Here is a 54,145-nt window from a genome sequence, read left to right as displayed (position 1 = left end):
GCGGCGTTGTCAGTGGAGGCCCTTAGTCTTCCTGACGAGATCTGCCGGGCTCTCGACGACGTGTCGGCGCCCGTGCACCGCTATCCCGATCACGACTGGAGCACGCTGTGAGCACGGAGCCGCCCGAGACCGCGGAGGACGCCGAGGAGCCGGGGACGTCTACCGAGGGCGCGCAGGTGTCCGAGGCCGAGGCCGAGCTGACCGCGCAGCGCGTGGAGCGGGAGCGGATCGAGCGGCGGAAGGCGGAGCGGCAGGGGCCGATCGAGGCAGGGGGCAAGCTGAGCGGCACGGCCGCGGATCTGCTGGCCGCCGTGCGGGCCGTGGAGAGCGGGGAGAAGCCGGCCGCCACCGTGTTCGCGGAGGCCGGGCCCGCGCCGCGGCGGCCCGCTCCCGAGCCCGTGCGCCGGGTTCCGGAGGTGACTCCGGGCCCGGTGGTTCCCGCCGCCGGTGCCGTCGAGGACGTGCGGGCGGTGCTGGTCCAGGGAGGTGCGCCGGAGGGGATCGCCGTACAGGCCGCCGGCGTGTTCGGGGGCAGGGGCGGCGACGTGCTGCGCGCCGATCCCTGGCAGTTGCTGCGGGTCCCCGGGGTGCGGCCCGAGCAGGCGGACGGGTTCGCCCGGGCGCTGCTCGGCGCCGAGGCCGGGCCGGACGACGAGCGGCGGGGGCGGGCGGTCACCGTGTGGCTGCTGGAGCAGGCCGCGCTGGCCGGACACACCGCACTGGAGATGTCGGCGCTGGTCGCCGCGCTGGGGCGGCAGGGGGTGCCGGAGCCCGAGGAGACCGTGCAGAACGCCGTCTCGGAGGGGGACGTGCTCGTTTTCCAGGACGCCGTCGGCGAAGCCGGTGACGCCGAGGAGGACGAGGCGCGGCCGGTTCGGGTGCTGGTGGGGCTGGAGCGGTGTGCGCTGGCCGAGGAGAGTCTGGCCGACGGGCTGGCCCGGCTGGTCAACTCCGTGACCGGGCAGGACGGTGCGGGTGGGGAGTGGGAGCGTGCGGCCGCCTCGGCGGGGGGTTCCGCGGGTGAGCTGATCCGGGCGGTCGCCGGGCACGGGCTGGTGCTGCACACCGGTGGGGAGGCCTCGCTGGCCGAACCGGCGGCGCTGGTGAGCGCCGCGCGGGGGCTGGGGTTGCGGGTCTGGGCCGCCGCCCACGGTCCGGTGGGGCGTGCCCGGTTCGCGGGCCTGGTCGGGGGAACCGGGGTCGCCACCGTCGCCGGACTGCTGTCCGGTGCCGAGGGGCCCGGGCGGGACGCCGACGGGGCGCTGGACGTGGATCTGCTGGTGGTGCTCGACGCTCCGCAGCTGGATGTCGAGACCGCCGCGCTGGTGACGGAGTCGCTGCCGGACGGGGCGCGGCTGGTGCTGGCCGGTGATCCGGGTGTGCTGTGGTCGGTGGGGCCGGGGCGGGTGTTCGCGGATCTGCTGGCGGCGCGGGTCTGCCCGCAGGTCGCCTCGCGGCGGCCGGACCCCGGCCCGCTGGGTGAGCTGGTCTCGGGCATCGGCGTCGGCGAGCTGAACCAGGTGGCGGCGCCCGGCAAGGAGGTCGTGATCGTGCCGGTGCGGGACGCTGGGGAGGCCGTGCACCGGACCGTGCAGCTGGTGGCGGACTCGGTGCCGCGAGCGATCGGCGTGCCGGTCGAGGAGACCCAGGTGATCACTCCTGGGCACGGGGGTGCGGTGGGTACGCGCGCGTTGAACGCGGCGCTCAAGGAGCGGCTGAATCCGGGGCCGGGACGCTTCGGCGGTTTCGACCCGGGTGACCGGGTCGCCTACTCCCCCGCCCCGGGCCGTGCGCTGCCGGGCCGCGTGGTGAGGGCCGACGGCGAGGGGCTGCACCTGGAGTGCGGGGGCGAGGAGGTCGTCGTGCCGAGGGAGCGGGTGGAGTCGTCCGTGCGGCACGGGTGGGCGCTGACCGCGCACCAGGCGGTGGGCTGCCGGTGGCCCGCGGTGGTCGTGGTGCTGCCCGGTGACGCCGCACAGGCGCTGAGCCGGCCCTGGGTGTACACGGCGTTCAGCAGGGCCGACCGGCATCTGTCCGTGGTGCACGGTGCGGAGCAGGCGCTGCCGCGTGCCGTGGCCGAGGTGGCGGCGAAGCCGCGGACCACCCGGTTGCCGGTGCTGCTGGCCCCGCAGGTTCCGGTGACGGAGGGCTGAGCGGGACCCCCGCGCGGGCGGCGGCACCGGAGGGCCGCCGCCCGCGTGGGGCGGATGTGGTCAGCGGTCCGCGTCGAGGGGTTCCAGGTCCTCGTCCTCGTCCAGGCTCGGGTCCAGCTCGTCCTCCAGGTCGTCCCCGTCCTCGAGGTCCTCCTCGTCGTCGAAGACCGCGCTGACGTCGAAGCGGCACACCACCCGCTGCGGGTCCACCTGCTCGAACGGCGCCTCCAGCCACTCGCCGGGTTCCGCGGGGTCGTCCGATGCCGTCACCCAGAGCGTGGAGTCGCCTTCCTCCAGTCCGAACTCCTTGTGCCGGGAGGCGATCTCGTCCGGCTCGAACTCGCCGAACAGCAGGCCGAGCGCGCCGTGGACGGTGCCCGACGCCTCCGAGGTCTCCTCGTCCGCCGCCTCGATCCGCTGGGCGTGCGCGCGCAGCCGCTGGGGTTCCACGACGGCGTAGTCACGGCGGATCAGCACGCTGAGCGCGGCCGGTTCCTCGGGGCCGGTGTACGGCGGCGCGTCCTCCGCGCCGGGGATCTCGAAGGGGGTGACCTCGTCGTAGCGGTCGTAGAGCAGTTCGTCGTACGCCTCCGCGGCCGCGGCCAGCTGGTTGAACGCCTCGTAGACGGCCGGGTCGTCCTCCCCCGACCGGAGTTCGACCGCGGCCAGGTGGCGGTCGAGCGCGGTCTTCACCGCCTCGGCGGCGGCGCGTACCTCGGCAGCGGTGGGCTGCGCAGCATCAGACATAGTGCAGACGCTATCCGTACCGGGGCCCGGCCCGCACAATAGATGCGATGCCGGAATACGAATTTGTCGACGTGCACGTACCGCGCGGGGTCTCCCGCAAGGAGACGGCACGTCTGCTGACGGACCATGCAGAGTACGGTCACTGGGAGTTGTACCGCCTGACGCTGATGCGTGACGGCAGTCGCAGGGTGCGGCTGCGGAGGCGGATCATCCGCCAGGTGCGCGCCACCTGGTGATCTTCGACACCCGACCGGAATCACACGACGGAGCGGACCCCGCGGTCGCGGGGTCCGCTCCGTGTGTCCGGTGTCACGCGGCGGTCCGTGCCTTGCGGTAGAGGACCGCGCCGGCGAGCAGCGCGCCCGCGCCGACGGGCAGGACGAGCCCCATCGGCAGCTCGCTGCCGGTCTGCGCGAGCTGCGCGTCGTGCCGGGGCTGGGTGAGGGAGTGGACGCCCTGCTGGTCGCCGGCCGACGGGCGGTCCGGGGTGCCCGGCTCGTCGCCGGGGTGCTCGGGGCTGCCGGGGTGCTCGGGGTTGCCGGGGTCGCCCGGGTCGCCGGGCTGCCCCGGGGTGTCGTGGTCGGAGCCGCCGTTCGCGCAGCCGTTGCCCTCGGTGGCGTTGCCGGCGCCGAGGATGTCGACGCTGTTGCCGCAGACGTTCACCGGGATGTGGATCGGTGCCTGGATGTGGTTGCCCGAGCCCACGCCGGGCGAGCCGGCGGCGTGGCCGTCGGCGTGCGAGCCGCCGTGACCGCCGGAGTCGCCGTACCCGCCCGAGGAAGAGCCACCCTGGTTGGCACAGGAGTTCCCCACCGACGGATTGAGGACGCCGACGACGTCGACCGTGTTCCCACAGACGTTCACCGGCACGTGCACCGGCGCCTGCACCGTGTTCCCGGAGCCCACGCCGGGCGAGCCGGCGGCGTGGCCGTCGGCGTGCGAGCCGCCGTGACCGCCGGAGTCGCCGTACCCGCCCGAGGAAGAGCCACCCTGGTTGGCACAGGAGTTCCCCACCGACGGATTGAGGACGCCGACCACGTTGACCGTGTTCCCACAGACGTTCACCGGCACGTGCACCGGCGCCTGCACCGTGTTCCCGGAGCCCACGCCGGGCGAGCCGGCGGCGTGGCCCGTCGCGCCGGAGTCGGCGTGGGCGGTCCCGCCCGCGGCGGCGAGTACGCCCGTGGCCGCCGCCATCGTCATCAGGCCCTTGCGGGTGACCTGTCGCATTGCTGAAATCCCTGCTTTCGACCTGGTGCCGGGAATCGGCGTTCCGCAGGATTCCCGGTGTTCCGACGTTCGATGAGAGCGGTCGGCCCCGGAGCGCATGGCGCACGCTCCGGGGCCGACGGGCTCAAGCCCTCAGCGGGCGTGCCCTAGAGGGCGAGGCACAACGTCACTTGTTGATGCAGACGTTGCCGAAGGCGGGGTTCAGCAGCCCGATCACGGAGATCGTGTTGCCGCAGACGTTCACGGGGACGTGGATCGGGGCCTGCACGACGTTGCCGGAAAGGACACCCGGGGAGTGCGCGGCGACACCCTGGGCACCGGAGTCGGCGGCGGCCATGCCCGCGCCCGCGAGAACCAGACCACCGGTGGCAGCCGCGACGGCGACGACCTTCTTCAGCATTATTCCTCCTAGTTGGCAAAGCGATCCAAAGTCGCGGATCACATCACGGCTAACGAGGACGGAGTAATGAGGCTACGAGCTTATCGTCGCATTCACTCTTCCCGGTCAACTCTGTACGCCTGCACGATTATTGAGTTCATCGGGTAACCGTCTCAGGAGGCGTCGAGGAAGCGGTCGAGCACCCGCACGCCGAACTTCAGGCCGTCCACCGGCACCCGCTCGTCGACCCCGTGGAACATGCCGGCGAAGTCCAGCTCCGGGGGCAGCTTGAGGGGCGCGAAGCCGAAGCCCCGGATGCCGAGGTCGTCGAAGGACTTGGCGTCCGTCCCGCCGGAGAGCATGTACGGGACGGCCTTCGCGGCCGGGTCCTCGGCCACCAGCGCGGACTGCATCGCGTCCACGAGGGCTCCGTCGAACGTGGTCTCGACGGCCTTGTCGGAGTGGACGTCCTCGCGCCGCACCTTCGGACCGAGGATCCGGTCGAGGTCGGCGAGGAACTCCTCCTCGTGTCCGGGCAGGAACCGGCCGTCCACGTGCGCGGTCGCCTCGCCCGGGATGACGTTGACCTTGTAGCCCGCGCCCAGCTGGGTGGGATTGGCGGTATTGCTCAGGGTCGCGCCGATGAGCTTGGCGATGCCGCCGAGCCTGGCGAGGGTCCCCTCCATGTTCTCCGGGTCGAGCTCGGTCCCGAGGGCGTCGCCCAGTTCGTCGAGGAAGGCCCGGGTCGTCTTCGTGACGCGGACGGGGAACTTGTGCCGGCCGAGACGCGCGACGGCCTCCGACAGCTCGGTGATGGCGTTGTCGCGGTGGATCATCGACCCGTGCCCGGCGGTGCCGGCCACGGTCAGCTTCATCCAGTGCATGCCCTTCTCGGCGGTCTGGATCAGATACAGGCGGCGCTGCTCGCTGACGGTGAACGAGAAGCCGCCCACCTCGCTGATCGCCTCGGTGACGCCCTCGAAGAGGTGCGGGTGCTTGTCGACCAGGTGGCGGGCGCCGTACGTCCCGCCGGCCTCCTCGTCGGCGAGGAACGCCAGCACGATGTCCCGGGGCGGCTTGCGGCCGCTGCGCAGCCGGTCGCGGACGACCGCGAGGGTCATCGCGTCCATGTCCTTCATGTCGACGGCCCCGCGCCCCCACACGCATCCGTCGGCGATCTCGCCGGAGAAGGGGTGGTGGGTCCAGTCGGCGGCGTTGGCCGGTACGACGTCGGTGTGGCCGTGGATGAGCAGCGCGGGCCGGGACGGGTCCTCGCCCTCGATCCGGGCCACCGTGGAGGCGCGTCCGGGGTGCGACTCGAAGATCTGCGGCTCGAGTCCCACCTCGGCGAGCTTCTCGGCGACGTACTCGGCCGCCTTGCGCTCGCCGGGGCCCGAGTGGTCGCCGTAGTTGCTGGTGTCGATCCGGATCAGCTCGCGGCAGAGGTCCACGACCTCGTCCTCACCGGTGACGCTCCTGGCCGTGTCCGTCTCGCTCACGTGCTTCCTCCCGCTGCTGGTGTTCCCGCTGGTGGGTCGTCCCCTCATCCTCTCTCCCCCGCGGTCGCGCCCCAAGACCCGGCCCGGCCCGTCACACGCCGTTCACGCGACGGCGCGGCCGGGCGGGGGTGATCGGCCACCCCGGAACACCTGGTAATGTTTACGTCGTCGCCAAGGGGGAAACCCCACGCGACAGACAACTTGTCCGGGTGGCGGAATGGCAGACGCGCTAGCTTGAGGTGCTAGTGCCCTTTATCGGGCGTGGGGGTTCAAGTCCCCCCTCGGACACATGAAGCGCGAGGGCCGCGACCACCAGGTCGCGGCCCTCGGGCGTTGGCGCGGAGGCCGACCATGACCACACGTTCCTGCCCCTGCGGGCTGCCCGAGGCGTACGAGGCCTGCTGCGGCCGGTTCCACAGCGGGGCCGCCGCCGCGCCCACCGCCGAGCGGCTGATGCGGTCGCGGTACTGCGCGTTCGTGCGGCGGGACGGGGCGTATCTGCTGCGGACCTGGCATCCGAGGACGCGGCCGGAGCGGGTCGACTTCGATCCCGGGATGCGGTGGACCGGGCTGGAGATCCTGGACACGGCCGACGGGTCCGCCTTCCACTCCACCGGGACGGTGACCTTCCGGGCCTCCTACCGGGGCGGCTCGCTGCACGAGCGCAGCCGGTTCGAACGGGTCGGCGGGGCGTGGGTGTACGTCGACGGGGAGTTCCTGGAGTAGTCCGGTGCGGATGTGAGGTTCACCCCGGTCCTTCGAAGAACCCCATGACCGTCACCTCGTCGAGACGCCGTTCCGCCGCGTTCTGCCGGGTGATCGTCCAGTAGACGTCACCGGCGATGTGCGCGCCTCCGTACCACTGGGCGAGGAGGGCCCAGGCCTCGGGGCGGGGAGGCTTCCCCGTCCTGTCGGCTTCCCTCCACGCGGCGTAGGCGACGAGGTCGGTCTCGCCGTAGGGGTCGGTGGAGTAGCCGTCGAGCTGGAGGCGCGAGGCGCCGAGGAGGGGCCGGTCCTCGTGCCGCACGTCGTTCCAGGCGCCGCGCAGGGCCGGGGCGCGGGGGTGCTCGGCGGGGTCGAAGAGGGATTCGTTGTCGGGCAGGGAGACGTCGTACCGCAGCCGTAGTTCCCCCGCCGCGCGCAGGCCCGAGTCCAGGTCCTCCCACGCGTCGCCCGGCGCGTGGCCGGAATCCAGCGGGCGTTCCTCGACGGGCGTCCCGGCCGGGACGTGCACCGCCTCGCCGCCCGCGTCCAGGCCGTCGTCGTGGGAACGGGCGAAGAGCAGGAGCGCGCCGTCGCGCGGCAGGGGCAGCGTCGTCGCGTCCGCGGGCAGCGCCGCGAGGTCCAGGGAGGCGATCAGGCAGGTGCGCTTCGGCAGGTCGGGGAAGCCGGCCGGGAGCAGTGCCGGTCCGCCGAAGCGGCCCACGACCGGTCCGTCCCCGTGCGGGGCGAGGGTCGCGCACGGGCGGGCGGCGTCCAGCCACCGCTCCACCTCGCCGGACGGTACGCCACGCGCGAGCGCCTTCTCACGGACGCGGTCCAGCTTCCGGCGTCTCTCGGGGTTCATGCGAGGAACCCAGCGCCGGGGTCCGACACCGTACGGCCGTCAGGGCGCCAGGATGTCCAGTTCCTGGAGGGCGCCCTCGGTGATCTCGCGGGTCAGCTTCTCCGCGCGGGCGGCGTCGCGTTCGCGGACCGCCTCCGCGAGCTGGACGTGCAGGGTGACGGCGGCCGGGTCGGGGTCCTCGAACATCACGTCGTGGTGGGTGCGGCCGGACAGCACCTCGGCGACGACGTCGCCGAGGCGGGCGAACATCTCGTTGCCGGAGGCGGTCAGGATCACGCGGTGGAACGCCACGTCGTGGAGGAGGTACCCCTCCAGCCGGTGACCGCTGGAGTTGGCGACCATGCCGAGCGCGCACTCGGTCAGTTCGGCGCACTGCTCGGGAGTGGCGTTGCGGGCGGCCAGGCCCGCGGCGACCGGCTCGATCGCCGAGCGCAGCACCGTGAGGGAGCGCAGCTGGCGGGGGCGGTCCGCGCCGGCCAGGCGCCAGCGGATGACCTGGGGGTCGTACACGTTCCACTCGTGGGCCGGCAGGACCGTCACGCCCACGCGGCGCCGGGACTCGACCAGGTGCATGGACTCCAGGACGCGGACGACCTCGCGCATCACGGAACGCGACACGTCGAAACGCTGAGCGAGTTCGTCGGTGCGCAGGACGCTGCCGGGCGGGTACTCGCCCGCGGTGATCTCGGGGCCGAGGGTGTCCAGTACGCGGCCGTGCAGCCCCCGGCCCGTGGTGCTCATGCACTCAGAGTACGGGGCGGGTCACGGGAACAAAAAGTCAGACTTATATGTCACAGGCTCTTGAATTCGTCGTACCTAATGGGCTTCAGTTGCGTCGACATCACGTGTCGACGAAGACATCAGACAGTGAGGCAGCGATGAACACCCCCCATGTCGTCGTGGTCATGGGCGTCGCGGGCACCGGCAAGACCACCATCGGTCCCCTGCTCGCGGCCCGGTTCGGCGTCCCGTACGCCGAGGGCGACGACTTCCACCCGCAGGCCAACATCGCCAAGATGACGGCCGGTACCCCGCTCACCGACGACGACCGGTGGCCGTGGCTGGACGCCATCGGCGGCTGGGCCCACCGCCGGGCCGGCCTCGGTGGGGTGGTCAGCTGCTCCGCGCTGAAGCGGTCGTACCGCGACCGGCTGCGGGCCGCCGCGCCCGGCGTCGTCTTCGTGCACCTCACCGGTGACCGCGCGCTCATCGAGGACCGGATGTCGCACCGGAAGGGCCACTTCATGCCCACGGCGCTGCTCGACTCCCAGTTCGCCACGCTCCAGCCGCTGGAGCCGGACGAGGCCGGAGTCGCCGTGGACGTGGCGGGCAGCCCCGAGGAGATCACCGCACGGGCGGCCACCGCCCTGGACGCCCTCTCCGAGCCGACCCCGTAGGTCCCTGACCGGACCCCCAGTTCCCGGGGCGCCCCCACCTCCCCGGTTCCTCTCCACCCCCGTACACACAAGGAACCACCGTGACCAGACTCAGCGTTGAGATGCTGGCAGCGGACGCACCCGAGCCGATCACCTCGGCCGGCCACGCCCAGCTGGGCATCGCCGTGCTCCTGGGCATCGCCGTCATCGTCCTGCTCATCACCAAGTTCAAGCTGCACGCCTTCCTGTCCCTGACCATCGGGACACTGGCGCTCGGCGCCTTCGCCGGCGCGCCGCTCGACAAGGTCATCACCAGCTTCAGTGCCGGACTCGGCTCCACCGTCGCCGGCGTGGGCGTGCTGATCGCCCTCGGCGCGATCCTCGGCAAGATGCTCGCCGACTCCGGCGGCGCCGACCAGATCGTCGACACCATCCTCGCGAAGGCGAGCGGCCGTTCCATGCCGTGGGCGATGGTGCTGATCGCCTCGGTGATCGGTCTGCCGCTGTTCTTCGAGGTCGGCGTGGTGCTGCTGATCCCGGTGGTGCTGATGGTCGCCAAGCGCGGCAACTACTCCCTGATGCGCATCGGCATCCCGGCGCTCGCCGGTCTGTCCGTGATGCACGGTCTGGTGCCGCCGCACCCCGGCCCGCTGGTCGCGATCGACGCCGTCGGCGCCAACCTCGGTGTGACGCTGGCGCTGGGTGTGCTCGTCGCCATACCGACGGTCGTCATCGCCGGTCCGCTGTTCTCGAAGTACGCCGCCCGCTGGGTGGACGTCCCGGCCCCGGAGCGGATGATCCCGCAGCGGCCCTCCGAGGACCTGGAGAAGCGGCCGAGCTTCGGCGCGACGCTGGCCACGATCCTGCTGCCGGTCGTGCTGATGCTGGCCAAGGCACTGGTCGACATCGTCGTCGACGACCCCGAGAACAGCGTGCAGCGCGTGTTCGACGTGATCGGCTCCCCGCTGATCGCGCTGCTCGCGGCCGTGCTGGTCGGCATCTTCACCCTCGGCATGCCCGCCGGGTTCAGCAAGGAGCGGATGCAGCAGCTGGTCGAGAAGAGTCTCGCGCCGATCGCGGGCATCCTGCTGATCGTCGGCGCGGGCGGCGGTTTCAAGCAGACGCTGATCGACACCGGCGTGGGCCAGATGATCCTGGAGATCTCCGAGGACTGGTCGATCCCGGCGCTGCTGCTGGCCTGGCTGATCGCGGTGGCGATCCGGCTGGCGACCGGTTCGGCGACCGTGGCGACCGTCTCGGCGGCCGGTCTGGTGGCGCCGCTGGCGGCCGACATGTCGACCACGCACGCCGCCCTGCTGGTGCTGGCGATCGGTGCGGGTTCGCTGTTCTTCAGCCATGTCAACGACGCCGGGTTCTGGCTGGTGAAGGAGTACTTCGGGCTGAACGTCGGCCAGACGATCAAGACCTGGTCGATCATGGAGACGATCATCTCGGTGGTCGCCGGTGCTCTGGTGCTGCTGCTGTCGCTGATCATTTAGCCGCAGATCAGGCGATTCGACCGGACACCAGGCGATTCGGCCGGAGATCAGGCGCGTACGGCCCACCCGCTCCCCCTCGGGGCGCGGGTGGGCCCGTGTCGTTTCAGGGGCGCCACAGCGGGTGTTCGCGCTCCGCCCAGTCGCGGCCGACGGAGCCGGTGCGCAGGCCGCGGCGGGCCTCGGGGTCCGCCAGGGCCATGCCGATGTGCCCGGCGAGGACGATGCCGATGGTCAGCGCCAGCCAGTCGTGGACGAAGGTCGCGCTGGTGCGCCACACCAGCGGGGTGAGGTGGGTGAACCACATCAGCAGTCCGGTGCCGAGCATCACCAGTGTGGCGCCCGCGATCCAGGCCGCGTAGACCTTCTGGCCGGCGTTGAACTTGCCGGCCGGGCGGGACGAGGGGCGTCTGTCGCGGCGCAGGGCGGCCCGCAGCCAGACGCGGTCGTGCGGGCCGAAGCGGTTGAGGCGCCCGAGGTCGGCACGGAAGGCGCGGGAGGCGAGAGCGGCGAGGACGGGGACGGGCAGGGCGAGCCCGGACCACTGGTGGAGGGTGACGACGAGGGCGCGGCGGCCCACCAGCTGGGCGAGCTGGGGGACGTAGAGGCAGGCGGCCGTGGCCACGCAGACGCCCATCAGCGCGGCCGTGGCGCGGTGCGCCCATCGCTGGGCACGCCCGAAGCGCCGTACGGCGGTGGCGGCGGGCGGGGCGTCAGCTCGTGGGCTCATCGTCGCGTCCGTTCGAGCGGCCGACCCAGGCGTCGACGTCGTAGCCGCGCTCCTCCCAGTAGCCGGGTTCGACGTCCTCGGTGACGGTGATGCCGGAGAGCCACTTGGCGGACTTGTAGAAGTACATCGGGGCCACGTAGAGGCGGACCGGGCCGCCGTGGGCGTGGCCGAGGTCCTCGTCGCGCATGCGCAGGGCGACCAGGACGTCCGCGCGGCGGGCCTGGTCGAGGGTGAGGCTCTCGGAGTACGCGCCGTCGAAGCAGGTGAAGCGCACCGCGCCGGCCGAGGGGCGTACTCCCGCGGCGTCCAGGAGCCGGGACAGGCGCACCCCCTCGAACGGCGTCCGCGGCACCCGCCAGCCGGTGACGCACTGGACGTCCCGGACCGTGCGGGTCTGCGGCAGGGCCTTCAGCTCGGCCAGGGTGTAGGTGGTGGGGCGGTCGACGAGGCCGTCGACCGTGAGGCGGTAGGTGCCGGCGTTCTTCCGCGGGACGGACGAGGTGACCGAGTAGTAGCGGAAGCCGCCGCCGTTGGGGAGGAGTCCGGTCAGGCCGGTGGGGTCCTTGTCGGAGGCTCCGGCGAGGAAGGATTCGAGGCCGCGTTGCAGGGTGGGCGCGGTGGCCACGCCGAGGGCGCCAAGGCCGAGGGTGCCGAGGAGGACCCGGCGGCCGATGGGTTCGCCCCGCGCGTCCCCCTCGTCCGGGGCCGGCGGCGGCTGTTCGGAGTTCACCTCTCCATTCGAGCACCCGCGTCCCCGCCGGACCAGGGAGCGCGGGTGTCCGTCAGACTTCCGTCATCAGCTCTCCCACGAGGTGCGCTCGGCCTCCTTCTCCAGTTGGAACGCCTCGTTGCCGAGCCCGATGCGGGCGTGCTTCTCGGGGGCGCGGGCGCGCAGGACGGCGCCCTGGACGAGGCCGGCGACCAGGGCGAGCCCGATGATGCCGGGGAGGATCCAGCTCAGCGAGGAGTCGGGTCCCGCGCCGACCAGGACGTCGAAGTCCCTGACCGTGTAGCCCGCGATGACGGCCAGGGCGATGCCCGCCAGCGCGGAGGTGACCAGCCGCCAGCTCTGCGCGCCCGCGGCGCCGCGCCGGACGAAGAAGACGACGACGGACAGGGAGGCGATGGCCATCAGCACGATCACGCCGAGCGCGCCGACGTTGCCGCCCCAGGTGAACAGGTGCAGGACCGGCGCGGTCGGGTCGCCGGCCGGCTTGTCGTCGGTGAGCGCGAAGGCGAGGACGAGCACGGCGGCGACGACGGTCTGGAGCAGGGAGCCGGTGCCGGGGGCGCCGCTGGTGCCGGTGGTGCGGCCGAAGGCGGCGGGCAGCAGGCCCTCGCGGCCCATGGCGAAGGCGTACCGGGCGACGACGTTGTGGAAGCTGAGCATGGCCGCGAACATGCCGGTCACGAAGAGGACGTGCAGGACGTCGGTGAAGGTGCCGCCCAGGCGGTCCTCGGTGAGGAAGAACAGCAGTCCCGCGCTCTGCTCCCGGGAGGCGCCGACGATCCCGGCCGGTCCGGTGGCGACGGTGAGCGCCCAGCTGCTGAGGGCGAAGAAGACGGCGACGCCGGTGACCGCGAGGAACATCACGCGCGGCACGATCTCGTGCGGCTTGCTGGTCTCCTCGGCGTAGACGGGGGCCTGTTCGAAGCCGAGGAAGGCGGCGATGCAGAAGCACAGGGCGGTGCCGACGCCGGCGCCGGTGAGCGTGTCCGGGTTGAAGGCGTGCAGCGACAGGCCCTCCTTGCCGGGGTCGGCGACGGCGGCGACGTCGAAGACGACGACCAGCAGCACCTCGATGACCAGCAGCACGCCGAGCACGCGCGCGTTGACGTCGATCTTCAGCCAGCCCAGCGCGCCGACGGCGAGCACGGCCACCAGCGCCGGTATCCACCAGGCGACCTCGAGGTCGGCGTAGGTGGCGAAGAGGCCGGAGACCTCGAAGCCGAAGATGCCGTAGATGCCGACCTGGAGGGAGTTGTAGGCGACGAGCGCGACGAGCGCGGCGCCCGCTCCGGCGGTGCCGCCGAGTCCGCGGGAGATGTAGGCGTAGAAGGCGCCGGCGTTGTGGACGTGCCGGCTCATCTCGGCGTAGCCGAGGCTGAAGAGGACCAGTACGACGCCGAGGGCCACGAAGAGCAGCGGCTGGCCGACGATGCCCATCACCGCGAATGTGGTGGGCATGACACCTGCGACCACCATGAGGGGGGCGGTCGCGGCGAGGACGGAGAGCAGCAGGCCCCCCGTGCCGAGGCGGTCGGCGCGCAGGGCGCGCTCCCGCCCCTTGAAGGTGCTGATGCCGTCGGTGGTCGCTCTGCTCGTGCGGGAACTGTCCGTCGTCATCGAAGGGCCGTCCTTGGTCGGTTGTGGTGGTGACGGGCGGGTGCGGGAGGTGGGGGTGGGGGCGTGGGGTCAGATCGTGCCCAGGGCTGCGGCGCGGGCGGTGCGGAAGGCGGTCAGGGCGTCACGGTCGGGGTACGACCAGGGGGCGGGTGTGGCGTGGTCGCCGATGCGGTGGAAGAGGGCGGCGGCCTCGGCGCCCCGGCCCTCGCAGACCTTGGCGTGGGCGAGGAAGTTGAGGTCGACCAGGCGGCGCGGGTGGCCTTCGTGCTCCCACTCCAGCCACCAGTCGAAGGCGGCCTTCATCACCTGCCGGGCGCGGCGGCCGACCCAGTGGCCGGAGGCGACCGGGTCGGCGGGTTCGTGTCCGGCGGCGGCCAGGGCGCGGTAGCGCTCGGCGTGCGCGATGACCGGCAGGACCGCCAGCGGCGAGTCGGCGGGTGCCTGCTCGGCGGCCCAGTTGGCGAAGTCGTACACCTCGTGCAACGGGTCCGGGCCCGCCTCCACCCGGCGTTCGGCGAGCCAGGCGACCACCAGGTGGTGGGCGTGGTGGTGGTCCGCGTACCGGGTGCGGATCTGCTCGAAGATCCGGACCACGTCCCCCTCGGCCCCCCGGTCGCACTCCAGCAGGAGCAGTCCGAGCCAGGGGGTGGGGTCGGCGGGCACGAGCTCCGCCGCCCGGCGGCAGACCTCGCGGGCACGGGCCGGTTTCTCCTTGCCGCGCAGCGCGCGCCGCACCTGGGCCAGGGCGAACAGCACGGACGCGTCACCGGAGTCGGGTTCGGCGAGCAGCCACTCGCGGGTCCAGGCGGCGCAGTACGACTCCCCGGCGAGCACCGTGATCCGGTGGTCCCGGCGGTCCCAGTCCTCCCCCGTGCGGACCAGCAGCGAGCGGGTGCTCTGCCACCGGCCCTGCGCCAGCGCGGTCCGCGCGGCGGCGAGTTCGGCGTCGTCGAGGGCCTCGTCGAAGGCCTGTGCCGCACGTCTGCGGGCACGGCCGAGGGGAGGCGGGGGTGGGGGCACCGCGGGACTTCCTCACGCGCTCTTCTTGTGGTCGCCGGCTCACGGCGGGCGGTCGGTAGGGCAGTGGTCGGCTGCCGAACGCCATGGGCTGATCACTCACAGCAAACCGTCAGCCGACGGATCACGTCAAGGGCGCCCCCTGCGTTACTCGCGTCAACTGCGTTCACGAACCGGCTACTTGTGATCTCCGGGGCAGGGGATCCGCCCGGGTGGGGTGAGCGGTCGGGCAGGGGCCGGCCGCTGCTTGGATGGCCGTATGAGTGCTGAGGAGATCATCGACATCGTCGACGAGAACGACCGGGTGGTCGGGCGGTCCCCGCGCGGGGAGGCCTACGCGCGGGGGCTGCGCCACCGCTGCGCCTTCATCCTGGTCCGGGACGCCGGGGGGCGGATCTTCGTGCACCGCCGCACCCCGGCCAAGCAGGTCTTCCCCTCCCTGTACGACATGTTCGTCGGCGGGGTCGTCGGCGCGGGCGAGGGCTACGACGAGGCGGCGCTGCGGGAGGCCGAGGAGGAACTGGGCGTGAGCGGGCTGCCGCGCCCCGAGTACGTCTTCACGTTCCTGTACGACGACGGGGCGGGCCGCAGCTGGTGGTCGGCGGTGTACGAGGTGCGCTGCGACCGGCCCGTACGGCCGCAGGCGGAGGAGGTGGCCTGGTGGGACTTCCTGTCGGAGGCGGAACTGGAGCGGCGGCTCGGTGAGTGGGAGTGGACTCCGGACGGACTGGCGGCGTACGAGCGGCTCAGGGCGTACCGGTCGGAGCCGTCGGGGCGGGCGGAGGGCTGAGCGGTCCCCCGCCAACGGTCGTCGGCCCGGCCCGGAGGCGGCCCCGGTAGGGTCGCGGCGTGATCGACTTCGTGCGGAACATCCGGTTGTGGTTCGCGCCCGGCGAGGTGCGGCGGGAGGGCGACACGCCCGACTACCGGTTCTCGCTGGCGAACGAGCGGACGTTTCTCGCCTGGTTGCGCACCGCGCTCGCGTTGATCGGCGGCGGGTTCGCCGTGGACCAGTTCCTGCCGGACCTGCGCTGGGGGTGGCGGGTCGGGCTGGCGCTGGCGCTGCTGGCCGCGGGGGCGCTGTGCGCGTTGCGGGCGGTCAACCACTGGGTGCGGTGCGAGCGGGCGATGCGGCGGGGGGAGGATCTGCCGGTGTCGCGGTTTCCGGCGCTGCTGAGTCTCGTGGTGGCGGTGGTGGCCGTGGTGATGGTCGCCGTGGTGCTGTTCGGGTGGGACGGGTGAGCGGGGCCGCGGAGCGGGACCCGGGGCTGCAGCCCGAGCGGACCCGGCTCGCGTGGCGGCGTACGACGCTGTCGGCCGCGGTCGCGGCGGTGCTGGCCGTGAAGACGGCGTTGGCGGGTGGGGTGTCGGCGGCCGGGGTGGTCGCGTGCGCGCTGTGCTGTGCCTGCTGGGTGGGGTTCCTGTGGGTCGCCCATCGGCGGATCCGGGGGCTGGCGGCGGTGAGTGAACCGGGGGCGCTCGTTCCGTCGTATGCGGCGGTGGCGGTGGTCTGCACGGTGGCCATGGCCGGGTGCGGGGCGGTGCTCGTCGGTTCGGGGTGAGGTGGGGGTGCTCGGTGGGTTTTTCGCCCCCGCCGCCCCTTCCCTCCCCCGCTCTCGGCTTCGCTCGAGCGGGAGGTACCCCCATCGTCCCCGGGGCTGCGCCCCAGACCCCCATCGGCCCTGGACGGGCCTCGTCCTCGAACGCCGGACGGGCTGAGTGCGCCGGACTGGCTGGATTCAGCCGACCGTCACCACGATCTTGCCCCGGGTCCGGCCCTCCTGGCTCAGGCGGTGGGCGTCCGCCGCCCGTTCCAGGGGGAAGGTCTCCGAGACGTGGACGGTGACCGTGCCCTGGTCCGCCAGGTCGGAGAGGTGCCGGAGGTCTTGGGGGTCGGGGCGGACGAACCAGTAGCGCCCGCCGTAGCTCACCACCTCGGGGTCGGTGATCGAGGCCAGGCGGCCCTCGGGCGCCAGGAGGTTCGCGGAGGCCTTGAGGGCGTCGCCGCCCACCGAGTCGAACACCGCGTCCACGCCTTCGGGCGCCAGCCCCCGTACCCGTTCGGTCAGGCCCTCGCCGTGGCTCACCGGTTCCCCGCCCAGTCCCCGTACGAAGTCGTGGTTGCGCTCGCTCGCCGTACCGATGACCCGGGCGCCGAGGTGGGCGGCGAGCTGGACGGCGACGGATCCGACGCCGCCGGCCGCGGCGTGCACCAGGAGGGTCTCGCCCCGCTTGACCTCGAGGACGCGGTGCAGCACCTGGTACGCGGTGAGCCCCACGAGCGGGAGGCCGGCCGCCTCCTCGAAGGACAGGGAGCGCGGCTTGCGCGCGAGGGCGCGCACCGGGGCGGCCACGTACTCGGCGAAGGTGCCGCGGGAGAGGACGTCCTCGCGCACGTAGCCGATGACCTCGTCGCCGACGGCGAACTCCGGTACGGCGGGACCGGGCTGGACGACCACGCCCGAGACGTCCCAGCCGGGGATCACCGGGAACACCGGCTGGAGGATCGCGTCGAGATGGCCCTCGCGGCACTTCCAGTCGACCGGGTTGACGGCCGCCGCCCGCACCTTCACCAGCACCGAGTCGGGGCCGACCCTGGGGTCGTCGACCTCCCCGAGTTCCAGCACTTCGGGGCCGCCGTACCGGGAGTAGCTGATCGCCTTCATGGGTTCGACCCTCCGGGCTCCGCGCGCACGGTGCAAGCCGAATGAACCGATATGCGCCGTTCGCGTGGCGGCCGGACGGGGCGCGGGCGCCGCGAGCGCCTATCGTGGCCCCGATCACGTTCGGCCGCCGCTCTGGACGACATACCGACCGGTCGGCATCATAAGGCGGGTACTGTTTCCTGCCCGTAGGAGCGACGATGAGCCCCGACCACCCGCCCGGACTCGATCTCGACCGGCTGCGCGGCCTGCTCGAACGGGAGCGGCCCGGCCTGGTGAACGGCCCGCTCACCGGCCGGCTGATCGAGGGCGGCAGGTCGAACCTCACGTACGCGGTCTCCGACGGCGGCTCGAAGTGGGTCGTACGGCGTCCCCCGCTCGGCCATGTGCTGGCCACCGCGCACGACATGAAGCGCGAGCACCGGGTGATCAGCGCGCTGCACCCGACCGCCGTGCCGGTGCCGCGCACCGTGCTGCTGTGCGAGGACGAGGAGGTGCTCGGGGCGCCGTTCTACGTCATGGACTTCGTCGAGGGCACTCCGTACCGGACCGCCGGCCAGCTCGCCCCGCTCGGCGCCGAACGCACCCGGGACGCGGTACTGAACCTGGTGGACACGCTGGTCGAGCTGCACGCGGTGGAGCCCGGCGAGGTGGGGCTCGCGGACTTCGGCCGCCCCGAGGGCTTCCTGGACCGGCAGCTGCGGCGCTGGGGCAAGCAGCTGGACGCCTCCCGCAACCGGGAGCTGGCCGGGATCGACGAGCTGCACGCGGCGCTCGGGCGCGAGCTGCCCGTCTCCCCCGCGCCCGCCGTGGTGCACGGCGACTACCGCCTCGACAACGCGCTGATCGGGGAGGACGACCGGATCAGGGCCGTCCTCGACTGGGAGATGTCCACACTCGGTGATCCGCTGACGGACCTGGGGCTGCTGGTGATGTACAGCATGCCGCTGGGCATGCCGGACTCCCCCGTCTCCACGACCGCCGAGGCGCCCGGGCACCCCACGCCCGCCGAGCTGGTCGAGCGGTACGCCGCGCGGTCGGGGCGCGACGTCTCCGCGGTGTCCTGGTACACGGCGTTCGCCTGGTTCAAGCTCGCCGTGATCCTGGAGGGCATCCACTACCGCTACACCCTGGGCCGGACGGTCGGGCGCGGCTTCGACCGCATCGGCGATCTGGTGCCGGTCTTCATCCGGCACGGTCTGACCACTCTTCAGGAAGGCTGACGGACCATGGACTTCGCGTTCGACGCGCGCACCGAGGAGCTGCGCGCCAGACTGCTCGCCTTCATGGACGAGTACGTGTACCCGGCCGAGGCGGTCGCCCACGAGCAGCGTGCCGGGCTGGACTCGCCGTGGGAGAACGTCCCCGTGGTGGAGGAGCTGAAGGCCGAGGCCCGCCGGCAGGGGCTGTGGAACCTGTTCCTGCCCGACTCCGAGTACGGTGCCGGGCTGACGAACCTGCAGTACGCGCCGCTCGCCGAGATCATGGGCCGGTCCCCGCAGATCGCCCCCACCGTCACCAACTGCGCCGCGCCCGACACCGGGAACATGGAGGTGCTGGCGCAGTTCGGCGACGAGGCGCAGAAGAAGCAGTGGCTCCAGCCGCTGCTGGCCGGTGAGATCCGCTCGGCGTTCGCCATGACCGAGCCGGACGTCGCCTCCTCCGACGCCACCAACATCACCACGCACATCGAGCGGGACGGCGACGAGTACGTCGTCACGGGCCGCAAGTGGTACATCTCCGGGGCGATGCACCCGGACTGCAGGATCTTCATCGTGATGGGCAAGACCGACCCGGACGGGGCGGACATCCGCCGTCAGCAGTCCATGGTCCTCGTCCCGCGCGACACGCCGGGCGTCACCGTCAAGCGCGCCATGCGGGTGTTCGGTTACGAGGACCACTACCACGGCGGGCACGCCGAGGTGGTCTTCGACCACGCGCGCGTGCCGGTGTCGAACCTGATCGGCGAGGAGGGCGGCGGCTTCGCCATCGCGCAGGCCCGGCTCGGTCCCGGCCGGATCCACCACTGCATGCGGCTGATCGGCATGGCCGAGCGGGCCGTCGAGCTGATGTGCCGCCGCGCGGTGTCCCGGGACGCGTTCGGCAAGGCGCTGGCGCAGCAGGGCGTGGTGCAGAACTGGATCGCCGACGCGCGCGTGGCCGTCGAGCAGCTGCGGCTGCTGGTGCTGAAGACGGCCTGGATGATGGACACCGTCGGCAACCGGGGCGCCCACACGGAGATCCAGGCCATCAAGATCGCCACCCCGCGCACCGTCGTCGGCATCCTCGACCGCGCGATCCAGCTGTACGGCGCGGGCGGGGTCAGCCAGGACTTCCCGCTGGCCGAGCTGTACGCCGGGGCCCGCACGCTGATGATCGCGGACGGCCCGGACGAGGTGCACCAGCGGTCGCTGGCCCGTCGGGAGCTGAAGAAGTACCTGTAGGGGGCGCCCCCGCTAGTAGCCGCCGGACGGAGTGTGGTCCGTCAGCGCCAGCGCGCGCAGGAAGTCACGCACGCGCAGGAGCCGACGGGCCAGGAGGCGGCGCGCGGTGGGGGCGTGCGGGGAGTGGGCGGTGGGCCACGGGGCCGGTACGAGATCCATGCCGCCAGCATCGGGTCCCGTCCTGTCAGCGGTCCAACAGATGGTTTCGCTCGGACCGATCTCTAGAATCGATGCATGGAGATCCGGCAGCTCCGCCACTTCATGGCGGTCGTCACCGAGGGCAGCTTCACCGCCGCGGCCCGTGCCGAGCTGATCGTGCAGTCGGCGCTCAGCACCTCGATCCGCAATCTGGAACGGGAACTGGGCGCCGACCTGTTCGACCGCACCGGCCGGCGGGTCGTGCTCACGGAGGCGGGACGCGCGCTGCTGCCGCAGGCGCGGGCGCTGCTGGCCGGGGCCCGGTCGGCGCGGGAGGCGGTGGCGGCGGTGGCCGGGTTGGACACCGGCCGGGTGGCCATCGGCACCATCCAGACGCTGACCTGTGTCGACCTGCCCGGTGAACTGGCCGCCTTCCACCAGGAGTTCCCCGGCGTCCAGGTCTCCGTCCGGGACGCCACGGTGGACGAGCTGACCGAGGCACTGCGGGCGGGCGAGCTGGACCTGGCGTACCTCGCGCCGGACGCGCGGGAGCTCCCGGAAGGGCTGACGGTGCACGCGACCTGGCAGGAGGAGCTGGTGCTGATCACCGCGCCGGGGCATCCGCTCGCCGGGGCCGGCCGGACGCTGATCCGGGATCTCGCCGAGGAACCGTTCGTGGACTTCCGCGCGGGGACCGGTCTGGAGACGGCCGTACGGCGGCTGGCCGCCCACTGCGGGCTGCGTCGCCGCATCACCTGCGACGTCACCCAGGCCGGGCTGCTGGTGGATCTGGTGCGGGCCGGGATCGGAGTGGCGTTCGTGCCCCGGCCGATCGGCGAGCGGGCGGGGCTGCCGTGCGTCACGGTCCGGCAGCCGGACCCGGGGCGCACGGTGGTCCTGGCCGGGCGCGGGTCACGGCCGCGCAACCCGGCCGCCGCGGCCCTGCTCGATCACCTCATGGGCCGCCGGGAGCGGCTCAGGGGCGCAGGGCCCGCAGCAGCAGGTCCGCCAGGTGGTCGGCGACCTCCTGCGGGCTGAGCGGGCCGTCGGGGCGGTACCAGGTCGACAGGTGGTGCACGGAGCCGAAGTGGTAGTCGACCACCAGGTCGGCCGGGGTCGCCGTGGAGAAGACGCCCGCGCGCTGGCCCTCCTCGATCAGTGCGCGGAAGCGTTCGTGGTAGCGGCGGCGCTCGGCGCGCACCTGCTTGTTCTTCTCCGGGCCGAGGTGGTGCATGGAGCGGAAGAAGATCGACGCGTCGTCGAGGTTCTCGATCGTGGTGACGACGACGTCGGCCGCCGCGCCACGCAGCCGCTTCTCGATCGGCTCGTCGGCGTCCGCGAAGTGGTCCAGGCGTTCCTGCTGGAGGCGCAGCACGCGCGCGTACACCTCGTGCAGCAGGTCGTCCTTGGAGCCGAAGTAGTGGTAGAGCGCCCCCTTGGTGACGCCGGCCGCCTCGACGATCTCCTGCACCGAGGTGCGGTCGTAGCCCTGCTCGGCGAAGAGCCGGGTGGCGGCGGCCAGGAGCCGCTGCGGCACAGGAGTCCCGTCACCGTCCGTCGTCCTGGGCACTGCCGCCACCCGCCTTTCCGTGTCGCTGCTGGTCGTCGTCGCTGCTAGTCGTCGTGGGTCGGGGAACGCAGTTCCCTCCGGAGGATCTTCCCACTGGCCGTCTTCGGCAGCTCCGGCAGGATCTCCACCTGGCGCGGGTACTTGTAGGCGGCCAGTCTCTCCCTGCAGTACGCGGCGAGCGCGTCCGGGTCCGTGCCGGCGCCGGGGCGCAGGCTGATGAAGGCCTTGACGGTCTCCCCGCGGTACCCGTCGGGCACCCCGACGACGGCCGCCTCGCGCACCGCCGGATGCGTGTAGAGGACGTCCTCGACCTCGCGCGGCCACACCTTGAAGCCGGACGCGTTGATCATGTCCTTCTTGCGGTCGACGACGTACAGCCAGCCCTCGGGGTCCATGAAGCCGATGTCGCCGGTGCGCAGCTCGCCGTCGGGGAAGGTCTCGGCGGTGGCGTCGGGCCGCTGCCAGTAGCCGGGCACGACCTGCGGGCCGCGCACGACGATCTCGCCCTGCTCGCCGAACGGCACCTCCTCGCCCCGGTCGTCGACGATCCGTACGACGGTGTCGGGGCCCGGCACACCGACGGCGAGCGTGCCGGAGGCCTCGTCGACGGGGGCCTCCAGGTGCGGCGGGACGGAGGCGCAGGGGGCGGTGCACTCGGTCAGCCCGTAGCCGTTGCGGAGGTACGGCCCGAAGCCGGCCCGGAACTTCTCCACCAGGGCGGGCGGCAGCGGGGCGCCGCCGGAGGAGATCACCCGGAAGGAGGAGAAGTGGTCGCGGCTCACGCCGGGGTGGGCGGCCAGCGCCATGAAGGCGGTGGACGGGCCGACGGTGTAGTGCGGCCGGTGTTCGGCGAAGGCGTCCAGGACCGTGCCCGGCTCGAAGCGGTACGCCAGGACGAGGGTGCCCGCGCTGTTGAGGCAGGCGCCGAGCTGGCAGACCATCCCGGTGATGTGGAACAGGGGCGCGAGGGCGAAGTAGACGGGCGCCTCGGGCAGGCCGAGCCCCGTGCGCTGCCGTTCGGCGTTGTACATGATGTTGCGGTGCGTGTTGGTGGCGCCCTTGGGGGTGCCGCTGGTGCCCGAGGTGTAGCTGATCAGCGCGGTGTCGCCGGGGGCCGGGTCACGGTGCTCGGGGGCCGGGTGGCCCTGGCGGGCGGCCGTGGTGAGGTCGTCGGCGTCCGGGGCCTGCGGGAGCCGCTCGAAGGTCAGCACGCGCGTGTCGCCGCGGGTCTGGAAGTCCAGCTCGCAGCCGGTGAGCACGATCCGCACGGGCGAGCCGGCGGCCGTCTCGCGCAGGTACGCCTCCCAGGCCCGGTCGGAGCAGATTAGCGCGGCCACGTCGGCGTCCCGCAGGACGTGCGTCACCTCGCCCGACTTGTACATCGGGTTGACGGGCACGACGACCGCGCCCGCCTTCCAGGCGCCGAGCAGGGCGAGGACGAAGAGCGGGGAGTTCTGCAGCAGGACCGCCACCCGCTCGCCGCGCTCCAGGCCGCGCGCGGCGAGGTGGCCGGCGAGGGAGTCGCTGAGCTCGTCGGCCTCGCGGTAGGTGAGGCGGCCGTCGAAGTAGGCGAGGAAGGTGCGGTCGGGGGTCTCGGACACCGCGCGGCGCAGGGCGTGCACCAGGGAGTCGGCGGGCTCCAGGGGGGCGCGCTGGGCGTCGGTGAGGAGGGCCAGCCAGGGCTTGCCGGCGTAGCGGGAGGCGGTCACCGGGTCGCCTCCCACTGCTGCTGGAGGCGGTTCATGCCGGCCAGCCAGCGGTCCGGCTCGGCGGCGCGGGCCCGGTAGTACTCGGCGACCTCGGGGTGGGGCAGGATCAGGAAGCGGTCCTCGTCCATGCCGCGGAAGAGGGCGTCGGCCACGTCCTCCGGCTCGATCGCGGTCGGCTTGAGGACCAGGTCGCCCGCGCTGCCGCTGGCGTCGAGCATGTCGGTGCGCACGCCCTGCGGGCAGATCGCGTGGACCTTCACCCCGCGGTGCCGGTACGTCAGCGACAGCCACTCGGCGAAGGCGTAGGCGCCGTGCTTGGTGACGCTGTAGGGGGCGGTGCCGATCATGGTGAGCAGTCCGGCGGCGGAGACGGTGGAGACGAAGCGGCCGCTGCCGCGCTCCAGCCAGTCCGGGAGCAGGGCGTGCGCCGCGCGGACGTGCGCCATGACGTTGACGTCCCAGGAGAGCGCCCAGCCCTGCTCGTCGAGCGGTTCGCCGGGCTCCCCGCCGTTGCGGCCGACGCCCGCGTTGGCGCAGTACACGTCGACCGTCCCGCCGAGCGCCTCCCGGGCCTCGGCGACGATCGCGGAGGCGTCGCCCGCGACGGCCAGGCCCCCGATCTCCGCGGCGACCGCCTTGGCGCGGTCGGCGTCCAGGTCGTTGACGACGACCCGCGCCCCCCGGTCGGCGAAGCGGCGGGCGAGCGCCGCCCCGATGCCGCCCCCGGCTCCCGTGACGACCACCTTCGCACCCTGCACGGCTTGCACCATCGGTCTCCTTCGACGCGGCTCCCAGCGGTTACCGGCGTCAGACTAACCGGTCGGTATGTCGGGTGGAAGGGGTGTTCCGCGCGGGGTCGGTCCGGTTCGTTCCCCGGGGCGGTCACGCGCGCTAGCGTGCGTGCGCATGACACCCGCCACGATCACGGAGGTCACCGCATGAAGCTGTCCAGACGGAGCCTGCTCGCCACCACCACGGCCGCGGTCGCGGCCGGTGCCGCACCGGCCGCCGCCGCTTCCGGCCCGGCGGCGCAGGGGGGCGGGCGGGGGCTGCGCACCGGGTTCGAACGGCTCGCCGCGGACGGCTACGCGCTGCTCGACGGGCGGCGCGTGGGCGTGGTCACCAACCCGACGGGCATCACCCGGGAGGCGCGGCACATCGTCGACGTCATGCACGCCGACGACCGGGTGGACCTGACCGCCGTCTTCGGCCCCGAGCACGGCTTCCGGGGCACCGCCCAGGCGGGCGGCTCGGAGGGCCGTTACGACGACCCGGCGACCGGCCTGCCCGTCTACGACACGTACCTGAAGAGCGGTCAGGCGCTCGCCGACGTCTTCACGGCGTCCGGCGTGGACACGGTCGTCTTCGACATCCAGGACGTCGGCGCACGGTTCTACACGTACGTCTGGACCCTGTTCGACTGCATGGAGGCGGCCGCGCTCGCGGGCAGGAGGTTCGTCGTCCTGGACCGGCCGAACCCGGTGACCGGGCGGGCCGCGCGGGGTCCGGTGCTGCACGAGGAGTTCGCCACGTTCGTCGGGCGGCAGCCGGTCTCGCAGGCGCACGGGATGACGGTGGCGGAGCTGGCGCTGCTGTTCAACGGGGAGTTCCTGACGGCGCCGGTGCCGTTGGAGACCGTGACGATGTCGGGCTGGCGGCGGACGGACTTCTACGACGCCTCCGGGTTGCCGTGGGTGCCGCCGAGCCCGAACATGCCGACGCCGGAGACGGCGCTGGTGTACGCGGGGACGTGCCTGTTCGAGGGGACGAACCTGTCGGAGGGGCGCGGGACCACCCGGCCGTTCGAGCTGCTGGGCGCCGAGGGGGTCGACGGCCGCTGGGCGGAGGCGGCGAACGCGCTGGGGCTCGCGGGCGTGCGCTTCCGGGAGGCGTACTTCGCTCCGACGTTCTCCAAGTTCCAGGGGAAGACCATCGGGGGCGTCCAGCTGCACGTGCACGACCGGGAGGCGTTCGACCCGGTGCGGACGGGGATCGGGCTGCTGATCACCGCCAAGCGGTCGTGGAGCGGTTTCGCCTGGCGCGCGGACCACTGGATCGACAAGCTCACCGGCTCCGCGCGCGTGCGCACCATGATCGACGCGGGCGCGGACACGGACGAGGTGGTGGCCGGCTGGCAGGAGGAGCTGGCGGGGTTCCGGAGGATGCGGCGGCAGTACCTGCTCTACCGCTGAGAGCGGGCGGTACGGGACGGCGGCGGGCGGCGGCCCGCCGCCGTTTTGCGTCGGGTGTGCATATCTGCGGGGTCTTCAGGAACCCGTGGAAGCCGCCGGGAGTTCTCAGGCTGACGAGGAGGGGCCTCTCCCCCGAGGGGAGGGCACGGAGCGGGTTACCGCCGGTATCCCCCGTGTACGACCACAACTGAAGCAGGGAGCACGGGAGTTGACCCGTGAGTTCCCGCGGCCGGCTGATGGGGGCCATCGAAAAAAGGATGGAGCCGATTCGCGTGTCGATACGTCTATTCGGCGACGTCCGTTCGACGACGCCGAAGTGACCGGATTACAGGTGCAGGTGTGACGGAGGTGCAGGACGATGGCCGGTTTCCGGAGTCTGGCGAGACAGGTCCGAGATCCACGGTGCGATCTGGCGCTGCGGCGCTATTCGCTGCGCAAGTGCCTTGAGCGATTCGCTCCCTACGGGCACAGGGCGACCTGGGACCATCTGTGCTCGCGGGCCGGGTTCGATCCCGAGGACCGCTCCGTCGACCCGGCGCGGCTCGTGGCCGCACTGGAGGAGCTGGAGGAGGCCCGGGCGGTCTGGCTGGGCTACGAGGTGGAGTTCGCCGAGCGCCGCAGGAAGGAGAAGCACGACGGACTGCGCAGGCCGGGCAGTGTGGACGACTGGCACCGGCTGACCTGGGGCGGTTTCGGCGTGGCCTGGTGCGACGACCCGCGGGTGCATCCGCGCGAGCCGCTGGCCGAGGTGCTGCGGCGGCTGATAGCCGCGCTGGAGCGCGAGCCGGGCACGGCCTGCCCCGTGTGCCGGGGGGAACGGCTCGTGTGGCGCTTCGACCTGGACCACGAGCCGTCGACGGGCCCGGTCTGCACGGACTGCGGGATCCTGGTGCCGCGTCCCGTGCTCACCTCCGGAGCCCTGGCGGACGCCCGTAGGGCGAGGCTGCTGGTGTCGGCCTGAGTGACGGGGAGCGTCGGGGTGCGGGGGTGCGCAGGGGATGCCGCACCCCCGCTGTCTCCCGCCGGGGAACACGTGGGGCCGGGAAGCCGTGGTGCGCGCGGGCCGGCCCGGGCCCGGGGGCCGTGCCGGAGGGCCGGAGGCGCCCTCGTCTGCGGGTGCGCGGCGACCGCGACGGCCGCGGTGCGGGCGCGTGCCGGCCGACATGCGCGGTGGGCGCCGCGGCCGGTGGTGCCGCGGTCGGGGCGGGCGCGGCGGCGGTCGCCGGAGCGTGGCCGCGGCGACCGTAGCAGGCGGTAAACCGGTCGTACCAGGGCTTTGTTCCGTGGACAGTCGAGGGCGATGGAACACACCTGAGAGCCCTGGAGCCGTCCTGATGTCGACGCTGCGCGTCACCGCCGAGGTCCTGACCGTCCACGAGCACCCGGGCGCCGACGCCCTCGAACTGGCCCAGGTGGGCCTGTACCGGGCCGTCGTCGCCAAGGGGGCGTACCGCACGGGTGAGGCCGCGGTCTACATCCCCGAGCAGTCCGTGCTGCCGGCCGCGCTGATCGAGGAACTGGGTCTGACCGGCCGACTGGCGGGCGGGAACCACGACCGGGTCAAGGCGATCCGGCTGCGCGGCGAGCTGTCGCAGGGCCTCGTGTGCCGGCCGAAGGCGCTCGCGGACATCGACCTCGTACGGGCCGCCGCGGACGGCACCGACTTCGCGGAGCTGCTCGGCATCACCAAGTGGGTGCCGCCCGTCCCGCCGACGATGAGCGGCGAGGTGGAGTCCGCGCCCGAGCTGCTGCCCTGGGTCGACATCGAGAACATCCAGCGCCACCCGGACATCTTCGCCCCCGGCGAGCCCGTGGTGCTCACGGAGAAGCTGCACGGCACGGCCTGCCTGCTGACGTACTCCGCCGAGGAGGACCGGGTGTACGTCTCGTCCAAGGGGTTCGGCGCGAAGTCACTGGCCCTGAAGGAGGACCCGCGCAACCTGTACTGGCGGGCGGTGCGCGGTCACGGTGTCGCCGAGGCCGCGGCGGACCTCGCCGCACGGCTGGGGGCCCGGCGGGTCGGTGTCTTCGGCGAGGTGTACGGCGCGGGTGTGCAGGACCTGTCGTACGGCGCGGACGGGCGGCGCGACACCCTCGGGTACGCCGTGTTCGACGTGTCGGCGGAGATCGACGGCCGGGTGCGCTGGCTGGACGCGGCGGAGCTGCTGGACGGGCGGCTGCCGTCGGTGCCCCGGCTGTTCACGGGTCCGTACGACAGTGAGCGGGTGCTGGAGATCGCCAGTGGCCGCGAGACGGTCTCCGGGCGGGAGCTGCATCTGCGCGAGGGCGTGGTGATCCGCCCGGCCGTCGAACGCCACAGCCCGGTGACCGGCGGCCGCGCCATAGCGAAGGCCGTGAGCCCGGCGTATCTGACCCGCAAGGGCGGCACGGAGTACGAGTGAGCGGGGCGGGCGGCAGCCCCGGCTGCCGCCCGCTTCCCCCTGCCGGACCACACGGACCGGCCCACAGCACCACGCTGCCGCACAGCTGCGGGCAGCCGTCCTCACAACTGCGCGGCAACCGCACCGCCACACCGCCGTAGCTGCGGGCAAGTCGTGCCTCCCCCCGTGCCTTGAGGGCCTGGGAGGTGCCCCCAGGGCGGCACGGGTGGGCGCGGCGAACGCCGACAGAACAACCCGCCCCCGCGCCACCCACGCAAGCACGAGGGCGCGACGCCCCTGTACAGGTCAGCGGCCCCCCTGCCGCCGTCCACCGTTCTCCGCCAGCAGCCGGGACCCCGTCAGCCGGTCGCCGAAGACGTCGTCCGGGTTGGACAGGACGCAGCTGTCCAGTGAGAGGCAGCCGCAGCCGATGCAGTCCGTGAGGTGGTCGCGCAGGCGGTTGAGCTGCTTGATGCGTTCGTCCAGCTCGGAGCGCCACGCCTGGGAGAGGTGCGCCCAGTCGTCCCGGGTGGGCGTGCGTTCCTCGGGCAGCTCGGCGAGCGCCTCGCGGATCGTGGCGAGCGGGATGCCGACGCGCTGGGCGGCGCGGATGAAGGCGACCCGCCGCAGGGTGTCACGGCTGTAGCGGCGCTGGTTGCCCGCGGTGCGGCGGCTGCTGATCAGGCCCTTGGACTCGTAGAAGTGCAGGGCCGAGACGGCGGCGCCGCTGCGCGCGGAGAGCTGGCCGACCGTGAGCTCGTGGATCTTCTCGGGAAGCTGGGGCATTCCTCGAACCCTACCCACCCGTCCGGCGGGCGGTCGTCGTTGACAGGGATCGCCCGGCACACCATGCTAAGCAGTTGCTTAGGCATGCGCACACGGATGCGCTGCGACTACCTCACGCGAGAGGCCGGGACATGGCAGAGCCGAGGATCTTCACGTCCGTCGACGACCTGAAGGCGGCGGTGGGCGAGCAGCTGGGACACACCGACTGGCTGGAGGTCGACCAGAAGCGGATCGACCTGTTCGCCGAGGCCACCGGGGACCACCAGTGGATCCACGTCGACCCGGAGAAGGCCGCGGCGGGGCCGTTCGGGACGACCATCGCGCACGGCTATCTGACGCTGTCGCTGCTGCCGCTGTTCGGCCCGCAGCTGATCTCCGTCGAGGGCGTGAAGATGGGCGTCAACTACGGCACCAACAAGGTGCGCTTCCCCGCCCCGGTCCCGGTCGGCTCGCGGGTGCGCGCCACCGCGACGATCACCGCCGTCGACGAGGTGCCGGGCGGTGTCCAGGTGGCCACGGCGTTCACCGTGGAGCGCGAGGGCGGCGACAAGCCGGTGTGCGTGGCCGAGTCGGTGGCCCGGTACTACCTCTGAGCGAAGCCGGCCTCCCCGGCCCCGACCATCCTGAGCACGAGGTCGGCGTAGAGCGCGCCGACCTCCTCGGGGGTGCGGGGACCGTCGACGTTGAACCAGCGGGCCACGTCGATGCAGAGGGAGAGCACGGCGAGCGTGGTGCCCTGGACGTCGATGACGTCGAACTCGCCGGAGCGCACGCCCTCCTCGATGATCCCGCGCACCTCGGCGTCGACCTGCCGGCGCAGCCCGAGGATCTCGGCGCGGGCCTCGGGGCCGAGCGAGTCGAGCTCGTACTGCACGACCCTGGCGGTGGTGCGGCCCCCCGCGTGCCAGCGGACGAAGGAGCTGACCGCTTCGGCGAGCCGCTCGCTGGGGCCGCCCTCGGCGCGGGCCGCCGTGCGCAGGATCGCCACGGCCTTCTCGTGGCCGATCCTGCTGATGCGGTGGAGCAGCTCTTCCTTGGTCTTGTAGTGGATGTAGAGCGCGGCCGGGCTCATCCCGGCACGGCTCGCGATGTCGCGGGTCGTCGTGGCGTGGTAGCCGCGCTCCGCGAACGCCTCCACGGCGGCGAGCAGCAATCGCCGGGCCGCGTCGGGCGTGACCTCACCCCACGGCTGCGCCTCGGCGCCGGCCGTCTCCTCCGCCGTACTCATCGCTCACCTCATTCACTGGCAGGAGTAACACCATACCGGCAAGGGTGAGCGCTCGCTTAGTGCGCCCGTCGTCACAGCTTCTGCAACGGGTCGTGCTCGGCGAGCAGCTTCTCCAGGCGGGCCTGGTCGACCCGGTTGACGATCTGCCCTGCCTCCTGGCGGTCGCGGATGACCTTGGCCAGGGTGAAGGCGGAGGTGACGAGGTACAGGACCGCGATGCCCAGGAAGGCGCGGACCCAGGCGTCGGTCTCGAGGTTGAAGATGCCGACCGCGGTGGCGCCCATGGCCACTCCGAAGGACGCGACGGCCTGGCCGTAGAAGGCGGCCGTGCTCTGCTGCTTGACCGGTGTGTCGCTCATGGGGACAAGGGTCGGCGGATGTGGCCGCGGCCACATCCGCTCAGCTACTCAGACGCGTACTCAGAACGCCGACACCCCGGTCAGCGCACGGCCGATGACCAGTTTCTGGATCTGGCTGGTGCCCTCGTAGAGGGTCATCACACGGGCGTCGCGCAGGAGCTTGCCGGCCGGGTACTCGTCGATGTAGCCGTAACCGCCGAAGACCTGCAGGGCGTTGTTGGCGGCGCGGACGGCCGCCTCCGAGGCGAAGAGCTTGGCCTTGGAGGACTCGACGGCGAAGGACCGGCCCCGGTCGATCAGGTCGGCCACCCGCCAGGTCAGCAGCCGGGCCGCGTCGACGTCCACGGCGATGTCGCTGATCAGCTCCTGGACGAGCTGGTGACGGGCGATGGGCTTCCCGAACTGCTCCCGCTCCCCCGCGTACCGCACGGCCGCGTCCAGGGCGGCCTGCGCTATGCCGACGCAGCCGGCCGCGACCGACATCCGGCCCTTGGCGAGGGCGGACATGGCGACCGAGAAGCCCTTGCCCTCCTCGCCCAGCATCGCGGAGGCGGGCACGCGCACGTCCTCGAGGACCAGTTCGGCGGTGGCCTGGCCGCGCAGGCCGAGCTTGCCGTGGACGGGGCGGCGGGTCAGGCCCGGGGTGTCCGTGGGGACGAGGAAGGCGGAGACGCCCTTGTGGCCGGGGGCGTCGGTGGAGCGGGCGAAGAGCAGGACGACGTCGGCCCAGGTGCCGTTGGTGATGAACATCTTGGTGCCGTTGACGACGTAGTCGTCGCCGTCGCGGACCGCGCGGGTGGTGAGGTTGCCGGCGTCGGAGCCGGTGCCCGGCTCGGTGAGGCCGAAGCAGCCGACGTACTCCCCGGAGGTGAGGCCCGGCAGCCAGGCGCGCCTGTGCTCCTCGCTCCCCCAGGCGGCGATCGTCTTGGCGACCAGGCCGAGGGAGACGGAGACGATGCCGCGCACGGACGAGTCGCCGCGGCCCAGTTCCTCGGTGACCAGGCAGTACGCGAGATGGTCGCCGCCGCTGCCGCCGTACTCCTCGTCGATCGTCAGCCCCAGGAAGCCGACCTCGCCGAGCTTCTTCACGATGCCGCGGTCGACCTCCTCGGCACGGTCCCAGGCGGTGGCGTGGGGCACGACCTCGCGCTCCACGAAGTCCCGGGCGAGCCGGCGGACGGCCTCCTGCTCCTCGCTGAGCTCCAGGTTCATACCGAGTCACCCCATGTGAGATCCGCTTGCCGCGCACGTCCGAAAGACCGTGCGCATTTAAATTAGCACTGCTAGTTTCCTGTCGCGGTCCTACTATGTGCGCCATGGCCCGACCGCGCAAGCCCCTGCTCAGCACCGACCGGATCGTCGGTACGGCCCGTGCGCTGGTGGACTCGGAGGGCCTCGCGGCCGTCTCCACGCGCCGGCTCGCCGCGGAACTGGGGGTGAGCGGGCCCTCGCTCTACAACCACTTCCGCACCAAGGACGAGATCCTGGAGGCGGTGGCCGACTCGGTGAGCGCGCTGGTCGACCTGTCGATGTTCGAGGACGGCCGGGACTGGCGGACCGCGCTGCACGACTGGGCCGTCTCCTACCGGGCCGCGCTGCGCGACCACCCGAACATCGTCCCGGTCCTGGCCCGCGGCCCGGGCCGCCGCCCGGCGGCGCTGCGGCTGGCCGACGCGGTCTACGGCGCGATGGTCGAGGCCGGCTGGCCGCCCGCGCAGGCCACCTCCATCGGCGCGCTGATGCGCTACTTCATCATGGGCTCCGCGCTCGGCTCCTTCGCGGGCGGATTCGTGGACGACGCCGGCGCCTACGACCCCGCCGACTACCCGCACCTCGGGCAGGCCCATCTGCTCGCCGAGCAGCAGGAGAAGGTCGACGAGCGGGCCTTCGAGGCGGGGCTCACGGCGCTGCTGGACGGGCTGACGCTGCAGTACGAGCAGGTGCGGGCCGACGCCTAGGTGTACCGACCCGTGAGGTCGGGGACGCGTCCGGCCGGCCGGGTGACCGCCTCGCGTCCAGGTCCCGTCGCCATGGACCCCGGGCGGTGCGGTCCGGTGGATACGGAGCGGGAACCGCCGCGGCCGCTCCCGCCCTTCGGCGACGGGCGTCGCGGCCGCCCCGGGTCGTCACCGGCGGGCAGCCCGGTACAACCCTCACGGCCCGTCGCACGTCAGAGACATCACCACGAGGTGAGGGCCTCCGTACAGCCGGACCACAAAAATGGCATACGATGCGCGCGAACCACATCAAGATCACATAAGAGGATGTACACGTCATGGCGATCCGCGCCCCGTACCGTTCCCTTCGCGGCATATCCGCCGTCGTCGCCCTGCTCGCGATCGGCGCGGTGGGCTGCTCGGAGGTCTCCGACGCCGTCGACAGCGCCAAGGACGGCGCGAAGAAGGTGGCTCGCCAGCGCTCGGTGTTCTCGCTGGACATCGGCGACTGCTACAACCCGAACGGCAAGGCCGAGGGGGAGGCGTACTCCGTCGAGATCGTGCCCTGCGACGAGGCCCACGAGGGCCAGGTCGTCGGCGAGTTCGCGATCGACGAGGGCAAGGAGTACCCCGGCGACGACGGGATCTCGACGATCGCGGACGACCGCTGCCCGGTCGAGGCGCAGAAGTACGCCCCGGACACCTGGGCGCTCCCCGAGGGCGCCGCCCTCTTCTACTACACCCCGACCAAGGAGAGCTGGGCGACCGGTGACCGCGCGGTGAGCTGCACCTACACCTCGGAGAAGGGCACGCTCAGCGGCTCGCTGGACACCGCGAAGTCCCTCAAGCCCGAGCAGGCCGCGTACCTCGAGGGTTCGAACGCGGTCTACGAGGCCCTGTGGGCGAACCAGCCCGAGAAGGACACCGTCGAGGACGACCTGGCCGGCTACAAGGCGCAGGCCAAGGCCGTCGCGGCCGCCCTCGACACCCACGTCGAGGGCCTGGGCGGCATCGAGGGCACCGAAGTCGGCAAGCTTCGCGCGACCCTGACGAAGGCGGCCGGAAACTGGGAGAAGGCCGCGAACGCCGTCGACGCCGACGCGTTCTACGTCGCCTACGACCCGGCGTTCACCGACATCGACCCGAACAAGTCGGTCGCCGCCCGCAAGGAACTGGGCCTGGCCACCACCGTCCCGGCCGACGAGGCCGAGGTCTGGGCGAGCTGACGCCCCCTGGAAACCGGCCGCCGTGCCCGCCCCCGTGCTCACCGGCCTGTTCGGACCTCGTCCCCGCTTCGGCGGTGAGCCCGGCAGGCCCCTCACGCACCGGTCCGGCAGCCGGTTCCGGGCCAGGCGTGGCCGGCCCTCCGGCGTGATCGGCCGGACGGGACCCGGGCGGAGGGCGCGGATGCTTCGGTGAGCGCCGAAGCATCCGTACCGCATGCTGGGGGCATGACCACCAAGGACCCCCGGGCGGCCGGTCTCGCGCGGCTCGCCGCGCTGGTCGCCGACGAGACGCGGGCCGCGTGTCTGCTGGCGCTGCTGGACGGGCGGGCCTGGACGGCGGGCGAGCTGGCCCGGCACGCCGGTGTCGCCGCGTCCACGCTGAGCGAGCACCTGGGCAAACTGGTCGCGGGCGGGCTGCTGGCCGAGGAACGGCAGGGGCGGCACCGGTACGTGCGGCTGGCCGACGCGCGGGTCGCGCACCTGGTGGAGGACCTGGCCGCACAGGTGGCCCCGGGTGCCGCCGAACGCCCGCGCACGCTGCGGCAGGCGGGCGCCGGGTCGGCCATGGCCCGCGGGCGGACCTGCTACGACCATCTCGCCGGACGGCTCGGCATCGCCGTCACGGACGCCTTCGCCGCGCGGGGGCTGCTGCTCCAGGACACCGGGTTCGCACTCACGGACGCGGGGCTGCGCTGGTTCGGCACGGCGGGCATCGGCCTGGACCGCCGCGGACGGCGGCCCCTGGCCCGCGCCTGCCTGGACTGGACGGAACGCCGCCCCCACCTCGCCGGAGTGGCGGGCGCGGCCCTGTGCCGGCACGCCCTGGAGGCGGGGTGGTGCGTGCGCATCGGCTCCGAGCGGGCGGTGAAGGTGACGGAGGCGGGCGAACGCGCGCTGTCCGAACTGCTGGGGATCCCGGCGCAGGCCCTGCGCTGACCGGCCGGCGGGTCCCGCCGGAAGACCGCGGGCTTCCCGCCCCCGCACCTCTTCCTGGCTCCGGGGCGCCGGCGGGTGGTTCCCGTTCCTCGCGGGCGTGTCGGCGTCCCGGTCCCGGCCTGCGCGGCACGGTCCCGGCCTGCGCGGCACGGCACGGCCGAGCGGGACACCGGCACGGCTGAGGCCTCGGCTTCCAGGGGGGCCGGTTCCGTGCGCCGGGCGGTCCGGAGGCCGTGCGCCAGGCGGCCCGGAGGCCGTGCGCCGAGCGGTCCGGAGGCCGTGCGCCAGGCGGTCCGGAGGCCGTGCGCCGAGCGGTCCGGAGGCCGTGCGCCAGGCGGTCCGGAGGCCGTGCGCCGAGCGGCCCGGAGGCCGTGCGCCGGGCGGTCCGGGGCCGTACGGCGGACCGTGCCGCGTTCGGGGAGAGCGACACGGCCCGCCCGCGGCACGGCCGGCAGCACGACGGGCGCGCTCTAGAAGACCACCAGGGCCCGTCCGCCCTTGCCGGCCAGCATGGTCTCGAAGGCGGCCGGGATGCCGTCCAGGGCGATGTGTTCGGTGACCAGGGCGCCCAGGTCGAGGCGGCCGGTCCGGATGTGCTCGGCGAGGACCGGCAGGTCGCGGGCCGGGTCGGAGTTGCCGTAGACGCAGCCGGAGAGGGTCCGGCCCCAGTGGAAGATCTCCAGGGCGTTGAAGGTGACCTGCTGGTCCTTGCCGCCGATGCCGACGACCGTGGTGCGCCCGCCGCGCCGGGTGGACTCCCAGGCCGTGCGGATGGTGGCCGCGCGGCCGACGCACTCCACGGCCACGTCCACGCCCTCCTTGCCGGTGAGGGCGCGGATCTCGCGGGCGGTGGTGTCGGAGGCGACGAGGTAGTCGGTGGCGCCCGCGGACCGGGCGAGCTCCTCCTTCGCCGGGGAGACGTCGACCGCGACGATCGTGGACGCGCCCGCGATCCGGGCCGACTGGAGGGCGGCGAGGCCCACTCCCCCGACGCCGAACACCGCGACCGTCTCGCCCGGCCGGACCCGCGCGGAGTGGTGGACGGCGCCGTAGCCGGTGAGCACCGCGCAGCCCAGGAGCGCGGCGTCGGTGAGCGGGACGCCGTCGGGGGCGGGCAGCACGCAGGACGCGGGCACCACCGTCTCCTCGGCGAACGCGGCGACGTTCAGCCCCGGGTACAGGTCGGTGCCGTCGTCGGCGCGGCGGGCGTGCACCTCGGCGGCACCGGCCAGGGCGCCCGCGCACAGCCAGACCTCGCCGCGCGCGCAGGCGGGGCAGGTGCCGCAGGACGGCGCCCAGTTGAGGACCACGCCGTCCCCGGGCGCGACATGGGTGACGCCCTCGCCGACGGCGACGACCGTGCCGGCGCCCTCGTGGCCGAGGACGGCCGGGACCGGCAGGCGCATGGTGCCGTCGGACAGGGACAGGTCGGAGTGGCAGACCCCGGCGGCGGCGAGCCGGACGCGGACCCGGCCGGGACCGGGTTCGGGCAGCTCGATCCCGGTGACCTCCAGCGGGGCACCGACGGCGGGCAGAACGGCGGCACGTACGGCCATGGCGGATTCGACTCCCCTAGAACTGGAGGGACTTGGTCTGGAGGTACTCGGTCAGGCCGTGCGTGCCGAGCTCGCGGCCCACACCGGACTGCTTGTAACCGCCGAAGGGGGCCAGCGGGTTGAACCGGCCGCCGTTGATGTCGACCTGGCCGGTCTCCATGCGGCGGGCGAAGGCCACCGCCTCCGCCTCGTCGCCGGCCCAGACGGCGCCGGCCAGGCCGTAGACGGTGCCGTTGGCGATGCGCAGGGCGTCGTCCTCGTCGTCGTAGCGCAGGATCGACAGGACGGGGCCGAAGATCTCCTCCTGGGCGATGGTCATCTCCGGGGTGACGTCGGCGAAGACCGTGGGGCTGACGTGGTAGCCCTTCTCGTGCGGGGAGTCGGGGCCGCCCGCGACCAGCCGGGCGCCCTCGGCGACACCCTTCTCGATGTAACCGCGCACCCGTTCCCGCTGCCCCGCGTTGACGAGCGGGCCGATGCGGTCGCCGTACTTCGCGGCGGCGGCCGCGGCGAGTTCCACGGCCTCGTCGTACCGGTCGCGGTGGACCAGCATGCGGGTCCAGGCGCTGCACGTCTGACCGGAGTTGGACATGACGTTGGCGACGCCGACGTTGACCGCGCGGGCCAGGTCGGCGCTGGGCAGGATGACGTTGGCGGACTTGCCGCCGAGTTCGAGGGCGACCTTCTTCACCATGCCGGAGGCGATCGCGCCGATGCGGCGGCCGACGGCGGTGGAGCCGGTGAAGGAGACCAGGTCGACGCCCGGGTGCTCGGCCAGGGCCTGCCCGGCCACCGGGCCGAGGCCGGTGACGAGGTTGAACACGCCCGCCGGGATCCCGGCCTCGTGCACGGCCTGCGCGAACAGCCGCGCGACCAGCGGGGTGTCCTCGGCGGGCTTGACCACGACGGTGCAGCCGGCCGCGAGGGCGGGGGCGGTCTTGGCGACGATCTGGTGGAGCGGGTAGTTCCAGGGGGTGATCGCGCCGACCACGCCGACGGGCTCGTGGAGGACCGTCGAGTTGCCCGTCTTCTCCTCGAAGGGGTACGTCGCCGCCAGCTCGGCGTACGAGCCGGCCACGGCGATCGGCACGCCCGCGTGGACGGTCTGCGAGAGCTTGAGGGGCGAGCCCAGTTCGGCGGTCACCGTCCCGGCGATCTCGTCCTGCCGGGCCACGAGCGCGTCCCGCAGTGCGGCCAGGCGGGCGGCGCGCTCGGCGGGCGGGGTGGCGGCCCAGGCGGGGAGGGCGGCGCGGGCGGCGCGCACGGCGGCGTCGACGTCCTCCACGGTGCCCGCGGGGACGGTGGCGATCACCTGTTCGTCGGCCGGGTTCACCACCTCGATCACGTCCGGGCCGGCGGCGGGGCGCCAGGCGCCGTCGATGTACATGCCGTCGTATGCCTTCATCGCGCTTCCTCCGGGGCGGGGCGTCGGTGTCCGACCGCTCGGTTCGTCCGAGGGTCCTAAACTAGCGATGTTAGTTTTACCGCGCCAGAGGTCTCCGCGTCCCCGTCTCACTCCTCCAGGCCGGGCAGCCGTGCCGGGTTGGGGCAGATCCGCTCACCGCCCTGGTCGAAGACGAAGAGGTGGGCGAGGTCCACCAGGAGCGGTACCTGCATGCCGTGCCGGAGGCGGATGTCGGGGGTGGTGCGGACGATGAGGTCGCCGGGCACGCGGGGCTCGGCGGAGGCGGGGACCTGATCCGGCTGTCCGGGCGGGGCCGGCGTCGCCGCCGGTCCCGCGCTCAGCGCGCCGGCCCGCTCCCGCAGCCGGTGCAGGACCGTGCCCTCGCGGCGCCGGCGCCGGGCCGGGCGCTCGGGCCGCGGGCGCGGGGCCTCGAGGTCGGGGACGACGGCGGGGCGGGAGCCGGTGTCGAAGTGGACGAGGACCTCGTGGCCCTGGAACTCCAGGTGCTCCACCAGGCCGGTGAGCGCCACCTCGCCGGTCCGCGCGGCGGACGGCTTGGCGATCCGTACGGCCTCCGAGCGCAGGCCCACGATGACCTCGCGGCCCTGCTGGACCCGTAGCAACTGGTGGTCCAGGGAGAGGGGTTCGGGCAGCCGCAGGAACTGCTTGCCCAGGCTGATGGTCATCGCCCCGTCGAGCGGGGCGCGCACCAGGCCGCGCAGCAGATTGATGCGCGGGGTGCCGATGAAAGCGGCGACGAAGACGTTGCTCGGCAGGGAGTACACCGCGCGCGGGGTGCCGACCTGCTGGAGGACGCCGCCGCGCAGTACGGCGACGCGGTCGCCGAGCGACATGGCCTCGGACTGGTCGTGGGTGACGTAGACGGTGGTGACGCCCAGCTCCCGGGTGAGCTGGGAGATCTCGGCGCGCAGACGGTTGCGGAGCTTGGCGTCGAGGTTGGACAGCGGCTCGTCCATCAGGAAGGCGGAGGGGTGGCGGGCGATGGCCCGGCCCATGGCGACGCGCTGGCGTTCCCCGCCGGAGAGCTGGGCGGGGAAGCGGTCGAGGAGGTCCTCGATGCCGAGCATCCGGGCGGTGGCGTCCACGCGCGGGGCCGGGTCCGCGCCGGGTGACTCGATGCGCAGCGGGAAGCCGATGTTGTCGCGGCTGGTCATGCTCGGGTACAGGGCGAAGTTCTGGAACACCATCGCCATGTCCCGGTCGGAGGGGGGCAGTTCGTTGCCGTACTCGCCGTCGAGGAACAGCCGGCCCTCGTCGATGTCCTCCAGTCCGGCGATCATCCGGAGCACGGTGGACTTGCCGCAGCCGGAGGGGCCGAGCAGGACGAGGAATTCGCCGGGCGCGATGTCCAGCGACAGCCGGTCCACCACGCGGACGCCTCGCGTGTATGCCTTGCTCACGTCGTGCAGGGAGATGGCGCGTGTCATGAGAGTGCCCCCGGGGGCGGATCAGGGCGCTGGTGCTCCGCGTTCGGAACGCCCCGCGCGGGCCGCACGGGGCGTGTGGGTCACGGAAGCTAACGGAAAGTAGCAGCCGGGGGAAGATGCCGGACGTGATCCGGGCGCTCCGGTCCAGTAAGTGAGAAAGCGGACGCCCAGATTCAGCGGGCGTCCGCGTTCCATGGGGTGACCGGCGTTCCGCGTCAGTCGTCACCGCCGCCCGTGCGGCTGTTCGAACGGCCCGACTGGAGCAGCTCCCCCGCCAGCAAGGTCGCCTTCGCCACTCCGCGGACCCAGCGCGGACCACCCCGGGCCGCCCGGACGACGCAGACGCATCCTCCGACGGCGAGGACGAGAACACCGATCAGGATGAGCAGAAGCATGTGGTCCCCCTCTATGTGTGCACGGTATACATGCGCACGGTATACATGCGCACGGCATATGTATGCACACCCCGCCTCTCGGTGGGCGGCATGTGCGATCGCACCATCCTGCCGGCGCGGACGCGCCCGCCGGGCACCGGCCGACTAGCGAGCCGTACGGCGCCGGGGGCGGGCCCCGGTGCCCTTACGGGCGGACGGCGGGTCCTCCGCCGGCCGGGACGGGGTGCGCAGGGCGACACCCGAAGCCAGGAACAGCAGGGCGCCCAGCATCACGAACGGTGCCGCCACACCCGCGACTCCCGCGATCAGGCCCGCCGCCGCGGGCGCGGCGACCTGGCCCAGGCGGTTGCCGGTGAGGCGCAGGGCGAGGGCGGTGGAGCGGGCGTCGGCCGGGGCGGCCTGGACGACCGTCGTCATGGACAGCGGCTGGCCGACGCCCAGGCAGAAACCGAGGACCGCCAGGACCAGGGCCAGCGCCCAGACCGGCAGCGGCAGCGCGAGGCCCGCGCACAGCACTGCCGCCAGCAGGCAGGTCACCGTCAGCAGCACCGTGCGGCCGAGCAGGCGCAGCAGCGGGGTGAGGACCAGCCGGCAGGCGATGGTGGCCGCCGCGCGGAGGCTGAGCAGCAGGCCGACGACGGCCGGGTCGATGCCCCGGTGCTCGCCGACCACCGGGAGGTAGGCGGTGAGGATGTCGGTCGCGGACAGCACGGCCAGGCTGATGAGGATGCCCGCGGGGACGCCCCGGGCGCGCAGGATGCCCCGTACCGGCACCCGTGCGCCCTGTCCCGTACGGGGTTTCGGGGCCCCGGGCCGTTCTATGCGCCACAGCGAGGTGAGGGCGACGGCGCCGCCCGCGCCCGCCGCCAGCAGGGCGAGCGCGCTGGTCCTGGCCATGTCCGCGCCGATCAGCGCGCCCGCCGCGATGGGGCCGACCAGCTGGCCGAGCGAGGCGCCGATGGTGAAGTGGCCGAAGTTGCGGTCCTGTTCGTGCGGCGCGGACTGGCGGGCGACGAGGGACTGCGCGCCGATGACGAAGCAGAGGTGGCCGAGGCCCATCACCCCGCTCCACAGGGCCATCGCCCACAGGGAGCCGGCGAGGCCGCTCAGCGCGCAGCCGCCGGAGATGAGCACCACGCCGGCCGGGAGCAGGGGCGCGCAGCGGCCGTGGTCGGTGCGCCGGCCGAGCGGTACGGCGGCGAACAGCGGCAGCAGCGCGTAGACGCCCGCGATCACACCGATCGCCCGCTCGTCCGCGCCCAGGGCCAGCGCCCGGTAGGAGACGGCGGGCCGGGCCATCGACACCGCCCCCTGCGCGAAGCCGAAGGCGATGACGAGGCGGAGCAGCCAGCCGCGGTTCCCACCGGGCGCCATGGTCGGGTCCTTCCTGACAGTGGTCCGGGTGTCCGGCTCAGATGATGCCGAACAGGATTCCGGCCGCGAGGATCACCAGGCAGATCAGGGCCGCCCACTTCACCACGAACCGGGTGTGGTCGCCGAACTCGACCTTGGCCATGCCGACCAGGACGTACACCGCGGGGACGAGCGGGCTGGACATGTGCAGCGGCTGGCCGACGAGGGAGGCGCGGGCCATCTCCAGCGGGGAGACGCCGTGCGCGGCGCCGGCTTCGGCGAGGACGGGCAGGACACCGAAGTAGAAGCCGTCGTTGGACATGAAGTAGGTCAGCGGAAGGCTCAGCAGGCCGGTGACCAGGGCCATGTGCGGGCCCATGCCCTCGGGGATGACGTCCACCATCCACTTGGCCATGTGGTCGACCATGCCGGTGCCCTGGAGGACGCCGGTGAAGACGGCGGCGGCGAAGACCATGCCGGAGACGTTGAGGACGTTGTCGGCGTGGGCCGCGAGCCGGGCCTTCTGGTCGGGGATGTGCGGGAAGTTGACGGAGAGCGCGAGGGCGGCGCCGAGCAGGAACAGCACCGGGATCGGCAGCAGCTCCATGATCATGGCGGTGAGCAGGGCGACCGTGAGCAGCGCGTTGAACCAGTAGAGCCTGGGGCGCAGGGTGGGGCGGTTCGGGTCGAGGCCCTGGAAGCCGTCGTCGTCCTCCGCGTCGGCGTCCGTACCGGCACCGGACCCGCCGGCCGGCCGGGCGTCCTTGCCGGAGCCGCCGGCGGAACCCGCGCCGACCAGCACGGTCTCCGTCTCCTCGGCGTTCTCCTTCACCAGCGCCTCGTCCAGCGTCAGCACGCCCAGCCGCCTGCGCTCGCGCAGACCGAGCACGTACGCGAGGACGACGACGCCCAGCAGGCCGACCAGCAGGGCGGGGATCATCGGGACGAAGATGTCGCCGGCGTCGAGCTTGAGCGCGGTCGCCGCGCGGGCCGTCGGGCCGCCCCAGGGGAGGGTGTTCATCACGCCGTTGGCCATGGCGGCGACACCGGTCATCACGACCAGGCTCATCTTCAGGCGCTTGTACAGCGGGTACATCGCCGAGACGGTGATCATGAAGGTGGTGGAGCCGTCGCCGTCCAGCGACACGATCGCGGCGAGCAGCGCGGTGCCGACGACGATCCGCATCGGGTCCGCCTTGCAGAACCGGAGGATGCCGCGGACGATCGGGTCGAAGAGTCCGACGTCGATCATCACACCGAAGTAGACGATCGCGAACATGAGCATCGCCGCGGTGGGGGCGAGGGTCGACACGCCGTCGATGACGTAGTCACCGAGGTGGGCGCCCTTGCCGACGAACACGCAGAACAGCGCGGGGATCAGCACGAGCGCCGCGATCGGCGACATCTTCTTCAACATGATCAGGACCAGGAAGGTCGCGATCATGGCGAAGCCGAGGATGGTCAGCATGAGTGGATACCTAACGTTCGCCCTTGAACTCCCACCAGGGCCGGCGGTGCGTCGACGTTAGGTTCTGCAAAGCGGCGTTAACAAGATGTCTACCTGCGAGCAATAAGCGCAAAACCCCAGGTCACAGCTTTGCTCAGGTCAGAGCACCGAACGTTTTGGTCACGGCGGCGGTCAGCGGGGCCACCTCGACGGGCACCCCGTTGAGGACGGCGTTGCCCGACAGCGGGTCGAGGAGGCTGCCGTCGAGGAGCTGGTTGACGTTGGCGCCGGGGTCGGCGGCGGCGTGCCGCATGCGGGTGCCGGGCCGGTCGTGGCCCCAGCCGTGCGGCAGGCTCACGACCCCCGGGCGCACGGCGTCGGTGACCTCGGCGGGGGCGGTCACCTCTCCCCCGGCGCCCTTGATCCGCACCGGCTGTCCGTCCCGTACGCCGAGGCGTGCGGCGTCCTCCGGGTGGAGGTGCAGGGTGCAGCGGTTGGAGCCGCCGGTGAGGGCGGGCACGTTGTGCATCCAGCTGTTGTTGGAGCGCAGGTGGCGGCGGCCGACGAGGACGAGTCCGGCGGGGCGTTCGCCGAGGGCGGCGCGCAGTCGGGGGAGGTCGGCGGCGATCGGCTCCGGCAGCAGCTCCACCTTGCCGCTGCGGGTCTTCAGCGGCTGGGGCAGCCGCGGGCGCAGGGGGCCGAGGTCGATGCCGTGCGGGTGGGCGAGCAGTTTCTCCAGGGTGAGTCCGTCCGGGTCGGCGCCGAAGCCGTCGCCGTACGGGCCGAGGCGCAGCATCATGTCGAGGCGCCGTTCGGGGCCGTCGTCGCCGGTGAGCAGGGCGGCGAGTTCCTCCGGGTCGCGGCCGTGGACCGGGGAGTGCGGCTCCCGGACCGCCTTGGCGAGGGTCTGGCCGATCACCATGGCGTCCACGGCGCCGGGGTCGGCGCCGTGCGTGCCGGTCGCGGCGAAGACCAGCCGGGCCAGGATCTCGGTCTCGGCCATCCGGCCGGGTTCCAGGGGGACGGCGGGGCGGGTGTAGCGGACCTGGTTGCGCACGGCGAGGGTGTTGAAGGCGAAGTCGTGGTGCGGGCTCTGCGCGGGCGGGGGCGGCGGCAGGACGACGTCGGCGTGGCGCGAGGTCTCGTTGAGGTACGGGTCGACGCTCACCATGAAGTCGAGCGAGCCGAGCGCCTTGTCGAGCCGGTCGCCGTCCGGGGCGGAGAGGACCGGGTTGGCGGCGACGGCGACGAGGGCGCGTACCGGCTCGCCGTCGCCGGTGGCGGTGTCGATCTCCTCGGCGAGGGCGGAGAGCGGCAGTTCGCCCTTGGCCTCGGGGTGCCGGCTCACCCGGGAGTGCCAGCGTCCGAGGGCGAAGCCGCGGCCGGGTCCGGCGGGGCGCGGGGTGCGGTCGGTGGCGGCCTGCGGGAAGAGGGCGCCGCCGGGCCGGTCGAGGTTGCCGGTGAGGACGTTGAGGACGTCGACGAGCCAGCTGGCGAGGGTGCCGTGCGGGACGGTGCAGCTGCCGATGCGGGCGTAGACGGCGGCGGTGGGGGCGGCGGCGAGTTCCCGGGCGAGGGTGCGGAGGGTGGTGGCGTCGACGTCGCAGGCGCCGGCCACCGCCTCGGGGGTGAAGTCCCGCAGTGCGGCGGCGAGTTCCTCGAGCCCCTGGATGTGCGGCGCCAGTTCCCCCGGGTCGGCCAGGTCCTCGTCGAGCAGGGTGTGCGCCAGCGCCGCGAGCAGCAGCGCGTCGGTGCCGGGGCGGACGGCGAGGTGCCGGTCGGCGAGGCGGGCGGTGCGGGTGCGGCGCGGGTCGATGACGGTGAGGGTGCCGCCGCGGGCCCTGAGCGCCTTGAGCCGGCCGGGGAAGTCGGGTGCGGTGCACAGACTGCCGTTGGACTCCAGCGGGTTGGCGCCGATCAGCAGCAGGTGGTCGGTGCGGTCGAGGTCGGGTACGGGGATGGCGTTCGCGTCGCCGAAGAGCAGTCCGCAGGCGACGTGCTTGGGCATCTGGTCGACCGTGGAGGCGGTGAACAGGCTGCGGGTGCCGAGCCCGGCGATGAGCACGGGCGGGTAGAGGGCGCCGGCCACGGTGTGGACGTTGGGGTTGCCCAGGACGATGCCGACGGCGTGCGGGCCGTGCCGTTCGACGACGGGCCGTATCCCGGCGGCCACGGCGTCGAACGCCTCCGCCCAGGTGGCCTCGCGCAGTTCCCCGTCGACGCGGACGAGCGGGGCGCGCAGCCGGTCGGGGTCGGAGTCGACGGCCCCGAAGGCGGCGCCCTTGGGGCAGATGAAGCCCTTGCTGAACACGTCGTCCCGGTCGCCGCGGGCGCCGGTGACCCGGCCGTCGTCGATGGTGAGCGTCAGGCCGCAGGTGGCCTCGCACAGGGGGCAGATACGAAGGGCGGTGCGGGACACGGGGCCTCCCGGGTGCGGCGGCTGCGACGGCGCGCGGACACGCCGAGCATACCGACCGGTATGCACGGTGGGGAGGGGGTCGCCGGGGGCGGCTCAGTCCAGTGTCCGGGCCAGGTACGCCCGCAGCATCTCCCGCAACTCTCCGATGACCTTCTCGTCCCCCTCGGGCACCATCCGGAACGCCAGGTGGACGAGGGCGTCGGCGGTCTCGACCGCGATGAGGAAGGTGCGGCGCAGGTCGTCGTCGGCCTCGCGGCCGAGGTAGCCGGAGAGCAGGTCGGTGAGGCGGTCGGCGACGCGGTGGTTGGGCTCGGTGCGGCGGGTGCCGACGGGTATCTGGTTGCCGAAGTCGACGAGGGAGAAGCCGGGGGCGGTGCGCTTCATGTCGAGGTACTCGTCGAGCACGACGTCCATGGCGTGCCGCCAGCCCCGGTCACCGGTGGCCCCGAGGCGTTCGGTGACCCGTTCCGTGAAGCGCTCCAGGTTGCGCTGGGCCAGCGCGTCGGCCATCTGGCGCTTGTTGCCGAAGAAGCGGTAGACGGAGCCGATGGGCACGCCGGCGCGCTCGGCGACGGCACGGGTGCTGAGGTCGTCGTAGCCGGCCTCGTCGAGGAGTTCGGCGCAGGCGTCGAGGATCCTGGCCAGCCGTTCGGCGCTGCGGCGCTGCACCGGCGCTCGGCGGAGCGATGTCGCGTGGGGCACGGGGCTCATCATGCCTGCTCGTCCCCGCCCGGTGAACCTCGCCCTCCGCTACGGTCCCGCCGGTCCGTTCCGCGCCCCTGCCCCGGGGACGCCGTGGCGGTCGGCCCGGCGCTCGGGCCCGGGTCCGGCTCCCGGTCCGACACCGTGATGTCGGCCGTGCTCTCCACGGGCTCGCCGTCCACGGCCCACACCGAGCCGTCGTCGGCGTACAGGCGGGCGGTGACGTGGTGCGTGCCGCGCGGGACGGAATCGCCGGGGAGGTGGTACTCGGGGGTGCGCAGCAGGGCTACGCGGCGGCCGTTCAGTTCGAGGTGCGCCAGACCCCGGCCGGCCACCGCGCGCCCGCCGGTGCCGTCCGGTGAGAAGCGGAAGTTGCGCACGGTCAGCCGTACGTCCCAGCCGCCGCCCGTGTCGGGGGTGACCTCGACGCCGACGGCGGGCGCGTCCTCCTCGTCCACCTCTCGGTAGGGGCGGCCCTCCTCGTCCCGCTCGTCCAGGAGTTCACCGGCCGGCGAGGACGGCTTCCCGTCCTGCCCCCGGGCACCGCTCGGACCGCAGCCCACGGGTCCGGCCAACAGTGCGACACAGACCGCGAGCGCGGTGATCAGGCTCCGCGTCCACGACATGCCGGGGAGCGTAGAACACGGGTGCGACCTCGCGGATCCCCCTGAAGTCGGGTTCCGCGTCCTCCGTGGAGAGGAGGAGGCCGTAAGGGGAGGGAGATCGCGCGTCCCCCTTGCGCCGCGGAAAACGCAATCCTACGGTGTTGCATAGGAATCCGACCGCAAGGGAGCACCGGGCATGAGCGATGGGGGTACCACCCGCGCGAGCGCGTTCGAGCACGGGGGAGCGCGCAAGATCGCCGAAGGGCTGGAACACCTCTCCGGCTTCGGCAACGAGCACAGTTCCGAGGCGGTCCCGGGCGCCCTGCCCGAGGGCCGCAACGCGCCGCAGCGCGCACCGCTCGGGCTGTACGCGGAGCAGCTGAGCGGTACGGCGTTCACCGAGCCCCGCGCGGAGAACCGCCGCTCCTGGCTGTACCGGATCCGCCCGTCGGCCGCCCACCCGGCGTTCACCCGCACGGGCAACGGGTCGCTGCGCACCGCGCCCTTCACCCAGACCGTGCCCGACCCCAACCGGCTGCGCTGGAACCCGCTGCCGGAGCCCGCCGGGGGCACCGACTTCCTGGCCGGGCTGTGGACCCTGGGCGGCAACGGCGACGTCACCCAGCGCACCGGCATGGCCGTGCACCTGTATCACGCCACCGCCTCGATGGACCGCGTCTTCAGCGACGCCGACGGTGAGCTGCTGATCGTCCCCGAGCACGGCGGGCTGCTGCTGCGCACGGAGTTCGGACTGCTGCATGTGGAGCCGGGACACATCGCACTGATTCCTCGTGGGGTGCGGTTCCGTGTGGACCTCCTCGAGGACTCTGCCCGCGGTTATGTGTGCGAGAACTATGGGGCAGCGTTCCGGCTCCCCGACCTCGGCCCGATCGGCGCCAACGGGCTGGCCAACGCCCGGGACTTCCGGGCGCCCGTCGCCGCGTACGAGGACGTCGAGGGGCCGGTGGAGGTGGTGAACAAGTTCTGCGGCAACCTGTGGTCGGCCACCTACGACCACTCCCCGCTGGATGTCGTCGCCTGGCACGGCAACCATGTGCCCTACGCCTATGACCTGCGCCGCTTCAATGTGATGGGCACCATCTCGTACGACCATCCGGATCCGTCGATCTTCACGGTGCTGACGTCCCCGAGCGACACCCCGGGGCTGGCCGGGGTGGACTTCGTGGTCTTCGCGCCCCGCTGGCTGGTGGGCGAGGACACCTTCCGGCCGCCGTACTTCCACCGGAACGTGATGAGCGAGTACATGGGCCTGATCGAGGGCGCGTACGACGCGAAGGCGGAGGGCTTCGTACCGGGCGGGGGCTCGCTGCACAACATGATGTCGGCGCACGGCCCCGACCGGGAGACGTTCGACCGGGCGAGCGCCGCGGAGCTGCGCCCGCAGAAGATCGACGACGGCCTGGCCTTCATGTTCGAGACCCGCTGGCCGGTGTCGCTGACCCCCCAGGCGGCACGGGCGGAGCACCTGCAACAGGGCTACGACAGCGTGTGGCAGGGACTCGAGCGTCACTTCCAGCCGTTGCACTGAACGTTCTCCGACCGGTACGGATAGCCCGTGACCTCCTTCGCTCCGGATTCGATCGTCCTGAACCGCAAGTTGCCGCTCTGGTATCAGGTGTCGCAGTCGCTGCGCGCCTCGATCCTCGGCCGCTCGCCCCAGGACCCCCTGCGTCTACCCACCGAGGAACAACTGGCCGGGCACTACGGGGTGAGCGTGCTGACCATGCGGCAGGCGCTGAAGGAGCTGGAGGACGAAGGGCTGATCACCCGCCACCGCCGGCGCGGCACGTTCATCGAGCCCGGCGCCCGGCGGGGCGCCCCGGTGCGGCTGCTGGGCTCGGTGGACGCGATCGTGGCCCAGCAGTCCGGCATGACGACCGAACTGCTGGAGCACGGTCCGGCGCCGGTGCCGGCGGAGCTCGCCGAGCACTTCCCGGACCTGTCCGAGGCGGCCGCGTACCACCGGCTGCGCAGCGACGAGAAGACGGGCGAGCCGACCAACCACGCCCGCAACTGGGTCCGTCCCGAACTGGCCGCTCACATCGACCCGGACGACCTGGTGCGGTGGCCGATGACCAAGGTGCTGCGGGACGTCGTCGGGGCGGACATCAGCCGCATCACGGACACGGTGGAGGCGCGGCTCGCGGACCCGGAGACGGCACGGCTGCTCCAAGTCCCGCTGCTCAGCCCGATCCTGCACTACACGGGCATCACCTACGGCACCGACGGCCGGCCCCTGGACGTGGCCGTCATCCACTACCGGGGCGACCGCTTCTCCTTCACGGTGACGCTGGACGCCACCTGATCCGCCGCGCCCGCAAGCCGTACGATGCCCTGCGTGACGCACGACGACGCTCCGCTGCTGGCGGACCTCATGCCGTGGTCCGTCGCACCGCCGCGGCTCGGCCGGGGGTGGCCGGCGGCCCCCGACGCGGCGTCCCTGAAGGCCCGTTGGGACGCCCTGGTGAAGGCCGAGGGGCCGGACCGCGAGACGCTGTTCCGGCCGACGCGCTCCCGAACCCCGCACACGGCGGTCGGTCAGCTGCCGGGCCGCAGCGGCGGCACGGAGAAGCTGGCCCGCGCGTCGGGCCCGTGCCCCGAGCCGGTACGGGTCCTGTACGCCCCGTTCGACGAGCAGTGGCTGATCCCCGACCAGCGGCTGATCGACGCGGCCCGGCCGGAGTTGTGGCGGGTGGCGGACGAGCGGCAGATCTTCGTCGTGGAGGCGGGCACGGCCCGGGACCTCACGGGTCCGCCCCTGCTGGCCACTTCCCTGCTGCCGCTGCTGCGCACCGGCCGCGTCCGCCCGCTGTACCGCCGGCCGGGCGCCGCGGAACCGAACCTGGCCCCGGGCCTGACGGAACACCTCGCCACCAGACTCGGCCGGGACACCTCGCCGGTGGACGTCCTCGCCTGGGCGATGGCGGCGGCGCGCGCCACGCCCGCCGGGCTCGCGGTGCCGCTCACCGGGGACGCCGGCGTGTGGGACCGGGGCGTCGCGGTGGGCCGCCGGATGCTGTGGCTGTCGCGGCGCGACGGGGAGCGGCCCAGACTTCCCGGCGGGCGCCGCCCCTACGTACGCGCCCCGTTGCCCTCCCGGCCGGTGACCGTGGAGTACGACCGGGACGAGGAGGCCCTGCTGCTCGACGGGGGCCGCATCTCCCCGGTGCCGCCCGGGGCCTGGGACTTCGAGGCCGGCGGCGTGCGGGTGCTGGAGCAGTGGTTCGCGGCCCGCACGGAGCCGGCCGAGCCGGGCACCCTGGCCGCGATCGGGCCGGCCGCCTGGCCCCAGGCCTGGACCTCGGAACTCCTGGAACTGGTCACGGTCCTCGCCCTGCTGGCCGAAGTGCGCCCGGAGCAAGGGGCGCTGACGGGCCCCGCCCTCCCCGACCCGGTCACACCGGCCGAGCTGCGCGCGGCGGGCGTGCTCCCGGTGCCGTCCTCCGCCCGCCGCCCCGCCTCGGTGCTGGACGCCCGCGAGGAGGGGCCGGAGGGCCAGCTCGCATTGATCTGAGGGCCGGCTCACGCCGGTCCGAGGACCGGCTCACGCTGACCCTCGGACCGGCTCGAGCCGGTCCGAGGGTCAGCCGCGGGGTTCGAAGCCGTCCAGCATCCGGCCGAGCGCCCGCTCGAACACCGCCTCCAGATCGATCGGCCCGGCGTCCTCCGCGAAGGCCGCCGCCATCCGCGGGTACTCGCCGGTCGCGATCCGGCCGCCCAGGTAGGCGATCCGGGCGGCGTCCTCCTGCTCCTGCGACCAGGGCAGCGAGCGGGTGCGTTCGGCGGTGGCCAGCTCGTTGGCGACGTAGGCCGTCACGATGCCGTTCAGCATCGCGATCAGTTCCAGCTTGGTGCCGTAGGGCCCGGGGAGCGTGTCCAGACAGGCCAGGCGGTGGCGGACGTGCTGGTGACGGCGGCCGGGACGGTGCCGTTCCTGCTGGTGGGGCTCGCGGTGGGCTGGCGGGTGGAGGGCGGCGCCCTCGAGGCCGTGGGCGCCGTCGCCCTGTTGCTGCTGTTCCGGTTCGCCTGCGTGTGGATCGGGATGTACCTCGGTCTGCTCACCCGGAACGAGGAGGCGGCCGGCCAGCTGGGCGGGGCGACCTTCCTGCTGCCGCCGCTGTCCAGCGCGTACGTCCCGACGGCGGGGCTGCCGGACGGGCTGCGCACGGTCGCGGAGTGGAACCCGATCAGCGCGGTGGCGACGGCGCTGCGGGACCTGTTCGGCAACGCGCCCGTGCCCGACGGGGCGGCCTGGCCGGTGGCGCATCCCGTCGCGGGGTCACTGGGGTGGTGCGCGGTGCTGCTCGTGGTGTTCGTACCCCTGGCGGTACGGCAGTACGGGCGCGGGAGGGGGTGAGGCTCCCGGGATGGATGTCAGGTTCCTGCCAGGACGGAACCGACCGGTGCGCCCCCGGAGCACTGCCGGGTGGGAACGGGGGCGCCGGCAGGGGAAAGTGCCGGTGTCGGACCGGGCGCCGGACGCCACCGGTGCCGCGGGGATGACGGACGGGGCGGGGCGCCGCGCCGGGACGGTGGTGGGCCGCCCGGGCGCTGGCGCTACCGGCTGCCGAACAGGGAGCGGCGCAGCCGACGCAGCGGGGCGAAGAGCGAGACGCGGCTCGCCCGGGCCCGCGCGCTCCTGGCGCCGCGGTCGTGCGTGGTGTCACGCGCGATGAGCTCGCGCATCAGCGACGTCGCCTCGGCCGTCTCCCGCTGCGGGACCGCGGGTCCTCCGAGGACCGAGAGATGGCGGTCGAGGCGCGAGCTGGTCGCGCTGCTGCCGCAGGTGATCGCAGGGACCCTGGCCCTGCTGCGCACTGTTATCTGTTCCATGTCACTCCCCACCCGTACGAGTCCACCCGGCCCGGGCAGGGTAACCCTATCGTCCCGTTCGGGCACTCGTGTATCGAGGCCACAGGATTCACCTTCCCCATAAGGGGGTTGACGAACACCCGTCGATCACTCTCCGAATCCGACCGTTTCCAGGGCGAGTTGGACGACGGGCTGCGAGGTGGGCCGCGGTGACCCGCCCTCGGGTTCGACGGTCACGGCGAGTGACGTCGCCGCCGGGTCGAGGCCGGAGGCGATCAGGGGCGTGTCGCCCTCGAACAGCCCCAGGGAACGCGGTCGTGCGTCCGGGCCCATGAGCCAGAGCTGGCGCACACGTCCGTTCGGGGGGTCGCCGTATCCGCCGAGGGTGACGACCGCGCTGCGGGTCGATGCGGAAGCGATCACTCCGATCGTGCGGCCGCGCGCGTCCCGGCCGCTGCTCGCGCGGGCGTCCGGGGCGGCGAGAACGTGGGCGATCTCACGTGACCGGTCGCGTTCGGCGGTCAGCCGGTCCTGGGTCCGGTCCGCCTGGACGGCGAAGAGCGCGGCGACGACGAGCGCCGCGGCGGCGGTGGCCGTCGCGAACGGCACGAACAGCGGCGTACGGCGCCGCTCGCGGGGGCGCGGCGGGGGCGCGGTGCCCCAGACGTGCGGCGGGAGCTGCGGCGCACGCGCGCGTGCCGGTTCCCGGGGCGCGGGTTCCTGCGGGGTGGTCCGTACGGCGGCCAGGACCCGGTCCCGCAGCGCGGCGGGCGCGGGGGCGGCCGTGGACCAGGCGAGACGGACGGCGTCCTCGGCGAGGGCCCGCACCTCGGCGGCACAGCGGGCGCAGGACTCCAGGTGCCTCTCGAAGCGGACGCGTTCGGCGGGCTCCAGGGCGTCGAGGGCGTAGGGGGCGGCGAGCGAGTGCGGGTCCCCGCGGCGCGGCAGTCGGTCGAACAGGCTCATGCCGCGCCTCCCAGGCAGTCGCGCAGTCGGGTCAGTCCGTCGCGCATGCGGGTCTTGACCGTGCCCAGCGGGAGGGACAGCCGCTCGGCCACCTCCCGGTAGGTGTAGCCGTCGTAGTAGGCGAGGGTGACCGACTGTCTCTGGAGTGCGGTGAGGCGGTCCAGGCAGCGGCGCACCCACTCGCGTTCGAGTCCGGCCTCCACCTCCTCGGCGACCTGGTCGAAGGCGGGTCCGGGGCCGCGCCGGGCCTCGCGCTGCTCGCGTTCGCCGGCCGCTCGGGCGCTGCGCACCCGGTCGACGGCGCGGCGGTGGGCGAGGGTGAGGACCCAGGACAGCGCGCTGCCCCGGCCGGGGTCGAACCGGGCGGCGGAGCGCCAGAGTTCGAGCAGCACCTCCTGGGCCACCTCCTCGGACTGGGCCGGATCGCGCACCACGCGCCGCACCAGCCCGTACACCGGCCCGGAGACCAGCCCGTACAGGTCCTCGAACGCCTTCTGGTCGCCTCCGGCCACCAGCACCAGCAGCTCGTCCGCCTCCAACGCGCATCCCCCTCTCCGGCCCCGGCGGGCCGTCCGGTCATCCGAGGCGTGCGCGGCGAGCGAGCCTCCGGACGGTGAGTACGGATCAACGGGCCGAAAACGCGGGTCGGCAGCGGGAAATGCTACGGGCGTACGGGCCCGGCGGGAGGGGGCCCGGAAGAATTCCCGAACCCCACCCATCCGGCCCGCCGCCCGCTCCGAAGACCAGTGCGTCAAGGCAAGTCGGCACTGAGGACGGACGGCATGACAACTGACTCCAGGACCGGTGCGGGGCGCGGGAGCATCGCGACCCTGATCTGCGGTGCGCTGGCCGCCGGGGGGCTCGCGGCCGCCAGCGTGACCGCGCTGGACCCCGAGGCGGCCTCCGCCTCCAGCCATCGGGAGGCCCCGCTGATCTCGGGCACCCCGCAGTACGACAACACGGACCTGTACGCGTTCGTCAGCCCCGACAAACCGGACACGACGACGATCATCGCGAACTGGATCCCCTTCGAGGAGCCGGCCGGCGGACCGAACTTCTTCACGTTCGCCGAGGACGCGCAGTACGACATCCACATCGACAACGACGGGGACGCGCAGGGCGAGCTGCTGTTCCGCTACACGTTCAGGACGCACACGAAGAACGACGAGACGTTCCTCTACAACACCGGCCCGGTCACCAGCCTGGACGACCGGGACCTCAACATCACGCAGACCTACGACATCGAGCTGCTGAAGCTGAAGGACCAGCACGCGGTGTCCCGTACGAAGATCGCGGACGACGTCCCGGTGGCGCCGTCGAACGTCGGCAAGGCGTCCATGCCGGACTACGGCACCCTGCGCGAGCAGGCCGTGCGCGAACTCGCGGGCGGGGCGACGACGTTCGCCGGGCAGGCCGACGACCCGTTCTTCCTGGACCTGCGGGTCTTCGACCTGCTGTACGGCGGGAACCTCTCCGAGGTCGGCAACGACACGCTCAAGGGCTACAACGTCAACTCCCTGGCGCTCCAGGTGCCGACCGACATGATCACCGAGTCGGCGGACCAGCCGGTCGTGGGCATCTGGTCGACGACCCGGCGCAAGAACGCCGAGGGGCACTTCGTGCAGGTCTCGCGGCTGGGCAACCCGCTGGTGAACGAGGTCGTCAATCCGCTGAAGGACAAGGACACGTTCAACGCGTCCGCGCCGTGGGACGACGCGCGGTTCCTGAAGAACGTCACCGAGCCGGAGCTGCCGAAGCTCATCGAGGCGATCTACAGGATCGACGCGCCGGACGAGCCGCGCGACGACCTCATCGACGTGTTCCTCAAGGGCGTCGAAGGGCTCAACCAGCCACCGCACGTGAGGCCGTCGGAGATGCTGCGGCTGAACACGTCGGTCGAGCCGGCCGCCGAGCCGAAGCGGTTGGGCGTCCTGGACGGGGACAACGCCGGCTTCCCCAACGGGCGGCGGCTGACGGACGACGTGGTCGACGCCGCGCTCCAGGTCGTCGAGGGGGAGCTGGTGGGCGCGAAGAACGACCTGGGGGACGCGGTCGACGCCAACGACAAGGAGTTCAAGGCGGCCTTCCCGTATCTGGCGAACCCGACGGAGGGGTCGCGCGGCCCGCTCGCCAAGGGCGTGGACGGCGGCGACGACGTGCGCAACCAGCTCGGTGACGCGCTGCGGCCGACGGGTGCGGAGGGGGACGGCGACACGGCCCTGATCGCCGCGTCCGCCGGTGCGGGAGCCGGCGGGCTGCTGCTGATCGGAGCGGCGCTGACGTGGTGGCGCCGGATGCGCGACCGGGCGTACTGACCCGCCCCGCCACGCCCCGACCCGCCCCGCCACGCCCCGACCGGCGCACCCCGCCTCACGGCACGGGCCGCGCCGCCGACTCCCGCACCACCCGGCGAACGACCGAGGAGCAAGGCCATGTCCGCGCGTACGAACGACAGCCCTCCGGACGGCGGGCGCGGCACCGAACCGCCCGCACCGGCGGAGCCCCGCCACGACAGGACACGGGACGAGGCGGCACATCGCCGCGGCCCGGACGAGGGACGTGCCCGGACCGGGGCCCGGGGGCGGCCGCCCCGGGAGACGGACCGACGGCGCGTCCCACGCGTGCCACCGGCCGCCCCGCACGCCGACGGCGAGGATCAGGGTCCCGGAGCGGCCGCCCCGCACGCCGACGGCGAGGATCAGGATCCCGGAGCGGCCGCCCCGCACGCCGACGGCGACGGTCAGGGTCCCGGAGCGGCCGCCCCGCACGCCGACGGCGACGGTCAGGGTCCCGGAGCGGCCGCCCCGGACGGCGCGGGACCGCGGGGTCCGGTCACCGCGGACACCTCCCGGATCGGCATGTCAGCGTAGTAGTGCAGCAGGATCGGGACGCGCAGCCGTTCCGGC

General features: G+C 73.1%; 53 protein-coding genes, 1 tRNA gene and 4 pseudogenes (1 of these 58 cut by a window edge). 25 read left to right on the top strand and 33 right to left on the bottom strand.

Annotated features, from left to right (window positions below; translation table 11 throughout):
• Together AB0A94_RS32655 and AB0A94_RS32650 are read left to right on the top strand one after the other, a co-directional pair.
• A pseudogene (locus AB0A94_RS32655) lies at nt 1–111 on the top strand (aldo/keto reductase); its annotated part reaches 693 nt to the left of the window's first position; the annotation flags it as partial.
• Nucleotides 108–2,153: a helix-hairpin-helix domain-containing protein gene (locus tag AB0A94_RS32650; RefSeq protein ID WP_361749676.1), complete on the top strand. Its 2,046-nt coding sequence runs from the start codon at nt 108–110 to the stop codon at nt 2,151–2,153. The pseudogene AB0A94_RS32655 and the gene AB0A94_RS32650, both read left to right, overlap by 4 nt.
• A gap of 60 nt (nt 2,154–2,213) precedes the next feature.
• Here AB0A94_RS32650 and AB0A94_RS32645 read toward each other — a convergent pair whose 3' ends face one another.
• A complete protein-coding gene (locus AB0A94_RS32645) occupies nt 2,214–2,900 on the bottom strand; it encodes a hypothetical protein (RefSeq protein WP_361749674.1) in 687 nt (228 codons plus the stop codon).
• A gap of 47 nt (nt 2,901–2,947) precedes the next feature.
• Here AB0A94_RS32645 and AB0A94_RS32640 point away from each other — a divergent pair, with 47 nt between their 5' ends.
• A complete protein-coding gene (locus tag AB0A94_RS32640) occupies nt 2,948–3,136 on the top strand; it encodes a DUF5703 family protein (RefSeq protein ID WP_026085313.1) in 189 nt (62 codons plus the stop codon).
• A 73-nt stretch (nt 3,137–3,209) separates the two neighbouring features.
• On the opposite strand, the gene AB0A94_RS32635 is transcribed toward AB0A94_RS32640, so the two are convergent.
• The 3 genes from AB0A94_RS32635 to AB0A94_RS32625 all read right to left on the bottom strand — a co-directional run bounded on the left by AB0A94_RS32635 (nt 3,210) and on the right by AB0A94_RS32625 (nt 6,008).
• On the bottom strand, nt 3,210–4,130 hold the full coding sequence (locus AB0A94_RS32635) for a chaplin family protein (RefSeq protein WP_361749671.1): 921 nt from the start codon (nt 4,128–4,130) through the stop codon (nt 3,210–3,212).
• A gap of 166 nt (nt 4,131–4,296) precedes the next feature.
• Nucleotides 4,297–4,530: a chaplin ChpH gene (gene chpH / locus AB0A94_RS32630; protein ID WP_217130323.1), complete on the bottom strand. Its 234-nt coding sequence runs from the start codon at nt 4,528–4,530 to the stop codon at nt 4,297–4,299.
• Nucleotides 4,531–4,682: 152 nt separating this feature from the next.
• Nucleotides 4,683–6,008 carry a M20/M25/M40 family metallo-hydrolase gene (locus AB0A94_RS32625; RefSeq protein WP_361749670.1) on the bottom strand — a complete coding sequence of 442 codons (1,326 nt, stop codon included), beginning with the start codon at nt 6,006–6,008 and terminating at the stop codon, nt 4,683–4,685.
• A gap of 203 nt (nt 6,009–6,211) precedes the next feature.
• Between AB0A94_RS32625 and AB0A94_RS32620 the strand changes: the two genes are divergently transcribed.
• Nucleotides 6,212–6,296 (top strand) — tRNA-Leu (locus tag AB0A94_RS32620).
• A gap of 63 nt (nt 6,297–6,359) precedes the next feature.
• Nucleotides 6,360–6,734, top strand: a complete 375-nt coding sequence (locus AB0A94_RS32615) for a YchJ family metal-binding protein (RefSeq protein ID WP_361749668.1) — start codon at nt 6,360–6,362, stop codon at nt 6,732–6,734.
• A 19-nt stretch (nt 6,735–6,753) separates the two neighbouring features.
• On the opposite strand, the gene AB0A94_RS32610 is transcribed toward AB0A94_RS32615, so the two are convergent.
• Together AB0A94_RS32610 and AB0A94_RS32605 are read right to left on the bottom strand one after the other, a co-directional pair.
• Nucleotides 6,754–7,575, bottom strand: coding sequence for a DUF1963 domain-containing protein (locus tag AB0A94_RS32610; RefSeq protein WP_361749667.1), 822 nt, complete (start codon nt 7,573–7,575; stop codon nt 6,754–6,756).
• A 39-nt stretch (nt 7,576–7,614) separates the two neighbouring features.
• Complete coding sequence (locus tag AB0A94_RS32605; RefSeq protein ID WP_361749665.1) at nt 7,615–8,316, bottom strand: FadR/GntR family transcriptional regulator; 702 nt, start codon at nt 8,314–8,316, stop codon at nt 7,615–7,617.
• A 137-nt stretch (nt 8,317–8,453) separates the two neighbouring features.
• Here AB0A94_RS32605 and AB0A94_RS32600 point away from each other — a divergent pair, with 137 nt between their 5' ends.
• On the top strand, nt 8,454–8,972 hold the full coding sequence (locus tag AB0A94_RS32600; RefSeq protein ID WP_361749664.1) for a gluconokinase: 519 nt from the start codon (nt 8,454–8,456) through the stop codon (nt 8,970–8,972).
• An 80-nt stretch (nt 8,973–9,052) separates the two neighbouring features.
• Nucleotides 9,053–10,450, top strand: coding sequence for a gluconate:H+ symporter (locus tag AB0A94_RS32595; RefSeq protein WP_361749662.1), 1,398 nt, complete (start codon nt 9,053–9,055; stop codon nt 10,448–10,450).
• A 103-nt stretch (nt 10,451–10,553) separates the two neighbouring features.
• Here the strand turns inward: AB0A94_RS32595 and AB0A94_RS32590 are convergent, their stop codons facing one another.
• The 4 genes from AB0A94_RS32590 to AB0A94_RS32575 form a co-directional block, all read right to left on the bottom strand.
• The gene (locus AB0A94_RS32590) at nt 10,554–11,177 is read right to left on the bottom strand and encodes a cytochrome b/b6 domain-containing protein (RefSeq protein WP_361749660.1); all 624 of its coding nucleotides are present in this window, start codon (nt 11,175–11,177) and stop codon (nt 10,554–10,556) included.
• On the bottom strand, nt 11,161–11,907 hold the full coding sequence (locus AB0A94_RS32585) for a molybdopterin-dependent oxidoreductase (protein ID WP_361749658.1): 747 nt from the start codon (nt 11,905–11,907) through the stop codon (nt 11,161–11,163). Before AB0A94_RS32585 ends, AB0A94_RS32590 begins: the two co-directional genes overlap by 17 nt.
• A gap of 66 nt (nt 11,908–11,973) precedes the next feature.
• Nucleotides 11,974–13,524, bottom strand: a complete 1,551-nt coding sequence (locus tag AB0A94_RS32580; RefSeq protein ID WP_361749656.1) for an APC family permease — start codon at nt 13,522–13,524, stop codon at nt 11,974–11,976.
• A 69-nt stretch (nt 13,525–13,593) separates the two neighbouring features.
• Nucleotides 13,594–14,544, bottom strand: a complete 951-nt coding sequence (locus AB0A94_RS32575; RefSeq protein ID WP_361749654.1) for a hypothetical protein — start codon at nt 14,542–14,544, stop codon at nt 13,594–13,596.
• A gap of 256 nt (nt 14,545–14,800) precedes the next feature.
• Between AB0A94_RS32575 and AB0A94_RS32570 the strand changes: the two genes are divergently transcribed.
• Genes AB0A94_RS32570 through AB0A94_RS32560 form a run of 3 tightly spaced genes read left to right on the top strand, consistent with a single transcriptional unit; the run spans nt 14,801 to nt 16,103 of the window.
• Complete coding sequence (locus AB0A94_RS32570; protein ID WP_361749652.1) at nt 14,801–15,331, top strand: NUDIX domain-containing protein; 531 nt, start codon at nt 14,801–14,803, stop codon at nt 15,329–15,331.
• 59 nt (nt 15,332–15,390) lie between these two features.
• Nucleotides 15,391–15,783, top strand: coding sequence for a DUF202 domain-containing protein (locus AB0A94_RS32565; protein WP_361749651.1), 393 nt, complete (start codon nt 15,391–15,393; stop codon nt 15,781–15,783).
• Nucleotides 15,780–16,103 (top strand): DUF202 domain-containing protein, encoded by a 324-nt coding sequence (locus AB0A94_RS32560; protein ID WP_361749649.1) that lies wholly within the window; start codon nt 15,780–15,782, stop codon nt 16,101–16,103. Before AB0A94_RS32565 ends, AB0A94_RS32560 begins: the two co-directional genes overlap by 4 nt.
• A 177-nt stretch (nt 16,104–16,280) precedes the next feature.
• Here AB0A94_RS32560 and AB0A94_RS32555 read toward each other — a convergent pair whose 3' ends face one another.
• On the bottom strand, nt 16,281–17,207 hold the full coding sequence (locus AB0A94_RS32555) for an NADP-dependent oxidoreductase (RefSeq protein WP_361749647.1): 927 nt from the start codon (nt 17,205–17,207) through the stop codon (nt 16,281–16,283).
• A gap of 197 nt (nt 17,208–17,404) precedes the next feature.
• Between AB0A94_RS32555 and AB0A94_RS32550 the strand changes: the two genes are divergently transcribed.
• Together AB0A94_RS32550 and AB0A94_RS32545 are read left to right on the top strand one after the other, a co-directional pair.
• Nucleotides 17,405–18,427, top strand: coding sequence for a phosphotransferase family protein (locus AB0A94_RS32550; protein WP_361749646.1), 1,023 nt, complete (start codon nt 17,405–17,407; stop codon nt 18,425–18,427).
• 6 nt (nt 18,428–18,433) lie between these two features.
• Nucleotides 18,434–19,648, top strand: coding sequence for an acyl-CoA dehydrogenase family protein (locus tag AB0A94_RS32545; protein WP_361749645.1), 1,215 nt, complete (start codon nt 18,434–18,436; stop codon nt 19,646–19,648).
• 12 nt (nt 19,649–19,660) lie between these two features.
• Here the strand turns inward: AB0A94_RS32545 and AB0A94_RS32540 are convergent, their stop codons facing one another.
• Nucleotides 19,661–19,807: a hypothetical protein gene (locus tag AB0A94_RS32540; protein WP_361749644.1), complete on the bottom strand. Its 147-nt coding sequence runs from the start codon at nt 19,805–19,807 to the stop codon at nt 19,661–19,663.
• A gap of 75 nt (nt 19,808–19,882) precedes the next feature.
• Here AB0A94_RS32540 and AB0A94_RS32535 point away from each other — a divergent pair, with 75 nt between their 5' ends.
• Nucleotides 19,883–20,824: a LysR family transcriptional regulator gene (locus AB0A94_RS32535; RefSeq protein ID WP_361749643.1), complete on the top strand. Its 942-nt coding sequence runs from the start codon at nt 19,883–19,885 to the stop codon at nt 20,822–20,824.
• On the opposite strand, the gene AB0A94_RS32530 is transcribed toward AB0A94_RS32535, so the two are convergent.
• The 3 genes from AB0A94_RS32530 to AB0A94_RS32520 are packed head-to-tail and all read right to left on the bottom strand — an operon-like array spanning nt 20,763 to nt 23,835.
• Complete coding sequence (locus tag AB0A94_RS32530) at nt 20,763–21,356, bottom strand: TetR/AcrR family transcriptional regulator (RefSeq protein WP_361749642.1); 594 nt, start codon at nt 21,354–21,356, stop codon at nt 20,763–20,765. The two genes, AB0A94_RS32535 and AB0A94_RS32530, sit on opposite strands and share 62 nt — an antisense overlap.
• A gap of 44 nt (nt 21,357–21,400) precedes the next feature.
• Nucleotides 21,401–23,065, bottom strand: coding sequence for an AMP-binding protein (locus AB0A94_RS32525; protein ID WP_361749641.1), 1,665 nt, complete (start codon nt 23,063–23,065; stop codon nt 21,401–21,403).
• Nucleotides 23,062–23,835, bottom strand: coding sequence for an SDR family oxidoreductase (locus tag AB0A94_RS32520; protein WP_361749640.1), 774 nt, complete (start codon nt 23,833–23,835; stop codon nt 23,062–23,064). Before AB0A94_RS32520 ends, AB0A94_RS32525 begins: the two co-directional genes overlap by 4 nt.
• A 168-nt stretch (nt 23,836–24,003) precedes the next feature.
• Here AB0A94_RS32520 and AB0A94_RS32515 point away from each other — a divergent pair, with 168 nt between their 5' ends.
• From AB0A94_RS32515 to AB0A94_RS32505, 3 genes are all read left to right on the top strand, one after another.
• On the top strand, nt 24,004–25,257 hold the full coding sequence (locus tag AB0A94_RS32515) for a DUF1343 domain-containing protein (protein ID WP_361749639.1): 1,254 nt from the start codon (nt 24,004–24,006) through the stop codon (nt 25,255–25,257).
• Nucleotides 25,258–25,615: 358 nt separating this feature from the next.
• On the top strand, nt 25,616–26,218 hold the full coding sequence (locus tag AB0A94_RS32510) for a hypothetical protein (RefSeq protein ID WP_217130355.1): 603 nt from the start codon (nt 25,616–25,618) through the stop codon (nt 26,216–26,218).
• Between the two features lie 373 nt (nt 26,219–26,591).
• Nucleotides 26,592–27,659, top strand: a complete 1,068-nt coding sequence (locus AB0A94_RS32505; RefSeq protein WP_361749638.1) for an RNA ligase (ATP) — start codon at nt 26,592–26,594, stop codon at nt 27,657–27,659.
• A gap of 285 nt (nt 27,660–27,944) precedes the next feature.
• Here the strand turns inward: AB0A94_RS32505 and soxR are convergent, their stop codons facing one another.
• Complete coding sequence (gene soxR, locus AB0A94_RS32500; protein WP_361749637.1) at nt 27,945–28,424, bottom strand: redox-sensitive transcriptional activator SoxR; 480 nt, start codon at nt 28,422–28,424, stop codon at nt 27,945–27,947.
• Between the two features lie 131 nt (nt 28,425–28,555).
• Between soxR and AB0A94_RS32495 the strand changes: the two genes are divergently transcribed.
• Nucleotides 28,556–29,017 carry a MaoC family dehydratase gene (locus AB0A94_RS32495; protein ID WP_344560464.1) on the top strand — a complete coding sequence of 154 codons (462 nt, stop codon included), beginning with the start codon at nt 28,556–28,558 and terminating at the stop codon, nt 29,015–29,017.
• Here the strand turns inward: AB0A94_RS32495 and AB0A94_RS32490 are convergent.
• From AB0A94_RS32490 to AB0A94_RS32480, 3 genes are all read right to left on the bottom strand, one after another.
• On the bottom strand, nt 29,008–29,652 hold the full coding sequence (locus tag AB0A94_RS32490; RefSeq protein WP_361749636.1) for a TetR/AcrR family transcriptional regulator: 645 nt from the start codon (nt 29,650–29,652) through the stop codon (nt 29,008–29,010). The two genes, AB0A94_RS32495 and AB0A94_RS32490, sit on opposite strands and share 10 nt — an antisense overlap.
• Nucleotides 29,653–29,723: 71 nt before the next feature.
• The gene (locus AB0A94_RS32485) at nt 29,724–30,011 is read right to left on the bottom strand and encodes a YiaA/YiaB family inner membrane protein (RefSeq protein WP_189560488.1); all 288 of its coding nucleotides are present in this window, start codon (nt 30,009–30,011) and stop codon (nt 29,724–29,726) included.
• Between the two features lie 60 nt (nt 30,012–30,071).
• The gene (locus AB0A94_RS32480; RefSeq protein WP_361749634.1) at nt 30,072–31,223 is read right to left on the bottom strand and encodes an acyl-CoA dehydrogenase family protein; all 1,152 of its coding nucleotides are present in this window, start codon (nt 31,221–31,223) and stop codon (nt 30,072–30,074) included.
• Between the two features lie 104 nt (nt 31,224–31,327).
• Between AB0A94_RS32480 and AB0A94_RS32475 the strand changes: the two genes are divergently transcribed.
• The 3 genes from AB0A94_RS32475 to AB0A94_RS32465 all read left to right on the top strand — a co-directional run bounded on the left by AB0A94_RS32475 (nt 31,328) and on the right by AB0A94_RS32465 (nt 34,110).
• Nucleotides 31,328–31,969, top strand: coding sequence for a TetR/AcrR family transcriptional regulator (locus tag AB0A94_RS32475; RefSeq protein WP_361749633.1), 642 nt, complete (start codon nt 31,328–31,330; stop codon nt 31,967–31,969).
• A 317-nt stretch (nt 31,970–32,286) separates the two neighbouring features.
• Entirely contained in the window at nt 32,287–33,174 is an 888-nt protein-coding gene (locus AB0A94_RS32470) for a septum formation family protein (RefSeq protein WP_361749631.1), read from the top strand.
• A 225-nt stretch (nt 33,175–33,399) separates the two neighbouring features.
• Entirely contained in the window at nt 33,400–34,110 is a 711-nt protein-coding gene (locus AB0A94_RS32465; RefSeq protein WP_361749630.1) for a winged helix-turn-helix domain-containing protein, read from the top strand.
• A gap of 470 nt (nt 34,111–34,580) precedes the next feature.
• Here the strand turns inward: AB0A94_RS32465 and AB0A94_RS32460 are convergent, their stop codons facing one another.
• The 9 genes from AB0A94_RS32460 to AB0A94_RS32420 all read right to left on the bottom strand — a co-directional run bounded on the left by AB0A94_RS32460 (nt 34,581) and on the right by AB0A94_RS32420 (nt 45,461).
• On the bottom strand, nt 34,581–35,666 hold the full coding sequence (locus AB0A94_RS32460) for a Zn-dependent alcohol dehydrogenase (RefSeq protein ID WP_361749628.1): 1,086 nt from the start codon (nt 35,664–35,666) through the stop codon (nt 34,581–34,583).
• A gap of 16 nt (nt 35,667–35,682) precedes the next feature.
• On the bottom strand, nt 35,683–37,071 hold the full coding sequence (locus tag AB0A94_RS32455; protein WP_361749627.1) for an aldehyde dehydrogenase family protein: 1,389 nt from the start codon (nt 37,069–37,071) through the stop codon (nt 35,683–35,685).
• A gap of 107 nt (nt 37,072–37,178) precedes the next feature.
• A complete protein-coding gene (locus AB0A94_RS32450; protein WP_361749625.1) occupies nt 37,179–38,519 on the bottom strand; it encodes an ABC transporter ATP-binding protein in 1,341 nt (446 codons plus the stop codon).
• Between the two features lie 215 nt (nt 38,520–38,734).
• Nucleotides 38,735–38,914, bottom strand: coding sequence for a hypothetical protein (locus tag AB0A94_RS32445; protein WP_361749624.1), 180 nt, complete (start codon nt 38,912–38,914; stop codon nt 38,735–38,737).
• A 144-nt stretch (nt 38,915–39,058) separates the two neighbouring features.
• Nucleotides 39,059–40,288: an MFS transporter gene (locus tag AB0A94_RS32440; protein ID WP_361749622.1), complete on the bottom strand. Its 1,230-nt coding sequence runs from the start codon at nt 40,286–40,288 to the stop codon at nt 39,059–39,061.
• A 37-nt stretch (nt 40,289–40,325) separates the two neighbouring features.
• Nucleotides 40,326–41,735, bottom strand: coding sequence for a citrate:proton symporter (locus AB0A94_RS32435; RefSeq protein WP_361749621.1), 1,410 nt, complete (start codon nt 41,733–41,735; stop codon nt 40,326–40,328).
• A 133-nt stretch (nt 41,736–41,868) separates the two neighbouring features.
• Nucleotides 41,869–44,133: a molybdopterin oxidoreductase family protein gene (locus AB0A94_RS32430; protein WP_361749620.1), complete on the bottom strand. Its 2,265-nt coding sequence runs from the start codon at nt 44,131–44,133 to the stop codon at nt 41,869–41,871.
• 93 nt (nt 44,134–44,226) lie between these two features.
• Nucleotides 44,227–44,844 carry a TetR/AcrR family transcriptional regulator gene (locus tag AB0A94_RS32425; protein WP_361749701.1) on the bottom strand — a complete coding sequence of 206 codons (618 nt, stop codon included), beginning with the start codon at nt 44,842–44,844 and terminating at the stop codon, nt 44,227–44,229.
• Complete coding sequence (locus AB0A94_RS32420; RefSeq protein ID WP_361749619.1) at nt 44,844–45,461, bottom strand: hypothetical protein; 618 nt, start codon at nt 45,459–45,461, stop codon at nt 44,844–44,846. The genes AB0A94_RS32425 and AB0A94_RS32420 overlap by 1 nt, the downstream gene beginning before the upstream one ends.
• Before the next feature lie 175 nt (nt 45,462–45,636).
• On the opposite strand from AB0A94_RS32420, the gene hmgA reads away from it, so the two are divergent.
• Genes hmgA through AB0A94_RS32405 form a run of 3 tightly spaced genes read left to right on the top strand, consistent with a single transcriptional unit; the run spans nt 45,637 to nt 48,975 of the window.
• Nucleotides 45,637–46,989: a homogentisate 1,2-dioxygenase gene (gene hmgA / locus AB0A94_RS32415; protein ID WP_361749618.1), complete on the top strand. Its 1,353-nt coding sequence runs from the start codon at nt 45,637–45,639 to the stop codon at nt 46,987–46,989.
• A 27-nt stretch (nt 46,990–47,016) separates the two neighbouring features.
• A complete protein-coding gene (locus tag AB0A94_RS32410; protein WP_361749616.1) occupies nt 47,017–47,766 on the top strand; it encodes a GntR family transcriptional regulator in 750 nt (249 codons plus the stop codon).
• Between the two features lie 24 nt (nt 47,767–47,790).
• Nucleotides 47,791–48,975: a type ISP restriction/modification enzyme gene (locus AB0A94_RS32405; protein ID WP_361749615.1), complete on the top strand. Its 1,185-nt coding sequence runs from the start codon at nt 47,791–47,793 to the stop codon at nt 48,973–48,975.
• 69 nt (nt 48,976–49,044) lie between these two features.
• Here AB0A94_RS32405 and AB0A94_RS32400 read toward each other — a convergent pair.
• Nucleotides 49,045–49,368, bottom strand: a pseudogene (locus tag AB0A94_RS32400) (TetR/AcrR family transcriptional regulator C-terminal domain-containing protein); the annotation flags it as partial.
• Here AB0A94_RS32400 and AB0A94_RS32395 point away from each other — a divergent pair.
• A pseudogene (locus AB0A94_RS32395) lies at nt 49,345–49,818 on the top strand (ABC transporter permease); the annotation flags it as partial. The pseudogenes AB0A94_RS32400 and AB0A94_RS32395 overlap by 24 nt on opposite strands.
• Before the next feature lie 200 nt (nt 49,819–50,018).
• Here the strand turns inward: AB0A94_RS32395 and AB0A94_RS32390 are convergent.
• The 3 genes from AB0A94_RS32390 to AB0A94_RS32380 form a co-directional block, all read right to left on the bottom strand.
• On the bottom strand, nt 50,019–50,294 hold the full coding sequence (locus tag AB0A94_RS32390; RefSeq protein WP_361749614.1) for a hypothetical protein: 276 nt from the start codon (nt 50,292–50,294) through the stop codon (nt 50,019–50,021).
• A gap of 126 nt (nt 50,295–50,420) precedes the next feature.
• Nucleotides 50,421–51,239, bottom strand: coding sequence for an anti-sigma factor (locus AB0A94_RS32385; protein WP_361749613.1), 819 nt, complete (start codon nt 51,237–51,239; stop codon nt 50,421–50,423).
• Nucleotides 51,236–51,778: a sigma-70 family RNA polymerase sigma factor gene (locus tag AB0A94_RS32380; RefSeq protein ID WP_217130381.1), complete on the bottom strand. Its 543-nt coding sequence runs from the start codon at nt 51,776–51,778 to the stop codon at nt 51,236–51,238. The genes AB0A94_RS32385 and AB0A94_RS32380 overlap by 4 nt, the downstream gene beginning before the upstream one ends.
• A gap of 243 nt (nt 51,779–52,021) precedes the next feature.
• On the opposite strand from AB0A94_RS32380, the gene AB0A94_RS32375 reads away from it, so the two are divergent.
• Entirely contained in the window at nt 52,022–53,554 is a 1,533-nt protein-coding gene (locus AB0A94_RS32375) for a DUF4331 domain-containing protein (RefSeq protein ID WP_361749612.1), read from the top strand.
• Nucleotides 53,555–54,066: 512 nt separating this feature from the next.
• On the opposite strand, the pseudogene AB0A94_RS32370 reads toward AB0A94_RS32375, so the two are convergent.
• Nucleotides 54,067–54,145: pseudogene (locus tag AB0A94_RS32370) on the bottom strand (RNA polymerase subunit sigma-24); the annotation flags it as partial.

Origin of the sequence: Streptomyces sp. NPDC044984, from assembly GCF_040646935.1 — a bacterium.
Taxonomy (GTDB): Bacteria; Actinomycetota; Actinomycetes; order Streptomycetales; family Streptomycetaceae; genus Streptomyces.
The sequence above is the reverse complement of the archived record's forward strand: the minus strand, read 5'-3'. Positions and strand labels throughout refer to the sequence as shown.

Bases quoted from the DNA above. Each gene is read 5' to 3' on its own strand.
- AB0A94_RS32385 (WP_361749613.1), bottom strand. From the start codon at position 51,239: ATGAGCCTGTTCGACCGACTGCCGCGCCGCGGGGACCCGCACTCGCTC.
- AB0A94_RS32590 (WP_361749660.1), bottom strand. From the start codon at position 11,177: ATGAGCCCACGAGCTGACGCCCCGCCCGCCGCCACCGCCGTACGGCGC.
- AB0A94_RS32635 (WP_361749671.1), bottom strand. From the start codon at position 4,130: ATGCGACAGGTCACCCGCAAGGGCCTGATGACGATGGCGGCGGCCACG.
- AB0A94_RS32520 (WP_361749640.1), bottom strand. From the start codon at position 23,835: ATGGTGCAAGCCGTGCAGGGTGCGAAGGTGGTCGTCACGGGAGCCGGG.
- chpH (WP_217130323.1), bottom strand. From the start codon at position 4,530: ATGCTGAAGAAGGTCGTCGCCGTCGCGGCTGCCACCGGTGGTCTGGTT.
- AB0A94_RS32645 (WP_361749674.1), bottom strand. From the start codon at position 2,900: ATGTCTGATGCTGCGCAGCCCACCGCTGCCGAGGTACGCGCCGCCGCC.
- AB0A94_RS32505 (WP_361749638.1), top strand. From the start codon at position 26,592: ATGTCGACGCTGCGCGTCACCGCCGAGGTCCTGACCGTCCACGAGCAC.
- AB0A94_RS32555 (WP_361749647.1), bottom strand. From the start codon at position 17,207: ATGAAGGCGATCAGCTACTCCCGGTACGGCGGCCCCGAAGTGCTGGAA.
- AB0A94_RS32570 (WP_361749652.1), top strand. From the start codon at position 14,801: ATGAGTGCTGAGGAGATCATCGACATCGTCGACGAGAACGACCGGGTG.
- AB0A94_RS32550 (WP_361749646.1), top strand. From the start codon at position 17,405: ATGAGCCCCGACCACCCGCCCGGACTCGATCTCGACCGGCTGCGCGGC.
- AB0A94_RS32640 (WP_026085313.1), top strand. From the start codon at position 2,948: ATGCCGGAATACGAATTTGTCGACGTGCACGTACCGCGCGGGGTCTCC.
- AB0A94_RS32455 (WP_361749627.1), bottom strand. From the start codon at position 37,071: ATGAAGGCATACGACGGCATGTACATCGACGGCGCCTGGCGCCCCGCC.
- AB0A94_RS32535 (WP_361749643.1), top strand. From the start codon at position 19,883: ATGGAGATCCGGCAGCTCCGCCACTTCATGGCGGTCGTCACCGAGGGC.
- AB0A94_RS32480 (WP_361749634.1), bottom strand. From the start codon at position 31,223: ATGAACCTGGAGCTCAGCGAGGAGCAGGAGGCCGTCCGCCGGCTCGCC.
- AB0A94_RS32465 (WP_361749630.1), top strand. From the start codon at position 33,400: ATGACCACCAAGGACCCCCGGGCGGCCGGTCTCGCGCGGCTCGCCGCG.
- AB0A94_RS32605 (WP_361749665.1), bottom strand. From the start codon at position 8,316: ATGAGCACCACGGGCCGGGGGCTGCACGGCCGCGTACTGGACACCCTC.
- AB0A94_RS32445 (WP_361749624.1), bottom strand. From the start codon at position 38,914: ATGCTTCTGCTCATCCTGATCGGTGTTCTCGTCCTCGCCGTCGGAGGA.
- AB0A94_RS32425 (WP_361749701.1), bottom strand. From the start codon at position 44,844: ATGAGCCCCGTGCCCCACGCGACATCGCTCCGCCGAGCGCCGGTGCAG.
- AB0A94_RS32600 (WP_361749664.1), top strand. From the start codon at position 8,454: ATGAACACCCCCCATGTCGTCGTGGTCATGGGCGTCGCGGGCACCGGC.
- AB0A94_RS32460 (WP_361749628.1), bottom strand. From the start codon at position 35,666: ATGGCCGTACGTGCCGCCGTTCTGCCCGCCGTCGGTGCCCCGCTGGAG.
- AB0A94_RS32610 (WP_361749667.1), bottom strand. From the start codon at position 7,575: ATGAACCCCGAGAGACGCCGGAAGCTGGACCGCGTCCGTGAGAAGGCG.
- AB0A94_RS32540 (WP_361749644.1), bottom strand. From the start codon at position 19,807: ATGGATCTCGTACCGGCCCCGTGGCCCACCGCCCACTCCCCGCACGCC.
- AB0A94_RS32515 (WP_361749639.1), top strand. From the start codon at position 24,004: ATGAAGCTGTCCAGACGGAGCCTGCTCGCCACCACCACGGCCGCGGTC.
- AB0A94_RS32435 (WP_361749621.1), bottom strand. From the start codon at position 41,735: ATGCTGACCATCCTCGGCTTCGCCATGATCGCGACCTTCCTGGTCCTG.
- AB0A94_RS32580 (WP_361749656.1), bottom strand. From the start codon at position 13,524: ATGACGACGGACAGTTCCCGCACGAGCAGAGCGACCACCGACGGCATC.
- AB0A94_RS32475 (WP_361749633.1), top strand. From the start codon at position 31,328: ATGGCCCGACCGCGCAAGCCCCTGCTCAGCACCGACCGGATCGTCGGT.
- AB0A94_RS32405 (WP_361749615.1), top strand. From the start codon at position 47,791: ATGCCCTGCGTGACGCACGACGACGCTCCGCTGCTGGCGGACCTCATG.
- AB0A94_RS32470 (WP_361749631.1), top strand. From the start codon at position 32,287: ATGGCGATCCGCGCCCCGTACCGTTCCCTTCGCGGCATATCCGCCGTC.
- AB0A94_RS32450 (WP_361749625.1), bottom strand. From the start codon at position 38,519: ATGACACGCGCCATCTCCCTGCACGACGTGAGCAAGGCATACACGCGA.
- soxR (WP_361749637.1), bottom strand. From the start codon at position 28,424: ATGCCCCAGCTTCCCGAGAAGATCCACGAGCTCACGGTCGGCCAGCTC.
- AB0A94_RS32510 (WP_217130355.1), top strand. From the start codon at position 25,616: ATGGCCGGTTTCCGGAGTCTGGCGAGACAGGTCCGAGATCCACGGTGC.
- AB0A94_RS32615 (WP_361749668.1), top strand. From the start codon at position 6,360: ATGACCACACGTTCCTGCCCCTGCGGGCTGCCCGAGGCGTACGAGGCC.
- AB0A94_RS32545 (WP_361749645.1), top strand. From the start codon at position 18,434: ATGGACTTCGCGTTCGACGCGCGCACCGAGGAGCTGCGCGCCAGACTG.
- AB0A94_RS32375 (WP_361749612.1), top strand. From the start codon at position 52,022: ATGACAACTGACTCCAGGACCGGTGCGGGGCGCGGGAGCATCGCGACC.
- AB0A94_RS32440 (WP_361749622.1), bottom strand. From the start codon at position 40,288: ATGGCGCCCGGTGGGAACCGCGGCTGGCTGCTCCGCCTCGTCATCGCC.
- AB0A94_RS32490 (WP_361749636.1), bottom strand. From the start codon at position 29,652: ATGAGTACGGCGGAGGAGACGGCCGGCGCCGAGGCGCAGCCGTGGGGT.
- AB0A94_RS32390 (WP_361749614.1), bottom strand. From the start codon at position 50,294: ATGGAACAGATAACAGTGCGCAGCAGGGCCAGGGTCCCTGCGATCACC.
- AB0A94_RS32495 (WP_344560464.1), top strand. From the start codon at position 28,556: ATGGCAGAGCCGAGGATCTTCACGTCCGTCGACGACCTGAAGGCGGCG.
- hmgA (WP_361749618.1), top strand. From the start codon at position 45,637: ATGAGCGATGGGGGTACCACCCGCGCGAGCGCGTTCGAGCACGGGGGA.
- AB0A94_RS32420 (WP_361749619.1), bottom strand. From the start codon at position 45,461: ATGTCGTGGACGCGGAGCCTGATCACCGCGCTCGCGGTCTGTGTCGCA.
- AB0A94_RS32485 (WP_189560488.1), bottom strand. From the start codon at position 30,011: ATGAGCGACACACCGGTCAAGCAGCAGAGCACGGCCGCCTTCTACGGC.